Origin of the sequence: Streptomyces sp. NBC_00464 (assembly GCF_036013915.1) — a bacterium.
Taxonomy (GTDB): domain Bacteria; phylum Actinomycetota; class Actinomycetes; order Streptomycetales; family Streptomycetaceae; genus Streptomyces.
In genome coordinates, this window is record NZ_CP107899.1 from 1,780,634 (window position 1) to 1,838,304 (window position 57,671).

Consider the following 57,671-nt stretch of genomic DNA (forward strand, 5'->3'; position numbering starts at 1 on the left):
CGGCGGGCCCGGAATGATTTATGCCGTGCGGTCGAGGGCGCGCAGTGACCGGTCGGTGATCGAGCGCGCGCCACGTCCTATGGCGATGGTGCCGGACTGGACGAGCTCCTTGATGCCGTACTGCTCCAGCATCTTGAGCATCGCCTCCAGCTTGTCGGCGCCGCCGGTCGCCTCGATCGTGACGGCCTCCGGGGAGACGTCCACGGTCTTGGCGCGGAACAGCTGGACGATCTCGACGATCTGGGAGCGGGTCTCGCTGTCGGCGCGGACCTTCACCAGGACGAGCTCACGCTGGATCGCAGCGGACGGCTCGAGTTCGACGATCTTCAGGACGTTGACCAGCTTGTTGAGCTGCTTGGTCACCTGCTCCAGGGGCAGGCCCTCGACATTCACGACGATGGTGATGCGGGAGATGTCGGGGTGTTCGGTGGTACCGACCGCGAGCGAGTCGATGTTGAAGCCGCGGCGGGAGAACAGGGCGGTGATCCGGGCGAGGACACCGGGCTTGTTCTCGACCAGGACGGAGAGCGTGTGCTTGGTGGACATGTGAGTCGGTCTCTCTCTGTCTCTCAGTCGTCTTCGTTGTCGCCGAAGTCGGGGCGGACGCCGCGGGCTGCCATGACCTCGTCGTTCGAGGTGCCGGCGGCGACCATCGGCCACACCATGGCGTCCTCGTGGACGATGAAGTCGATGACGACCGGCCGGTCGTTGATCGCGTTGGCCTCGGCGATGACCTTGTCCAGGTCGGCCGGGTCCTCGCAGCGGATCGCGTAGCAGCCCATGGCCTCGGACAGCTTGACGAAGTCCGGCACCCGGGTGCCCTTCGCCGGGACGCCGTCCGTGTCGGCACCGGTGTGCAGCACGGTGTTGGAGTACCGCTGGTTGTAGAACAGGGTCTGCCACTGGCGGACCATCCCGAGCGCGCCGTTGTTGATGATCGCGACCTTGATCGGGATGTTGTTCAGCGCGCAGGTGGTGAGCTCCTGATTGGTCATCTGGAAGCAGCCGTCGCCGTCGATCGCCCAGACCGTGCGGTCCGGCATGCCGGCCTTGGCGCCCATCGCGGCCGGGACCGCGTAGCCCATCGTGCCCGCGCCGCCGGAGTTGAGCCAGGTGGCGGGCTGCTCGTACTGGATGAAGTGCGAGGCCCACATCTGGTGCTGGCCCACGCCCGCCGCGAAGACGGTTCCCTCGGGTGCCAGTTCACCGATCCGCTGGATGACCTGCTGCGGCGAGAGGCTGCCGTCCTCCGGCAGGTCGTAGCCGACGGGGTAGGTCTCGCGCCACCGGTTGAGGTCCTTCCACCAGGCGGCGTAGTCGCCCGTCTGGCCCTCGGTGTGCTCGGCCTGGACCGCCTGGACGAGGTCGGCGATGACCTCGCGGGCGTCCCCGACGATCGGCACGTCGGCCGCACGGTTCTTGCCGATCTCCGCCGGGTCGATGTCGGCGTGGACGATCTTGGCGTACGGGGCGAAGCTGTCCAGCTTGCCGGTGACCCGGTCGTCGAACCGGGCGCCGAGGGCGACGATCAGGTCGGCCTTCTGCAGCGCGGTGACGGCGGTGACCGAACCGTGCATTCCGGGCATTCCCACGTGCAGCGGGTGGCTGTCGGGGAAGGAGCCGAGCGCCATCAGTGTGGTGGTGACGGGCGCTCCGGTGAGCTCGGCCAGCACCTTGAGTTCGGCGGTGGCCCCGGCCTTCATGACGCCGCCGCCCACATACAGCACCGGGCGCTTGGCCTGGGTGATGAGCTTGGCGGCCTCACGGATCTGCTTGGCGTGCGGCTTGGTCACCGGGCGGTAGCCGGGCAGGTCCATGGACGGCGGCCAGCTGAAGGTGGTCTTCGACTGGAGGGCGTCCTTGGCGATGTCGACGAGGACCGGGCCCGGACGGCCGGTGGAGGCGATGTGGAAGGCCTCCGCGATCGTGTGCGCGATGTCCTCGGCGCGGGTGACCAGGAAGTTGTGCTTGGTGATCGGCATCGTGATGCCGCAGATGTCGGCTTCCTGGAAGGCGTCCGTACCGATGGCGGCCGAGGCCACCTGGCCGGTGATCGCGACCATGGGCACGGAGTCCATGGCCGCGTCGGCGATCGGGGTGACCAGGTTGGTGGCGCCCGGCCCGGAGGTGACCATGCAGACGCCGACCTTGCCGGTGGCCTGCGCGTAGCCCGTGGCCGCGTGACCCGCGCCCTGCTCGTGGCGGACCAGGATGTGGCGGACCCGGGTGGAGTCCATCAGCGGGTCGTACGCCGGCAGGATGCAGCCGCCGGGGAGTCCGAATACGGTGTCGGCCCCGACTTCCTCGAGAGAGCGGATGAGGGACTGCGCGCCCGTGAGGTGCTCAACGGAGGCGGAGGACTGTCCGCCGCTACGGGCCCGCGGCTGGGGATGGTGGGCCCCGGTGGCCTGCTCGGTCATCGGCATTCTCTTCTCGAAGCTGAGGGTTTTTGCGAGTGTTTTGCGATGGTTTGCGTGGTGCCGGTGCAACAAAAAACCCCTCGTGCCGTGAGGCAAGCGAGGGGAGCGCGCCGGTGCGGTCTGCAGAGTGTCGTCGAGGGACTCTGCTTCAGCCGACGCGCTTTCCAAGTACGAGAATTCGGGTGCGCATGGCATTGACCCTCTCTCCGAGGCACTCGACGTGTCAAGTGGGTGGGACGGGCGTCTCACCATGTGAGCCGCTGAGCAGCGGGATCGAGCCGCCCGCCAGGACGGGCTGAGCAGCCGGACTGCCGGGCACCGGAAACGTGCCGCGGACCAGGGTGCGGCGCAGCCGATACTCGTCCAGCGGCCCGGAGAAGGCCATGCCCTGGCCGTGCGTACATCCCATGGCGCGCAGGGCGAGGACCTGTTCGGGGACGTCGACGCCGTCGGCCACGGACTGCATGCCGAGGTCGCAGGCGATCCGCAGCAGCCCGCTGGTGATCTTGTGCAGCCGGGCGGACTCGACGACGCCCTCGACCAGTCCGCGGTCCAGCTTCAGCACGTCGATGGGGAGCCGGCGCAGGGCGTTGATCGCGGCGTAACCGCTGCCGAAGCCGTCCAGCGCGATCCGTACGCCGAGGCGCCGCAGGGCGACCAGGCGCTGTTCGAGCTCGTCGAAGGAGACCCGCGGGTCGCTGTCGGCGACCTCGATCATCAGCGCCCCCGACGGCAGCCCGTACCGGGTGAGCAGCGCCTCCACGGAGCCGAACGGCGTCCCCTTGTCGAGCAGCCTGCGGGCGGAGAGCCGGACGGCGACGGAGACCTGGTGGCCGGCCCTGGCCCGGTCGGCGGCCTGCTCGACGGCCTCTTCGAGGAGCCAGCGGCCCAGCTCGGCGGTGCGGTCACTGTCCTCGGCCACGCGGAGGAACTCGGCGGGCGTGAACAGGATGCCCTGGGCGGAGCGCCAGCGGGCCTGTGCGGCGACCGCGGCGACGGAGCCGCTGGCCAGATGGACCACGGGCTGGTGCAGCAGCGCGAACTCGCCGTCGCGCAGGGCGGTACGCAGCCGGGCCGCCAGCTCGGAGCGGCGCACCACCTCGGCCTGCATCTGCGGGGCGTACAACTCGACGCGGTCCTTGCCGCCGGCCTTGGCGCGGTACATGGCCAGGTCGGCGTTGCGCATGAGGTCGTTGGGGGTGATGCCGGGCTCGGCGAAGGCGACCCCGATGGAGGCGGTGACCCGGACCTCTCCGGCGCCGATGCGGTAGGGCTGGGAGAGCGTGAGGCGCAGCCGGTCGGCGATCTCGTGGACCTGGTACTCGCGGGCGGCCTGGTCGCGGCTGCCGTCGCCGACGATGAGGGCGGCGAACTCGTCCCCGCCGAGGCGGGCCGCGGTGTCCCCCGCCCGGACGGACTCCGTCAGGCGGCGGGCGGCCTGGATCAGGAGCTCGTCGCCCGCCTGGTGGCCGAGCCGGTCGTTGGCCGCCTTGAAGCCGTCCAGGTCGATGAAGAGGACGGCGGTGCCCGCGTCACCCGCCCGGCGGCCGCCGAGTGCCCGGCGGACCCGGTCGGTGAAGAGCGCCCGGTTGGGCAGGTCGGTGAGCGGGTCGTGCTCCGCGTTGTGCTGCAACTGGGCCTGGAGGCGTACCCGTTCGGTCACGTCGCGGCTGTTGAGGATCAGACCGCCCTGGTGACGGTTGACGGTGGACTCGACGTTCAGCCATTCACCGGCGCCGGAGCGGAAGCGGCACTCGATGCGGGTGGTGGGTTCCTCACCCGGTGGGGCGGCGAGGAAGCGGCGCACCTCGTGGACGACCCCGCCGAGGTCCTCGGGATGGATGATCGAGGAGAGCTCGGCTCCGATGAGGTCGTCCGCCTCGCGTCCGTAGACCCCGGCGGCGGCAGGGCTGACGTAGCGGAGTATGCCGGTCGGGGCGGCGATCATGATGACATCGCTGGAGCCCTGCACCAGGGAGCGGAAGTGGTTCTCCTTCTGGGCCAGTTCATGGGTGAGGGCGATGTTGTCGACGAGCATGATGCCCTGCCGGACGACCAGCGCGAGCACCACCGTGCACCCGGTGAAGACCACGACGCGGTCCACCCGGCGGCCCTCGATGACGTTGTAGAGGATGCCCAGGGTGCAGACCGCCGCGGCGAGATACGGGGTCAGCGCGGCCAGTGATCCGGAGATGGGGCGGCTGGTGGTGCGGGGCGCGAGCCGCTGCCGGTCGGTGTCCTCCTCGTCCCGGGCGACACCCCAGGGGGCGTAGGCGAGGAGCAGCGATCCGGCGAACCAGCCGGCGTCGAGCAACTGGCCCGACTGATAGGTCTGCCGGAGCAGCGGCGAAGTGAACAGCGCGTCGCACAGGACGGTGAGGGCCAGCGCGGCGATGGCGGTGTTCACCGCGGCGCGGTTGACGCTGGAGCGCCGGAAGTGCAGCGCGAGCACCATGGAGACCAGCACGATGTCGAGCAGCGGATAGGCCAGCGAGAGTGCCGCGCGGGCCACGCTGGCACCCTCGACGTCCGCCAGGTGCGCGGTGTGGGCGAGAGCGAGGCTCCAGGAGAGCGTGAGGAGCGATCCGCCGATCAGCCAGGAGTCGAGAGCCAGACAGACCCAGCCGGCCCGGGTGACGGGGCGCTTGGCGAGGACGAGCAGTCCGACGATCGCGGGCGGCGCGAAGCAGAGGAAGAAGAGGTCGGCCAGGGAGGGGCTGGGTACCTGGACCCCTCGCACGAACTCGTACCAGCCCCATACTCCGTTGCCCGCCGCCGCCATCAGGGAGGAGAGCGAGAACAGCAGCCAGGCAGGCCGGAACCTGTTGTCCGCGGAGCGCGCGAACAGGAAGCAGGAGACGGCGGCGATCAGGGCGGCCGCGCTCAGGCCGAAGTCCCCCATGAACACCGCGAGTCGCTCCGCGCCCCAGCCCACGGCCCCGCCCACGGCGTATCCCGCGCAGACGAGGCCGAGGAGGAGCCGGGGGACCATCGCGGGCGCCCGGTCCACGGCCGGCCGGCGGGCCAGGAATGCCCCGCGGGCGCTCGCCGGCGCGCTCACCGGGGTGCCCCCGACGGCGCCGGACGGCTGCGGCGCCGGCGCACCGGACGCGCCGTCGGCAGCCGTCGGCCGCCCTGCCGTGTCGGATCGTTCGCCCATCGGCCGTACATCGCCCGTCGCCCCCTCGCGTGTGGCTTCCTCCCCGGCGCCGCCCCTTCCACGGCGCAGTCCCCCTTTCGGGACGATACACCAGACCCGTCACACAGGGACATAGTTCCTCTACTCTCCGTGACGACCTGCACAGTTGTGGGCACGGAGGGGAACGGGACGCGCTCGCAGCGTGTTCAGCCGGTGGTGCGCACGACGTTGTGCACCGGCTCTCCCGCGGCGAAACGGCTGAGCTGTCCGGCGAGCAGACGCTTCGCGCGCGGCTTGAACGCCGAGGTGCTCCCGCCGACATGCGGAGTGATGAGGACGTTCGGAGCATGCCAGAGGGAGTGGCCGGAAGGGAGCGGTTCCGGGTCGGTGACGTCGAGGGCGGCATGCAGTCGGCCGGACTCGAGTTCGGCCAACAGGGCCTTGGTGTCGACGACACCGCCGCGGGCCACGTTCACCAGCAGCGCCCCGTCCGGCATCGCGGCGAGGAAGTCCGCGCCGACCAGCCCCTGCGTGGACGGGTTCAGCGGGGTGGACAGAATGACGATGTCGGCCTCGGGCAACAGGGCGGGCAGGTCGTCGAGCGTGTGTACGGGCCCGCGTGCGGTTGTCCGTGCAGAGCGCGCGACGCGCGCCACCCGCGCACACTCGAAGGGTGCGAGCCGGTCCTCGATGGCCGAGCCGATCGATCCGTACCCGACGATCAGCACGGACTTGTCGGCGAGCGCCGGGTAGAAGCCGGACCGCCACTCCTCCTTGTCCTGGCCGTGCACGAATCCGGGGAACCCGCGCAGCGAGGCGAGGATCAGCGCGAGGGTGAGCTCGGCGGTGGAGGCCTCGTGGACCCCCTTGGCGTTGCACAGCCGTACGCCCGCGGGCAACAGACCGAGGCCGGGCTCCACATGGTCGATGCCCGCGGAGAGCGTCTGCACGACCTGGACGCCGCCCATGTCGCGCAACGGACGGACCGCGACCGCCGGTCCCTTCATGTAGGGAACGACGTAGAAGGCGCACTGCGCGGGGTCGGCGGGGAAGTCCTGCCCGCCGTCCCAGAAGCGGTAGTTGAGACCCTCGGGGAGCCCCTCGATCTCATCGGCCTCGAAGGGCAGCCATACGTCGGGAACATCGGCGGAGTGCATGGTGGAAGTCATGGTCAGGAGGCTATGCGAAGCCCGGCGGGACGCAGAGGTTAGCTTGGGGGGTGCGGTGCGAGGGAGGGTTCGGGGAGTTGGAGCGCAGAAGTCTGGGTGCGGCGGCGCTCGCCGTGGGTGCGGTCGGTCTCGGCTGCATGCCGATGAGCTGGGCGTACAGCGCCTCGCACCGGCGTGGGGACGAGGCGTTGCGCGCGGTGCACGCGGCGTTGGACGCGGGTGTCGACCTGCTCGACACGGCCGACATGTACGGGCCGTTCACCAATGAGCTGCTGGTGGGACGGGCGCTGAAGGGGCGCCGCGAGCAGGCCTTCGTCTCCACCAAGTGCGGGCTGCTGGTGGGCGACCAGCACATCGTGGCCAACGGCCGGCCCGGCTACGTACGCCGGGCCTGCGACGCCTCGCTGCGGCGCCTGCAGACGGACGTGATCGATCTGTACCAGCTCCACCGGGCCGACCCCGAGGTGCCCGTCGAGGAGACCTGGGGCGCGATGGCGGAGCTGGTGAACGCGGGCAAGGTGCGGGCCCTCGGGCTGTGCGCGGTCGGTGCCAGGGCCGGGCGCCGGCGCGGAGCGCGTATGCACGACGAAACGATCCGGCAGCTGGAGCGGGTCCAGCAGGTCTTTCCCGTGAGCGCGGTGCAGGCGGAACTCTCGGTGTGGTCCCCGCAGGCACTGGAGGCGCTCCTTCCGTGGTGTGCGGCGCGCGGGGTCGGGGTACTGGCCGCGATGCCGCTGGGCAGCGGATATCTGACGGGGACGCTCACACCGGGGCAGGGTTTCGAGCCGGAGGATCTGCGGGCCAGGCATCCGCGGTTCACCGCCGAGATGATGGCCGCGAACCAGCCGGTGGTGGTGGGGCTGCGTCGGGTCGCGGAACGGTACGGGGCGACGCCGGCACAGGTGGCGCTGGCCTGGGTGCTGCGGCAGGGCCCCCAGGTGGTTCCGGTGCCGGGGACCAAGCACGAGCGGTGGGCCGTCGAGAACGCGGGGGCGGCCGGGCTGACGCTGACGGCGCAGGACCTCGACGAGATCGAACGGCTGCCGGCGGCGCGGGAGTCGTGGGACTGAGCGCCGGTACCCGGCCGTTGGCGGGTGAAGTCCGATCGCCGAGCGAGAAAGTCCGCGGGCTTCGGGAACCCTGGGCGCGGCTGCGGTGTAAGAAACAGTGGACAGGCGGTCGTCGAAGGGGTCGGTGCTGTGCGCGGTGCGAGGTTCGGATCAGTGCGGGAACCGGTGGGGCGTCGCGCGACGCCCCACGGGAGTGGTCACGGCGCGCGGCGGGGTGCGGTGGCCGTGCTGGCGGCCGGCGCCCTGATGTTCGGCGCGGGGTGTTCCTCGCAGGAGGGGGTCGAGAGCACGGCGGGCCAGGGCATGAGCTCACCGGCCGGATCGTCCGCGCCCCCGTCGAGCCGGGCGGCATCCCCGTCCCCGTCGCCGTCGGCCTCGCGCCCTCCGGCCGATCTGCCGCCCGCGAAGGGCTCGGCGAAGGTGGTGTCGACCCTCACGGAGGGCCTGGACTCGCCCTGGGGTCTCGCGGAGCTGCCGGACGGCGATCTGCTGGTCTCCTCGCGCGACAAGGGGACGATCACCCGGATCAACGCGAAGAGCGGGAAGAAGACGCTGCTGGGCACCGTCCCGGGGGTGGCACCGGCCGGCGAGGGCGGGCTGCTGGGCCTCGCCGTCTCCCCCGACTACGGCACGGACCATCTGGTGTACGCGTACTTCACCACCGCTTCGGACAACCGCATCGCCCGCATGCTCTACGACGAGGACGGGACGACCCCCGGTCAGCTGCTGGGCGCCCCGGACACGATTCTGCGGGGCATCCCGAAGGGGGCCATCCACAACGGCGGCCGGATCGCCTTCGGCCCGGACCGCATGCTGTACGCGGGCACCGGTGAGACGGGGGACGACGGTCGCGCACAGGACAAGGAGTCACTGGCAGGCAAGATCCTGCGGATGACCCCGGACGGTGAGCCGCTGCACGGCAATCCGCAGGCCGACTCCGTGGTGTATTCGTACGGTCACCGCAATGTGCAGGGTCTGGCGTGGGACGGCCACAAGCAGCTGTGGGCGGCGGAATTCGGCCAGGACACCTGGGACGAACTGAACCGGATCGTGCCGGGCGGGAACTACGGCTGGCCCGAGGCCGAGGGCAAGGCGGGCAAGGCCGGATTCATCGACCCCGTGGCACAGTGGAAGACGTCCGAGGCGTCCCCGAGCGGTATCGCCTTCGCCAAGGGTTCGATCTGGATGGCCGGTCTGCGGGGTGAGCGGCTCTGGCGGATTCCGCTGTCCGGTACGGCTGACAAGGAACCGCTGGCGGCACCCCAGTCGTTCCTGGGAGGGAAGTACGGCCGTCTGCGCACCGTGCTCGCGGCGGGCGGCAACAGGCTCTGGATCGTGACGAGCGAGACGGACAGCCGCGGCACCCCGAAGCCGGGAGACGACAGGATCCTGGTGGCCGAGGTGCGTTAGGGCCTTGCGGCCGGTGGCTACAGCAGGCGGAAGGGTGCGCGGCCCGTGTTCAATTTCTTCGAGGAACTCTTCGCCCCCGGTCGCAAGCACACCGCCGAGGAGCAGAAGCGGCTGGAGCTGACCCGGGTGGATCTCGGCATCGGTGACCCCGCGCGCGGCCCCATCGACCTGACCTCGGGCAAGGTCGTCGTCCGCCGCCGTGACGAGGACGGGGACGGGGACCCCGGTGAGACGGACGGGGACCGCGGCGACCCGGACGGCGGCGATGCGGACGGCGGCGGATCCGGAGGCGACGGGGGCGGTGGGGCCGACGGGGGCGACGCCTGATGCCGCCCGCGTCGCCGTGACGCGCGCCCCGGGCCCGGTCTCCGGTACGACACGGTCTACGACCCCTTCGGCTCCCGGTACAGCCGCAGCCGGTGGGCGAGTGCGGCCGCCTCGCCGCGGCCGGTGACGCCGAGCTTGGCCAGGATGTTGGAGACGTGCACGCTCGCGGTCTTGGGCGAGATGTAGAGCTCCTCGGCGATCCTGCGGTTGGTGTGGCCGGCCGCCACGAGGCGGTGCACGTCCTGCTCGCGCGGGGTCAGCCCGAAGGACTCCACCGCGGCGGCTGCCGCGGCCCTGAGCTGATCCTCCGAGTGGTCCTGGCCGCCCTGCTCGTCGCCGTGGTCCGGGACGGTCACGGCGACCGGAATCGCGTCGCCGAAGGCCCCTGCGGAGCCGTGAGCGGCGTCCGGATCGGTGAGGGTGATGCGGGCGCGGCCTGCCAGCAGCTCGATGGTCTCGGTCAGCGGGCGCGCCCCGAGGCTCCGGGCGGTGCCGTGGGCGTCGCGCAGCAGCACGGTGGCCGCGGTCCGGTCGCCGGAGGCGATGAGCAGCGCCTCGGCCCAGCGGTGGCGGATCTGCGCCAGTTCGTACGGGCGGTGCAGCGGCATGAATGCCTGGGCGGCGCGGGACCAGTGCTCCGGGGTGTCGAGGCCTTCGGCCCGGGCCAGTTCGGCGTCGATCAGCACACCGTAGGCGGCCCATACGGGGACGAGCGCCGGCAGCCGCTTGAGGTGGCTCCGCACGAGGGCGAGGATGCCAGGCCGGCCCGGTTCGGTGGCCGGCAGTCCCCGGGCGTCGGCCTCGGCAGCCGCGACGACGTGCAGCAGCGGGAAGGCGTACCGCTGGGTGCCGGTCGGGAAGCCCTCGGCCGCCTGGGCCTCGAAGGCCGCCCGCGCCTCGGGGAGGTTCCCCTGCTGCACGGCGATGGTGATGGTGTGGCGGACGATGTTGATGACGTGCTGCGGCTGCGGGTCGCTGGAGCCGAAGCCCCTTCTCGTCAGCGCCAGTTGCCGTTCCGCCTCGGCGATGTCCCCGCGCGCCAGGGCCACTTCGGTGCGGCGTGCGGCTACCAGCGCCTGGGGCTTGCGGGACAGCGCCTTGCGGGCGGCGGCCTCCGTGGTGGCAAGGGACTCGTCCCAGCGGCCGAGGGAGAACAGCGACATCGCCTGGTTGGTACGGGCCCAGGCCTCCATGTCCGCGACACCGTGGCTGTGACAGCCCTCGATGCCGTGGTCGGCGGCGGCCACCGCGTCCAGCGAGCGGCCCATGGCTTCGAGGGTGGAGGGCAGGTTGATGCCGGCACGCCCCATGATGCCGACGAGACCCAGCTCATCGGCCCGGTCGCGGACGGCGTACATCTCCGCGATGCCCTCGTCGACGGCTCCGGCGTCGGCGTTCAGCCAGCCGCGGGTCAGCCGCGCGTGCAGCTCGATGTACTCGTCGCCGACCAGCCGGGCGTACTCCACGGCCCGGTCGGCGGCGGCAAGCGTCTCGGCGCCGGGCCGGTGCAGGGCGCCCCAGCCGGCCACGCTCGTCAGAACGTCCGCGTGCACTGCGGACGGGGGCAGACCGCGGACCAGTTCCTCGGCCGTGGCCAGTTCGTCCCAGCCGTCGCCCCGGGTGAGGTCCTGGACCAGACGGGAGCGCTGGACCCAGAACCAGGCGGCGCGCAGGGCGTCGTCCTCGCCCTCCAGGACGCGCAGGGCCTTCTTGCAGAGAGTGAGGGCCCGTTCGCGCTCGCCGCCGAAGCGGGCGGCCACGGTGGCTTCGGCCATCAGATCGAGATGTCTCAGCGGGGTGGAGCCGTCACGGCCGCAGGCCGGATAGACCTCGGCGTAGTCGATGGGGCGCAGCGTACCGCGTATCGCCTCGGGAACGTCGTCCCACAGTTCCATCGCCCGCTCCAGCAGCCTCAGTTGCTCGGCGTAGGCGTTGCGGTGGCGGGCCTCCACCGAGGCCTTCAGTACGGCGGGCAGCGCCTTGGCCGGGTCGTGCGCCCCGTACCAGTAGCTGGCCAGGCGCGTGGCGCGCTCGCCGTCGCGGACGAGGGCGGGGTCGGCCTCCAGGGCCTGGGCGTAGCGGCGGTTGAGCCGGGAGCGTTCGCCCGGGAGCAGGTCGTCGCTGACGGCTTCGCGGACCAGGGAGTGCCGGAAGCGGTAGCCGTTGCCCTCCGGGGTGGTGAGCAGCAGATTGGCGCCGACGGCTCCGCGCAGGGCTTCGATGAGCTCGTCCTCGGCGAGGCCGGCTACGGCGGCCAGCAGTTCGTACTCGACGGTGGAACCGCCCTCGGCGACGATGCGGGCGACTCTCTGGGCGTCGTCGGAGAGCGCCTCGACACGGACGAGGAGGAGGTCGCGCAGGGAACCGGGCAGCCCGGCCCCGTCGCCGCACTCCAGGCTGCAGGCGAGCTCCTCGACGAAGAAGGCGTTGCCGTCGGAACGCTCGAATATCTCGTCCACCAGGGCGGGTTCGGGGGTGCCCGCGAGAATGCCGGTGAGCTGGCGGCGGACCTCGGCCCGGCTGAACCGGGAGAGCTCGATGCGGCGCACGGTACGCAGCCGGTCCAGTTCGGCCAGCAGGGGGCGCAGCGGGTGGCGGCGGTGGATGTCGTCGGCCCGGTAGGTGCCGATCACGACGAGGCGGCCGCTGCGCAGCGTACGGAAGAGGTAGGCGAGCAGGTGCCGGGTCGAGGAGTCGGCCCAGTGCAGGTCCTCCAGGACGAGCACGACGGCGCGGTCCGCGGAGATGCGCTCCAGGAGTCTGGCGGTGAGCTCGAAGAGACGGGCGGTGCCGTGCTCGTCGGCCGCGTCCCGGCCTGCCTCACCGAGCTCCGGAAGGAGCCGGGCCAGTTCGCCCTCCTGGCCCGCGCAGGCGGCGGCCATCTCCTCGGGCAGGGTGCGGCGCAGGGCGCGCAGGGCGGTGGAGAAGGGGGCGTACGGCAGGCCGTCGGCTCCGATCTCGACGCAGCCGCCGACGGCGACGACGGCCTCGCGGCGGACCGCAACCGCGAGGAACTCCTCGACCAGGCGGGTCTTGCCCACGCCCGCCTCGCCGCCGACGAGCAGCGCCTGCGGCTCGCCGCCACCGCCGGCCGGGGCGGTGGTGGCGGCGGCGAGCGCGTCGGTGAGCGCGCCGAGTTCACGTGCGCGGCCGACGAACACGGGACTGACTGACCTGGTCTCCACGTCGCCGAGCATCGCACACGGGTCCGACAGCGCGGAGCCGGGAAGCCGGACAGGCACGGTCGTCCGGCCTTACGCGGCGTGCGCGAACCGTTCCCGGTCCCTGTTCGCGCTCACCGTCCTCTCGCGTTCCTGGCGTGCGGAGATGCGCGCCGCCTTGCCGGCGCGGCGGGCCTCCCGGACGAGCCGCTCGTTGTCGGCGCGGCGGACGAGTTCGGCTGCCATGATCTTGTGGAGTTCCAGCTCGTACATGTGATTCCCCCTGAGGACGGGCCCGTTGGGCCTCGGTGGCGGCAGTGCTTCTGCCGTGCCACCACTGTCGTCCCCCAGGGGGTGGTGCCGCATCGGGCGAGTTCCGCATCTGTGGCGGCCGGGGGCCTTAGGGAGGGACTTACGCCACCGCACGGACCCGGCCGGGGCGCCCCGCGCGTGCCTTAGGCCACGCCGCGGGGTGACGTACGGGAGGAACCGTGACCTCCGCAGGCGGACAGCCCCGGATCGAGTCCGTGCCGTCCAACCGCCGTCTGCCGTGCGGCGCCTAACCTGCCGTCGTCGGCGCCGTCGGCAGGGCGACGATGAGGTCGAAGTACATGCACACGGCGATCAGGAGGCCCAGGACGCCGAGGGCGATTCCCCCCTTGGCGACCGCGCGGATCCAGCCCGGCTGCGGGTGCGCGGACGGGGCGCCGAACGCCGGACGGACCAGGACGTAGGTGCCGACGAGCAGCGCGAGCAGGCCGAAGATGCCGTTGACCAGCGCGGTGGCGTGCCATGCGTCACCGTAGATCTCGGAGATCTGCTGTGCGGCGGAGCCACCGGACGAGGTCTTCATCTGTCCGATCAGCGTCTCGCGCTCGGCGGCGACCCGGCCGCTCCAGGCTCCGGTGAGGGAGACGATGCCCAGCCCGACGGAGACGACTGCCGCGGCGGCGGTGGCGAGGCCGGAGGACTCCTTGTCCGACTCGTCGTCGTCCAGCTCCAGGTCGACGTCGAGGTCCTGCTCCGGGTCGAGATCCTGCTCCGCGCCGGACTCCGGGCCCGCCTTGTCGAGTCGCGTCTCCGTGCCGCTGGTCGCGGCGGCGTCGGTGGCGGCCTTCTCGGTGGTGGTCTTCTCGGCCGCCTGGTCGGCTGTCGTCTTCTCGGTGGTCGTCTTCTCGGTGGTCTTCGACTCGCCGTCGCCCTCGGCGACGGGAGCGGTGGGGGTGGTGGGAGTAGTGGGGGTGGTGGAGTTCATCTGCCGCACGCTAGGTGGCGCAGATGAGAGCCCCCTTAACGCACCCGGCAGCGCAGGTGGCCCCATGGAGGTTTACGCACTGCCCTCGCCTCTGACCTGCTGATTCTTCCCTCAGCCGGATGTTGACCAGCGCCCGGGACGCAGGCGATAGTGACCCGCGGCCGATGACGTTCGGCCTGTTCACCAGGGGTGGGGACATATGCGGGACATCACAGAGGCCGATCCGGTGCGCTCCATGGCGGACGAGCGGGAAACGGCGACAGCGCACGCCGGAGCGGCCCTGCTCGCCGGACGGCTCGCCGTCGCCAGAGCCGGTGCGGAAGAGGCCCTGGAACGGTTCGGGCCCGGTCCTGACCTCTACGCGATGCTGGGCCGTGCCCATGCGGCCGAGGAAGCCGACGATCACGACGACAGCGCCGATACCGTCTACCGACGCGGTCTGGCCGCGTTTCCCGACGATCTCGATCTGCTCGCCGGGTACGCCGAACTGTGCCTGCGCGCCGATTCCTTCGACCGTCCCGCCCGGCACGGCCGCGGTCCCGATCTGCTGGCGCGTCTGCGCGAGGTGGCTCCTGGTTCACCCCAGACGCTCCGCGTCGAGCAGACCGCGGCCGGCCAGGGCCGGCTCTCCGCCCCATCCGGGACAAAGACACTGTCACCGTCCCGGATGCAGCGCCACGATGCCCATGATGCGCTGACCACGGCTCCGGACCTCGCCACTGCCGTGCAGCTGGCGCAGGAGCAGTCGGAGCAGGACCCGCACGAGCTGCGCCTGGCGGTTCGTGCCGAGACCCTTGCCGCGCTCGCCGGGCCCGGCAGGGGGCTGCTCCTCCGGATTCTGCGGGCGCCGTTGGTCAGCCTGTCCCTGTGCGCCGTGCTCGTGAGCGCGATCGCGCTGGCCCACCCGGCGCTCCACCTGCCGGTGTGGGTTCTGCTGCTCGTTCCGGTCGTCTGCCTTCCGCACCGCCTGCTCTCCCTCGTGCTGCATGGCGCCCGCAGGCGGGCGGAGAGGCGTGTGCTGGTCACGCCGCCGAATGCCGGGCCCGTCGGGGATGCCCAGCCGGCAACGGCCGGCGTGCCGGAGGCCGCCTCCGAGCAGGACGCCGGCCCGGTACATGTGCCGGCCGTCCCGCTCGCGCACCCCCCGCTGCTGCCGGTTCCGGCGCCCTCCCGCCGCGAGCGTGCGGTCGCCCTCACCGCCGCGGCCGTGATCGTCGCGTCCGTGGCGGGCTCCGTACTCTGGTCGAACGCCCAGTACCGGTCCTACCCGCGGTACACGGCAGCGGGGCCTGCCGCCTTCCATGGCGCCCCGCTGATCACCGGCCATCCCCTTCGGGCAAGTCTTGAATCGACCGCGGCCCGCATGTGGAACACGGCGGACGGCCGGACGTTCTCGTACGTGTACGCGGATTCGCCCCAGGCACTCGTGCCCGTCGCTGTCGTCTCCGGCGTCACCGGCGACTTCCACGACACATCGGGCGAAGCTGTCAGGGCCTTGGAGGAGGGACTGCGGTACATCGGCATTACCCCCCTGAGCACCTGGAACGCCGACCCGGGCCGACTCGGCGGCCGACTGAGGTGCGTCACCTTCGCAGCTCTGCTCGGCGACAGCACTGCCTGCTCATGGGCCGACAAGGGCAGTATCGCCATCATCGTGCTCTACGAAGCGGACCTGGACCGCGAAGCGGCGACCTCCTCCGCACGTGCACTGCGCGAGGCGATCCTGCACCGGACCGGCTGACCGCGAGCGGGCTGTCCCGGGCTCGGGTCGGGCTCCCGGCCCGAGTCAGTGCACGCGCTCAGCGGCCTCGGCGACTTCGCCGCTCCCGGCCTCACTCGCGTACGCCTCCGGAATGTCCGCACGCGGCGCACCGCAGTCGGGCGGTTCGATGCTGATGCGCGGCAGCCGCCGGTCCAGCCACCCGGGCAGCCACCAGTTCGCGCCGCCCAGCAGGTGCATCAGGGCGGGGACCAGCAGGGTGCGCAGGACGAAGGCGTCCAGGGCCACCGCTGCGGCCAGCGCGATGCCGAACATCGCGATGACCCGGTCGCCGCTGAGCACGAAGGCGAGAAAGACCGAGATCATGATCACGGCGGCGGAGTTGATCACCCGGCTGGTCTCGGCGAGGCCGACCCGGACCGCCCGCCGGTTGTCTCCGGTCTCCAGCCACTCCTCGTACATCCGGCCGACCAGGAACACCTGGTAGTCCATCGAGAGACCGAAGAGCACGGACACCATGATCACCGGCAGGAAGGGCTCGATGGGCCCCGAGCTGCCGAGGCCCAGCAGTTCGCTCCCCCAGCCCCACTGGAAGATCGCGACGACGACACCGAACGAGGAGGCCACCGCCGCCACGTTCATCACCGCCGCCTTCAACGGGATGCCGACCGACCTGAAGGCCATCAGCAGCAGCAGACAGCCGAGTCCCACCACGACGCCGATGAAGAGCGGGAGCTTGCCGATGATGATCTGGGCGAAGTCGTCGTAGCTGGCCGTCACACCGCCCACATGGGCCTGGAGCGAGGTGTTCTCGGAGGCCTTCGGCAGGACGTCGGTCCGCAGCCGGTCCACGAGCTCGCTGGTCTGCCGGGACTGCGGAGCCGAGTCCGGGACGACGGTGACATACGCGGTGTCGCCGCTGGAGTTGTAGGTCACGGGGTAGGCCCAACTGACCCCGTCGGTGGCGCGCAGCGTCGCGGGCAAGGTGTCCATCGCGAGACGGTCGTCGGCGCCGTCCAGGTGTGCGGCGACGGTCAGCGGGCCGTTGACGCCGGGACCGAATCCGCTCGCCAGCAGGTCGTACGCCTGCCGGGTGGTCGAGGACTTCGCGTTGTTGCCCTGGTCGGAGCTGCCCAGGTGCAACGAGAAGGTGGGGAGCGCGAGGACCAGCATCACGACGACGGCGAGGCCGCCGAGCAGTTTGGGGTGGCGTTCCACGAAGGCGGACCAGCGGGCCGCGAAGCCGGTGGGCGGCGCCGGCTGCGGGCCGTGCTCGGCCAGCCGTCTGCGCTCGCGTCGGCTCAGCGCCCGCATGCCGATGAGCGACAGCAGCGCGGGCAGCAGCGTCACGGAGGCCGCGACGGTCAGCACGACGGTGAGCGAGGCCGCGATGGCGACGCCGTTGAGGAAGCTCAGCCGCAGGATCAGCATGCCGAGGAGCGCGACGCAGACGGTGGCGCCGGCGAAGACGACGGCCCGGCCGGTCGTCGCGACCGCGTGCTGCGCGGCCTCGGGTACGGTCATGCCGCGCCGCAGCCCTCTGCGGTGCCGGGTGACGATGAAGAGCGCGTAGTCGATGCCGACACCGAGCCCCACCAGCATGCCCAGCATGGGCGCGAAGTCGGCGACGGTCATCAGGTGTCCGAGGAGCACGATGCCCGCGTACGCCGTGCCGACCGAGACGAGGGCCGTGGCGATGGGCAGCAGGCTGGCGGCGAGCGATCCGAAGGCGAGGAAGAGCACGACGGCGGCGACGGCCACCCCGACGGCCTCGCTGAGATGGGCGGCCGGCGCCTCGGTGAGGGCTATGGCGGAGCCGCCCAACTCGACCTGGAGGTGCTCGCCCGCGGCGGCCTTCGCGGTGTCGACGACGGCCTGGGCCTGCCCGGCCGGCACGTCGTCCGCCTGCCGGTCGAAGGTGACGGTGGCGTAGGCGGTGTGCCCGTCGGGGCTGATCTGCCCGGAGCCGGGATCCGCGTAGGGCCCGCTGACGGCTCCCACGCCCGGTAGCCGCTCGACGGCGTGCAGGGTGGCGGTCATCTTCTGGGTGACGTCGGCGGCCCGCACGGTGGAGTCGTCGGTGTGCCAGACGATGGTGTCGGTGTCACCGCCGAGATCCGTGAATCCGTTCTTCAGCAGCTCGGCAGCCCGTCCGGACTCGGTGCCGGGGGCCTCGTAGTCGTTGGAGTAGGCGGAACCCGCGAACCCCGCTGCGGCCGCTGTGCCGCCGAGAGCGAGCAGCCAGATGAGGACGGCGAGGAGACGGTGCGTGACGCACCAGCGGGCGATGGCAGCCAAGGGACGTACTCCCTGCGGGTTCGTGGCCTCGACGCGGGTTCGGCAGAACCGTCCGCGCGAGAACGCATGACCTTGAGTGCCGTCACTCTGACAGCCAACTGTGATCATTTGCCCGTTTCGTGGCGTTACTCACAGGGGTTGGATCCACATATGGGCGACATGAGCACCGCCGTACGGCGGGGGCGCCCGCACGGCGCGGGAGCGGTCGCACGGCCCTCACCGGCGCGCGCTCCCCGGCCGGAAGCCGCCGTGCGCGGGAAGCCGGCCCCTGTCTCCGTTGACCGCGGCCGCACGCACGCGGCAATCTTATGAATCGTCAATTACCGTCTCTGGGGAGCCCAGTTGAACAGTGCGTCGCACCACATCGGACCGGATGCGGCTCCGGACAGATACCGACTGCTCAATTCCATCGGACGGGGTGGCGAAGCCGTCCTCTACCGGGCGGAGATAGAGCTGGGCGGGGCGCCCGAGACCGTGGTCGTGAAGGTCCTGGACTCGAAGACCACGATCACCATCGAGCAGTTCCACCGGCTGAGCGCGAAGTGGCGGGAGCAGGCGGAGTTACTGCGGTTCGTGAACCGGCCCGGTGTCGTCGGCGTACGCGAGCACTTCGAGGGGCCGCCGATCCACGGAGCCGGGGACGCCTCGACCGCTGCGGGGCGGGCCCTGGTCCTGGTCATGAACCATGTGGACGGTCTCGACCTGCGGGACTGGCGCGCCGAGCGGACCCTCGCCAGTCACGCCGAGCGCCGGGAGGTGCTGCGGACGCTCGAACAGCTCGCGGACGTGCTGGACTGGCTGCACTCGGGCCGGGCGACGCCGTCCGGGCGCACCGTCGTCCACGGCGACCTGTCCCCCGGCAACGTGATGGTCGACGCGCACGGTCAGGCCACGCTCGTCGACTTCGGCCTGAGCAAGCTGACCGCGGACCACCAGACGGCCGAGGTCTGGTTCACCCCCGGCTACGCGGCCCCCGAGGTCTTCGACGGCAAGCGGACACCGAACACCGACCGGTACGCGTTCGGCGCGATCGCCTACTTCCTGCTCAGCGGCCAGGCCCCGCCCAGCACCCCCGAGCAGCTGCGCGCCGCGCTGCGCGCCCTCCCCCAGGTGGCCGCCGCGACTCCGGAGCGCTGCGAGCGCATCCTGTCCGTCTGCGCGGCCGAACCGGACGGGCGGCCGGAGAGCCTGTCCGCGTGGGTGAAGGACGTGCGCTCGGCCGTGGTGTCGACCACGGTCACCGGGTCCTCGGCACGCGACGCGGTACCGGGGCCGGGGGCGGCCGGGGAGTCCGTACGGGACACGCCGCCGGCTGTCGCTCCCGCACTCATCCCCCCTCCGCCGCTGCTCCCGCCGCCGGGAGGCTTTGTCGCCGCTCCCCCTCCGGCGCCCAGCACGCCGCCCCCCGCGGCGGCGGACAGCTCTCAGTCCGTCTTCCCGCCGCCGATCACCGCCTCGTCGGATCCGGGGGTGTCCCCGCCCTCGACGGTGAACCCCGACACCGCGACGGCGGCCTTCGCCTCTCCGGGCCTCTCCCCGGAACCGGACCTCCCCCGCCAGACCCTGCACACTCCGCCGTCTGCACCGAAGAAGAAGCGCCGACTGCTGAAGATCGCGCTGCCGGTGGTGGCCGCGATGGTCTGCGCCGGGCTGGGTGCTTGGGGTGTGCTGGCGCTGCAGGACGACAACGACCAGGGCAACAAGGGCTCGGGCGCCACCGACACCCGGACGTCCCTCACGCCCACCCCTTCGGCAACCGGGCAGGAAACCCCCGATGCCCCGGCGGACACACCCGTCGCGGAGCCCGGCTCGGAGGACGACGACCTGTCGTCCACGTCCCCGGAAGCATCGACGCCCGGCTCCGTGGAGGACGTCTCGCAGGTCTCACTGACCACGATGAGCACGGTGGCCGAGCCCCAGTCGTTCACGGTGGGTTCCGCGAAGCTCAACACGCAGGTGCACAACGATGCCTTCGTGGCCACGCCGGAGTGCGACACGAAGCCGTACATGGAGTTCGACCTCGGCCGGGCCTGGACGACGTTCGAGCTGACAGCGGGAGTCGACGACGGCTCGAACTACGAATCCGGCCGGCTGACCATCAAGGTCGACGACACGACCCTGTGGGTGGGCACTCTGGAGCTGGGCAAACCCCAGAAACTGTCCCTGAAGGTGAAGAACGCGCTGCGCCTGCGCATCGGCATCGACGAGAACTGTGACGGCGCGAACCTCGCCCTCGGCACCCCCATGCTGAAGCGCTGACAGCCGCGAAGGGGCGGTGCGCCCGGTGGAGAACCGGATGCACCGCCCCTTCGCGGTCGTACGGGAAGACGTCAGCCCTCGACGCCGAGCTTCTCCAGGATCAGCTCGCGCACCCGGGCCGCGTCCGCCTGGCCACGGGTGGCCTTCATGACGGCGCCGACGAGGGCACCGGCGGCCGCGACCTTGCCACCACGGATCTTGTCCGCGATCGCGGCGTTGCCCGCGATGGCCTCGTCCACGGCCGTGGACAGCGCGCCCTCGTCGGAGACGACCTTCAGGCCGCGCTTCTCGACGACGGTGTCCGGGTCGCCCTCGCCCGCGAGGACACCCTCCAGGACCTGGCGGGCCAGCTTGTCGTTGAGATCGCCGGAGGCGACGAGCTCGGCGACCCTGGCGACCTGCGTGGGGGTGACACCCAGCTCGTCGAGGGCGCGGCCGGTCTCGTTGGCGTTACGGGCCAGCTCACCCATCCACCACTTGCGGGCCTGGTCCGACGGGGCACCCACCTCGGTCGTGGCCACGATCAGGTCGACCGCGCCCGCGTTGAGGATGGACTGCATGTCGTGCTCGGAGACACCCCACTCCTCCTTGAGCCGGGCGCGGCGCAGCCGCGGCAGCTCGGGAAGCCCCTTGCGGAGCTCCTCGACCCACTCCCGGGCCGGGGCGACCGGCACCAGGTCGGGCTCGGGGAAGTAGCGGTAGTCCTCGGCGTTGTCCTTGATGCGGCCGGCCGTGGTGGAGCCGTCCTCCTCGTGGAAGTGCCGGGTCTCCTGCACGATCGTGCCGCCCGAGTTCAGCACCGCGGCGTGGCGCTGGATCTCGAAGCGGGCGGCGCGCTCGACGGAACGCAGCGAGTTCACGTTCTTCGTCTCGGAGCGGGTACCGAACGCCTCACGGCCGTGCGGGCGCAGCGACAGGTTCACGTCGCAGCGCATCTGGCCCATCTCCATGCGGGCCTCCGAGACGCCGAGCGCCTTGATGAGCTCGCGGAGCTCGGCGACGTACGCCTTGGCGACCTCGGGGGCGCGTGCGCCCGCTCCCTCGATCGGCTTGGTGACGATCTCGATGAGCGGGATGCCTGCGCGGTTGTAGTCGAGCAGGGAGTGGGACGCGCCGTGGATGCGGCCGGTGGCACCGCCGACGTGCGTCGACTTGCCGGTGTCCTCCTCCATGTGGGCGCGCTCGATCTGCACCCGGAAGATCTCCCCGTCCTCCAGCTGGACGTCCAGATAGCCGTCGAAGGCGATCGGCTCGTCGTACTGGGAGGTCTGGAAGTTCTTCGGCATGTCCGGATAGAAGTAGTTCTTCCGGGCGAAGCGGCACCACTCGGCGATCTCGCAGTTCAGCGCGAGACCGATCTTGATGGCGGACTCGACGCCGATCTCGTTCACGACCGGCAGCGCGCCGGGCAGCCCGAGACAGACCGGACAGGTCTGCGAGTTGGCGTCCTGCTTGAGCTCGGTGGAGCAGCCGCAGAACATCTTGGTCTTGGTGCCGAGCTCGACATGGACTTCGAGGCCCATGACGGGGTCGTACGTCGCGAGGGCGTCCTCGTACGACTCCAGGTCAATGACAGTCACTGAAACTTTCCCTCTCAGCCCAGCAGGACGTCGTCGTCGCCGAGACGCTTGAGCTCGCGGTAAAGGATGGCGAGTCCGGTCACGATCGCGGCGGCGGATACGGCGGCGTCGATCAGCCGCAGCGTGTCGTTGTCCTGGCGGGCCATCTTCACCTGCTTGAACACGCTGAGCGCGCCGAAGGCGGTGGTGCCCATGGACACGTACGCGCCGGTCTTGGACTTCTTGAAGTTCTTGGCCTTCTTAGCCATTGCACTCATAGCGACGGAGCCTCCTCAAGCAGCGGGTGTCCCCACTTTTCCACGAATGCGGCCTCAACGGCGGCTCCGACCTTGTACAGCCGGTCGTCCTTCATGGCGGGGGCGATGATCTGCAGCCCGACCGGCAGGCCGTCCTCCGGCGCCAGGCCGCAGGGCAGCGACATGGCTGCGTTGCCGGCGAGGTTGGTCGGAATGGTGCACAGGTCCGCGAGGTACATCGCCATCGGGTCGTCGGCGCGCTCGCCGATCGGGAAGGCGGTGGTGGGCGTCGTCGGGGAGACGATGACGTCCACCTGCTCGAACGCCTTCTCGAAGTCCCGCGTGATCAGGGTGCGGACCTTCTGCGCCGAGCCGTAGTACGCGTCGTAGTAGCCGGAGCTCAGCGCGTACGTACCGAGGATGATGCGGCGCTTGACCTCGTCGCCGAAGCCGGCCTCGCGGGTGAGCGCGGTGACGTCCTCGGCGGACCTCGTGCCGTCGTCGCCGACCCGCAGGCCGTAGCGCATGGCGTCGAAGCGGGCGAGGTTCGAGGAGCACTCGGACGGCGCGATGAGGTAGTACGCCGAGAGGCCGAGGTCGAAGGACGGGCAGTCCAGCTCGACGATCGTGGCGCCGAGCGACTTCAGCAGCTCGACCGACTCGTTGAAGCGCTGGACGACACCGGCCTGGTAGCCCTCGCCCGAGAACTGCTTCACGACACCGACGCGCATGCCCTGTACGGAGCCGTTGCGCGCGGCCTCGACGACCGGCGGGACCGGGGCGTCGATGGACGTCGAGTCGAGCGGGTCGTGCCCGGCGATGGCCTCGTGGAGCAGGGCCGCGTCCAGGACCGTACGGGCGCAGGGCCCGCCCTGGTCGAGGGAGGACGAGAAGGCCACCATGCCGTAGCGGGAGACGCCGCCGTAGGTGGGCTTGACGCCGACGGTGCCGGTGACGGCGGCGGGCTGGCGGATGGAGCCGCCGGTGTCCGTGCCGATGGCGAGCGGGGCCTCGAACGACGCGAGGGCCGCCGACGAACCGCCGCCGGAGCCGCCCGGGATGCGGGTGAGGTCCCACGGGTTGCCGGTCGGGCCGTAGGCGCTGTTCTCGGTGGAGGACCCCATGGCGAACTCGTCCATGTTGGTCTTGCCGAGGATGACGACGTCGGCGGCCTTCAGCCGCTTGGTGACGGTCGCGTCGTACGGCGGGACCCAGCCTTCGAGGATCTTGGAGCCGACGGTGGTCGGCATGTCCTCGGTGGTGAAGATGTCCTTCAGCGCGAGCGGGACGCCGGCCAGCGGGCCGAGCTTCTCCCCGGCCGCCTTCTTGGCGTCGACGGCGCGGGCCTGCGCGAGCGCGCCCTCGCGGTCGATGTGCAGGAAGGCGTGGACCTTCTCGTCGACGGCCTCGATCCGGGCCAGGTGGGCCTCGGTGACCTCGACGGCCGTGAGCTCACCCGAAGCGATCTTCGCGGCGATCTCGGCGGCGGTGAGCTTGATGATGGTGCTGATGTCCGTCATGACTTTTAGTCCTCCCCCAGGATCTGCGGCACCTTGAAACGCTGCTGCTCCTGGGCCGGGGCGCCGGAGAGCGCCTGCGCGGGGGTGAGCGACGGACGGACCTCGTCCGCGCGCATGACGTTCGTCAGCGGCAGCGGGTGGGAGGTCGGCGGTACGTCTTGATCGGCGACCTCGGAGACGCGGGCGACCGCGCCGATGATGTCGTCGAGCTGACCGGCGAAGTGATCGAGCTCTTCGCCCTTCAGCTCCAGACGCGCCAGCCGGGCGAGGTGGGCGACCTCCTCGCGCGTGATGCCAGGCATGCAGCGATCCTCAGGGGTTGGTGTGTGGTTTTGGCTGGGGGTCGGTGGCACATTTCCACCGTCCGTCCGAAGGACGGGCCTCGCGGCGTCCGGTGCGTGCGATCGCAAGGCGCCGGAGCGCCCTCGTGGCGGAGCCACGTGGGCGTTTCGGCAACGCGGCGAGCGTGCGTGCCAGGCGTCGCGAGGCAGGTGGAAATGTGCCACCGACCCCCAATCCTATGGGGTCGCCCGTACCGGCCACGGCCACCCGGGGCAGACCCGCCCGGCGCTTGAGGGCAAAGCGATCACCGGCACCCGTCAAGCGCGTCCGGCGATTGAGGACAAAGCGGCCACCGGGCGCCATCTGTCACCTCGCCGCAGCCCGCGCCCCCGCCCCTACGTCGTCGCGGGCCGCGAGTTGACCGCCCGTCCGGACGGGCGCTGCTCCAGCTCGGCCGGCGTCGTGGCAGCGGCCACACTCGCCGCCGCGGCGGCCGCCGCGGCAGCCGCCGCCAGCTCCGCCGGCCGCCGCCATCCGTGCTCGCCGCGCGCCCGCAGCCATGCCGTCGTCTCCTGGGGCGGCATCGCGGCCGCCACCAGCCATCCCTGGACCGCGTCGCAACCCAGGTCCCGCAGCCGCTCCCACGTCTCGTCGTCCTCGACACCCTCGGCGACGACCACCAGACCGAGCGAGTGGGCCAGGTCGATCGTGCAGCGGACGATCTCCGCGTCCTCGTGGTCGATGGCGAGCCGGGCCACGAACGACCGGTCGATCTTGAGCTCACTGACCGGCAGCCGACGCAGATGGACCAGCGAGGAGTACCCCGTACCGAAGTCGTCCAGCGACATCTTCACGCCGTGGCCGGTCAGTCCGGCGAGGGTGTCCGCCGCCCGCTGCGGGTCCTCCAGCAGCACGTGTTCCGTTATCTCCAGCTGCAGGGCGCCGGGCGGGACGCCGTGCCGGGCCAGCCGGGCCGCGACGCCGCCCGCGAACCCCGGGGTGTGCACATCGCGCGGGGACACGTTGACCGCGACCGGGACGAAGAGCCCCTGCGCCCGCCACCGGGCGACCTGGGCCAGCGCCGTCTCCAGGACGTACTCCGTGAGGTGCGGCATCAGCCCGGAGGACTCGGCTATGGCGATGAACTCGTCCGGGGGGACCCGCCCCCGCTCCGGATGCACCCAGCGCACCAGCGCCTCCAGGCCGGCCACCTGACCGTCGAACCGGACCTTCGGCTGGTAGTGGAGCTCCACCTCGCCGGCGTCCAGCGCGCGTCGCAGATCGCCGAGGAGGCCGAGCCGGTCCGGGGTGTTGCTGTCGCGCTTCGACTCGTACACCTCCACGCCCGTACGGTCGCGCTTGGCCTGGTACATCGCCACGTCCGCTCGGCGGAGCAGCCCCTCCGCGTCCAGCGCGTGGTCGGGGTAGACGGCGACGCCGGCGCTGGCCTCCAGCACCAGCGTGAGTCCGTCGAGGTCCAGCGGCGAGGAGAGCTCGGCCACCAGATGGCGGGCGATGCGCTGGACGCTCGTGGTGGAGTCCGCGGCCGGCAGCAGGACGGCGAACTCGTCGCCGCCGAGTCTCGCCGCCTCCGCGCCGCGTGGCAGGGCGAGCCGCAGCCGGTCCGCTATCTGCAGCAGCAGCCGGTCCCCGGCGAGATGGCCGAGGGTGTCGTTGACCGCCCGGAAGCGGTCCAGGTCGATCAGGACGAGGCCGACCCGGCTGCCGAGGCTCTCGGCCTCCTCCAGCGCCGTCCACGTCCGCTCCAGCAGCCACTGCCGGTTCGGCAGCCCGGTCAGCGGGTCCCGCAGCTGCTCCTCCGCCCTGGCACTGGCGATCCAGAGCGTGGAGTCCAGCGCGATCAACGGGACCGCGAAGAGGGGCAGCAGGACGGGCATGGCCATCGCGACGACGCAGATCAGCGGGGCGATGCCGAGGAGGGCGACGGCGACGAGCCCCTGTCTCAGCAGCGCGGTGCGGGCGACCGTCGGCAGCCCGCCGTTCTGCGGGGACCGGGCGTACCACAGCAGGACCCGGGTGACGAGGAGATACGTGGAGGCCGCCAGCAGGACTTCCGGGACGGCGTCGATGCCCCAGTCGAGTGGCCGCCAGGGCGATTCGACGCTCTGCACCTCGCCGAACGCGGCCAGGACGAGCGCCGCCGCGCCCACGCCCAGGATGTCCACCGCCCCGTGCAGCAGCCCCTGCCACCAGCGGTGCCGCCGGGCCACGCCGACGAGGACGACCACGACCAGGCTGACCAGGCCGGCGGGCACCCAGCCGTAGAGAAGCAGCACAGCGAGGGTGAGCGCGGCGCCGGAACCGGTGCCGCCCCACCAGCGGTCGCGGCCGAGCGCGACCAGATGGCCGACGACTATCCCGGTGAGGACGGCGAGCGACCAGCCGGCCTTCCCGTCCGGGAAGAGGGCGTGCCCGCCGCTCACGGTCCGGTAGAAACCGGTCGCGAGCTGGACCGTGGCGAGGCCCACGACGACGGCACCCACTTTGGGCATGAGTCCGACGAAACCTTGCAGCCGCGACACCGGTGCGGCGTTCTCGGTCGGTTTCATTCCGTCCCTCTCACAGCCGGCGGCGCCGATGTCACCTGATCGTTCCGTTCCGTGCCTCCGCGCCCCGGTTCCACCCGGTGGACGGGCACCGCGGGCGCATCTCTCAACAGTAGGCCGCAGAAGGCTCCCAGGGGCAGCGGTCTACAGCTCTTGCCCGAATGCGAACCGACCACCCGTCAGTATCTGCTATGCGCCGATCGGGTGAATCCGACGGTGCGTCACCCCCACCTCACCCTCCGGCACACTTTCCTTTCACTCCTCCTACTGCTCCTCGACCGGGACCGCGGCCTCACGCGCCGCGTCGGGTCCCTGGTCGAGCAGCACCGCGAAGCCGTCCTCGTCCAGCACGGGCACCTTCAGCTGCATCGCCTTGTCGTACTTCGACCCGGGGTTGTCGCCGACCACCACGAAGGACGTCTTCTTCGAGACCGAGCCGGTGACCTTCGCCCCGCGGCTCTGGAGGGCGTCCTTCGCACCGTCCCTGGTGTGCCCGGTCAGGGTGCCGGTGACCACGACGGTGAGTCCTTCGAGCGGCCTCGGCCCCTCCTCCTCACCGGCTCCCTCGTCCTCCATCCGGACCCCGGCCTCACGCCACTTGCGCAGGATCTCGCGGTGCCAGTCCTCGGCGAACCACTGCTTGACCGAGGCGGCGATGATCGGCCCGACCCCGTCGGCGTCGGACAGCTCCTGCTCGGTGGCCTCGTCGATCCGGTCGATGGAACGAAACTGACGGGCCAGCTCCTGGGCGGCGACCGGCCCGACATGGCGGATGGAGAGCCCGGTGAGGATCCGGGCCAGCGGGGCCTCCTTCGCCCCGGCGATGGCGTCCAGCATGGCGAGAGCGTTCTTCTTCGGTTCGCCCTGCTGGTTGGCGAAGACCGTCGCGATCTTCTCCTCACCGGTCTTCGGGTCCCGCTTGGGCAGCCCGCTGTCCATGTCGAGGACGTAGGCGCGGATGGGCAGCAGCTGCTCGACGGTCAGCCCGAAGAGATCGCCCTCGTCCCGGAGCGGCGGATCGGCGGGCTCCAGCGGCCGGGTCAGGGCTGCGGCGGCGACGTATCCGAAGTGGTCGATGTCCAGGCACTTGCGGCCTGCCAGATAGGCGACCCGCTCCCGCAGCTGCGCCGGGCACGAGCGGGCGTTGGGGCACCGGACGTCGATGTCGGCCTCTTTCATGGGCCGCAGTTCCGTCCCGCACTCGGGGCAGTGGGTGGGCATGACGAAGGCCCGCTCGGTGCCGTCGCGAAGGTCGGTGACCGGGCCGAGGATCTCGGGGATCACGTCGCCGGCCTTGCGGAGCACGACGGTGTCGCCGATCAGGACGCCCTTCGCCCGGACCACGTTCTGGTTGTGCAGGGTCGCGAACTCGACCTCGGAGCCCGCCACCTCGACCGGTTCGACCTGGGCGTACGGGGTGACGCGTCCGGTCCGGCCGACGCCGACGCGAATGTTGACGAGCTTGGTGTTGACCTCCTCCGGCGCGTACTTCCAGGCGATCGCCCAGCGCGGTGCGCGTGAGGTGGAGCCGAGCCGGCCCTGGAGCGGGATCTCGTCGAGCTTGACGACGACTCCGTCGATCTCGTGCTCCACGGAGTGCCGGTGCTCGCCGAAGTACGCGATGAACTCCCGGACCCCTGCGAGGGAGTCCACCACCTTGTTGTACTTGGCGGTGGGCAGACCCCATTCGTGGAGCAGCTCGTAGGCGTGCGAGAGGCAGTCGATGTCGAAGCCCTCGCGGGCGCCGATGCCGTGGACCACCATGTGCAGCGGCCGGGTGGCGGTGACCTTGGGGTCCTTCTGGCGCAGTGAACCGGCCGCCGCGTTGCGCGGGTTGGCGAAGGGTTTGTCCTCCGCCTCCACCAGCCGGGCGTTCAGCTCCTCGAAGGCTTCCATCGGGAAGAAGACCTCGCCGCGGACCTCGACGAGCGCCGGGATCCGGTCGCCCTTCAGCCGGTGCGGGATCTCCGCGATCGTACGGACGTTGGGCGTGATGTCCTCGCCGGTACGGCCGTCACCCCGGGTCGCGGCCCGGGTCAGCAGCCCGTGCTCGTAGGTGAGGTTGACGGCGAGGCCGTCGATCTTGAGCTCGCACAGGAAGTGGTAGCCGGTGGCGCCCACGTCCCGGGCGATCCGCTCGCCCCAGGCGGCGAGCTCCTCGTCGTCGAAGGCGTTGTCCAGCGACAGCATCCGCTCGCGGTGCTCGACGGAGGTGAACTGCGTCCGGTACGGCCCCGCGACCTTCTGGGTCGGCGAGTCGGGCGTGCGCAGCTGCGGGTACTCGCCCTCCAGGGCCTCCAGCTCGCGCAGCTGCCGGTCGAACTCCGCGTCGCTGACGACCGGCTGGTCGTTCACGTAATAACGGAAGCGGTGCTCCTCGATCTGCTCGGCCAGGAGCGCGTGCCGCTCCCGCGCCTTGGCCGGCACGGCCGTCTCCTGTTCGCCTGGCAAAGACGTCTGCTGTTCGCCGGCCATCGTCCCGTCCTCCCGTTACCCAGTGCCCCGTTACTCAGGGTTGTCTGCGAGCGATTTCGCGGCCCGGGCGCAGTGGGCGAGCGCGGCACGGGCGTACGCGGGCGAGGCACCCGCGAGACCGCACGAGGGGGTGATCGCCACGGACTCGGTCAGAGTCCCCGGATTCAGCCCCAGCCTGCGCCACAGCGTCCTGACACCCATGACGCTACCGCCCGGGTCGGACAATCCGCCCGAGGCCGGGTCGGTGCCCGGCACCACCCCGAGGAACAGCTGGGTTCCGCCCTCGACCGCTTCCCCGATCGCCTCCTCCTCACGCTCGGTGAGCAGGGAGAAGTCGAACGAGATTCCGTCGGTGCCGGCCCGGCGCAGCAGGGCGAACGGCACGTCGGGGGCGCAGGTGTGGACGACCGTGGCTCCGTCTCCGGCCACACCCAGCACGTCGCGCAAGGTGTCCTCCACGACCTGGCGGTCCACGGCCCGGTAGGTCCGGTAGCCGCTCGCCGTCCTGACCCGCCCGAGCAGGACCCCGGTCAGCGACGGTTCGTCGAGCTGGAGGATCACGCGCGCACCGGGCATCCGGCGCCGCACCTCGGCGAGGTGGTTGCGCAGCCCCTCCGCGAGCGAGCCCGCCAGGTCGCGGCAGGCGCCGGGGTCGCCGAGGACGGCCTCGCCGCTCCGGCGCTCCAGCGCGGCCGCGAGCGTCCACGGCCCGACGGCCTGCACCTTGAGCGGGCCCTCGTACCCCTGGGTGAACTCCTCCAGCGCGTCGAGGTCCTCGCCGAGCCAGGACCGGGCCCGGCGGGTGTCGCGCCCCGGCCGGTCGCTGATGCGCCAGCCGCTCGGCTCGACGTGTCCGTACATCTCGACGAGCAGCCCGATGGTCCGCCCGATCATGTCCGCGCCGGGGCCGCGTGCGGGCAGTTCCGCCAGATACGGCACGCCCTGGCCGTCCCCGAAGGAACCGGTGACGGTCTTCGCCGTCTCCCGGGCGTCCCCTCCGGGCATCGAACCGATTCCGGTGGCCGGGCAACCGCTGAACTTGCTCTTCTCGCTCACGCGCGAAGCCTACGGCGGTCCGGAGCCCGAGCCGTCAGCGGCCGATCCGCACGCGGGCCGTCAGCGGCCGGGACGCACCGTGAGGTCGTTGACCTCGGCGTCGCGGGGCAGGTCCAGCGCCATCAGGATCGTGGTGGCGACGGACTCCGGGTCGATCCAGCGGGAGGCGTCGTACTCCTTGCCCTCCTGCTGGTGGACCTTCGCCTGCATGGGGCTGGCGGTGCGCCCGGGGTACACGGACGTCACCCGCACCCCGTTCCCGTGCTCCTCATGGCGCAGCGAGTCGGCGAGCGCCTTCAGCCCGTGCTTGCTCGCGGCGTACGCGCCCCACTCGGCGTGGGCGGCGAGCCCGGCGCCGGAGTTGACGAAGAGGACGTGGCCCTGGGCGACCCGCAGCTGGGGCAGCAGGAGGCGGGTGAGCTCGGCCGGGGCGATGAGGTTGGCGTTGAGCTGGAAGTGCCAGGCCTTGGGGGTGAGCTCGCCGACGCGGCCGAGTTCGACGACGCCCGCGATGTGCAGCAGCGAGTCGAGCCGCTCCGGCATCGGCTGCTGGCCGAAGGCCCAGGAGAGCCGGTCCGGGTTGGACAGGTCGCCGACGAGTGTGCGGGCGCCGGGGTGGAGCGCGGCCAGTTCCTTGGCGCGGCCCGCGTCACGGGCCAGCAGGACGAGCTCGTCGCCGCGTTCCGTGAGACGGCGGGCGACGGCTGCGCCGATGCCGGAACCGGCACCGGTGATGAGGTGAGTGGACATACGCCCATCGTCGCACCCGCCACCTCACCCCCGGTCCCTCACTGCAGGCCGGCCCACTCCTCCAGGTAGGCCAGGGCGCCGACGCCGTCCTTCGCGAAGAAGACCAGGTCGGTCAGCGGGACCGGCAGGAAGCCCTCGTCCTCCATGCGCTGGAACTGCTGGCGGAGCCCGTCGTAGAACCCCGCCGTGTTGAGCAGCACGACCGGCTTGGTGGTCTTGCCGTGCTTCTTGAGTTCCAGGATCTCGGTGGCCTCGTCGAGCGTGCCGGTGCCGCCCACCATGACCACGACCGCATCGGACTTCTCCAGGAGCAGCGCCTTGCGCTCGGCGAGGTCCCGGGCGATCACCATCTCGTCCGCGTCGGTCCGCGCCTTCGCAGCCAGGAAGTCCACCGACACCCCGACCAGCTTCCCGCCCGTCTCCTGCACACCGTCGGCGACGACCTTCATCAGCCCGCTCTCCGAGCCGCCCCAGACCAGGGTGTGCCCACCGCGGCCGATCAGTTCGGCGAATTCGCGGGCGGGCACGGTGTAGCGGTCGTCGAGGTCGGCGGCGGAGAGAAAAACGCAGATCTTCATGACTGCCACGGTAGAGCCCGGCACCGACAGCACGGAATCCGGGGAAGAAACACGCGGGCCCCGCGGCTGAGGAATACATGACTGCCACCCGAGGACATCTCATCACCGTCGAGCCCTCCACCGAGCATGTGCGCGTGGTCCGTGACGGGGTGCTGCTCGCCGAGAGCCGGCGCCCGCTCGTCCTGCGCGAGACCGGCTGTCCGGTCCGCTACTACCTGCCGCCGGAGGATGTCCGTACGGAACTGCTGACACCGTCGGACACCCGAACCCACTGCCCGTTCAAGGGAGATGCCGCCTACTGGTCCCGCCCGGAGGCGGCCGACCTCGTCTGGGCGTACCCGGAGCCGAAGGCCGAAGTGGCCGAGATCAAGGACCACTTCTGCTTCTACGACACCGAGGCCCTGGCCGCCTGACGGCTTGACCGGCCGTCAACAACCGCTCTGAGCTGCGGAGACGAGAAAGTTCAGAAAGTTTTCGCGGAGAGCGATGAGTTTCCGCGCGCCTCGCAGTCCACCCCCACATGGACAAGACTCTCTCCCGCGACGGCACCCTGATCGCGTACCGGCGCCGGGGCGAAGGACCGCCGCTGATTCTGGTGAGCGGCGCACTGGGCACCGCGGCGACCGAGGCTCCGCTGGCCGGCCTCCTCGCGCCGCACTTCGAGGTCGTCACGTACGACCGGCGCGGCCGGGGCTCCAGCGGGGACGGTTCGCCGTACGCGGTGGAGCGCGAGATCGAGGACCTGGCCGCCCTCGCGGAGGCGGTGGGCGGCCGGCCCTCGGTGTTCGGCGTCGGGGCCGGCGGCGCGCTGGCCCTGGAGGCGCAGGCCGCCGGGCTCCCGGCCGCCCGGCTCGCGGTGTACGAGCCGCCCTACACCCCGGGCACCGCGGGCCTCCTCTTCAAGGCCGGCTGCACGGCCCGGCTGCACCGGCTGCTGTCCGCCGGGGACCGGGGCGGGGCGGTGGAGCTGTTCCTGTCCATGACGGGGGTCGCGGCCGACATGGTCGCCAGGATGCGGCGGGCGCCGCTGTGGCGGACCCTGGAGTCCATGGCGCACACCCTGGCGTACGACGACGCGGTGCTGGGCGACGGCTCGGTTCCGGCGGAGCGGTTCACCTCGGTGACGGCACGGACCCTGGTGGTCTGCGGCGGTTTCAGCCCGGCCGGCGCGAGGACGTCGACCTGCCTGCTGGCGGACGCCCTGCCCCGGGGCCGGCACCGCACGCTGACGGGACAGGCCCGGGAGCTGGCGCCGCAGGCCATCGCTCCGGTGCTGGCGGAGTTCTTCACCCGGGACGCGCACGTGCGCCAGGCGTCCTGAATCCGGGGGTGTGCGGAGGCCGGGCCTCCTGAGCGCACGCGGGCGGGCCGGGGGGCCGAGAACACCCCGCGCGGCTACGCCCGTACAGGGGTCGGGCGTTCCCGCGCGGGGCACCGAGGGCGTTCCGGGCGCCGAAGAACGGTGCCGGGCCCGGCAACCGGTGCCCCTATTGCCGCTCCAGCAGCAGATTCGCTATGACTGCCACGGGAACGATGGAGAGCGGGAACGCCCAGGGCGCGTGTGCCAGCCATCTCTTGGGCGATCTGGATCGGTCGCGCAGGCTGACATTCACCAGCGAGCCGACGATCCGGAGATCGGGCGCGGTCGGGCCGTCAAGGACAACGCTGATCTGCACCTTCTGTTTCCTGGGAAGGTGGGCCGCAGCCAGCACCACCCTCCCGGCGGAGTCGACGGACACCGGCGGTGCCGGGGCCGAAGGGTGGTCGCTCTGCACGTCCAGGACGCCCAGGGCAGGTTCACCGAGATCGAGCAGCAACGGGTCTCCGTTGTGGAACATGGACCCGACGATGTCGCGCCGCCCCTCGTTGGCGATGACGATGAGCGCGATGTGCGGTGACGCAAGCGTTCCGCCGTTGTGCGTGACCGTGAGACTGGACGCCCCAGCGTGGCCGAGGAGATCAGTCGTCGCCGCCAGCTCGTAACCGAGCCTGAGCTTCGGGTTGTTGGCCTTCAACGTCGCCCACACCGCCAACAGGCCCACGAGCAAAGCCACAGGGACGGCCGCAGCCGCCCAGACCGTGCCGTTCTCGTACCACTCCCCCGCAAGAATCATGCCCCGTTACTACAGGGCGCGCTGCGGTCAAGTCCAACGCGAGGGGAGTGCAACGGAGTTGTCGGTGGTGGGTGCCGGAGCGCCTTCTCTGCGGGTCAAGCGCTGTCGCCGGCCCGTCAGCCCGCCGCAGCCGTCTCCCGCCGCACCGTCGTAGCGATCGTCGCCGACCCGAGCACCCGCGTCCCGTCGTACAGCACGACCGCCTGGCCGGGGGCCACGCCCCGTACCGGCTCGGCGAAGGTGACGTGGAGCGTGCCGTCGAGCAGCTCGGCGCTCACCTCGGTCTCGCCGCCGTGGGCGCGGAGCTGGGCGGTGTACGTGCCGGGGCCGGACGGCGGGGTGCCGCACCAGCGGGGCCTGATCGCGGTGAGGGCGGTCACGTCGAGGGCCTCGACGGGGCCTACCGTCACCGTGTTGTTCACCGGTGAGATGTCCAGGACGTAGCGCGGCTTGCCGTCGGCGGCCGGGTGGCCGATGCGCAGGCCCTTGCGCTGGCCGATGGTGAAGCCGAAGGCGCCCTCGTGGGTGCCGAGCTTCGCACCGGACTCGTCGAGGATGTCGCCCTCCGCCTTGCCGCCGAGGCGGTCCGCCAGGAAGCCCTGGGTGTCACCGTCGGCGATGAAGCAGATGTCGTGGCTGTCGGGCTTCTTCGCCACCGCGAGACCGCGGCGCTCGGCCTCGGCGCGGATCTCGTCCTTGGTGGTGAGGGTGTCGCCGAGCGGGAACATGGCGTGGGCGAGCTGGCGCTCGTCCAGGACGCCGAGGACGTAGCTCTGGTCCTTGGCCATGTCGGAGGCGCGGTGCAGCTCGCGGCTGCCGTCCTCGGCGAGGACGACGGTGGCGTAGTGGCCGGTGCACACCGCGTCGAAGCCGAGCGCCAGGGCCTTGTCGAGCAGGGCCGCGAACTTGATCTTCTCGTTGCAGCGCAGGCACGGGTTGGGGGTGCGCCCCGCCTCGTACTCGGCGACGAAGTCCTCCACGACGTCCTCGCGGAAGCGTTCCGCGAGGTCCCAGACGTAGAAGGGGATGCCGATGACGTCCGCGGCACGGCGGGCGTCACGGGAGTCCTCGATGGTGCAACAGCCCCGGGCGCCGGTCCGGAAGGACTGCGGGTTCGCGGAGAGGGCGAGGTGCACACCGGTCACGTCGTGGCCCGCCTCGGCGGCGCGGGCCGCCGCGACGGCGGAGTCGACACCGCCCGACATGGCGGCGAGAACACGGAGGGGGCGCTGGGAAGTCTGAGTCATAGCTCCACCAGGGTACGGGTCGCCGGGAACCGAATGCTCGCGGATAAGCGTTGTCGGTCACATGGGGACCAAGGGGACGGCGGGCGCCAAGGGCCCCGCAGGATCGGGGACCGGCAGCGGGATCAGCCGGCGCGCGGTGCTGATCGGCGGCGTCGTCACCGCAGCGGGCACGGCGGCGCTGGCGCGGGAGCAGCTGAGGCGGGCCTGGTGGCGGCTGCCCGGGGTGGAGAAGCCGCGCAAGCCGGGTGAGGTGGACTACGCGCGGGCCAGCTGGACGGCGGCCTCCGATGCGAACTGGCGGCGCGCGGACCGCCCCGACGACTACGACATCGACCGCGTGGTCATCCACGTCACACAGGGCAGCTTCAGCAGCGCGGTCGCGGTCTTCCAGGACCCGGGGCACCGGGCCGCGGCGCACTACATAGTGCGCAAGGACGGTCACGTGACGCAGATGATCCGCGAGCTGGACGTGGCGTTCCACGCGGGCAACCGCTCCTACAACGAACGCAGCGTGGGCATCGAGCACGAGGGCTTCGTGGAGCACCCGCAGGGCTTCACGACCGCGATGTACGGGGCGTCCGCCCGGCTCACCGCGGCGATATGCGCGAGGTACGACATCCCGGTGGACCGCGAGCACATCATCGGGCACGTGGAGGTGCCGGGGACCGACCACACGGACCCGGGCAAGGGCTGGGACTGGGACCGCTACATGAAGCTGGTCCGGGCGGCGAAGGTCTGAGGCGGACCGGCGGAAGGGGCCGGCGTCAGCTGAGCCCCGCCGTCCTCGCCCGCTCCACCGCCGGGCCGATCGCCCGCGCCACGTCCTCGACGTCCTGTTGGGTCGAGGTGTGGCCCAGCGAGAAGCGCAGGGTGCCGCGGGCCAGGTCCGGATCGGTGCCGGTGGCCAGCAGCACATGGCTGGGCTGGGCGATCCCGGCCGTGCAGGCGGAGCCGGTGGAGCATTCGATGCCCTGGGCATCCAGCAGCAGCAGGAGCGAGTCGCCCTCGCAGCCGGGGAAGGTGAAGTGCGCGTTGGCCGGCAGCCGGCCCCCGGGGGCCGGGTCGCCACCGAGGACGGCGTCGGGGACCTGCGCCAGGACCGCCGCCACCAGCTCGTCGCGGAGCCCGCCGATCTCCCGGGCGAAATCCTCGCGCCCGTCGGCGGCGAGCCGCCCCGCGACGGCGAACGCGGCGATGCCGGGCACGTCCAGCGTGCCGGAGCGCACATGGCGCTCCTGCCCGCCGCCGTGCAGCACGGGTACGGGGGTGTACTCGCGGCCGAGCAGCAGCGCGCCGACGCCGAACGGGCCGCCGATCTTGTGCGCGCTCACGGTCATCGCGGCGAGTCCGGAGCGGGCGAAGTCGACTTCGAGCTGCCCGAAGGCCTGCACCGCGTCGGCATGCATGGGTACGTCGAACTCATGGGCCACCGTGGCCAGTTCACGTACGGGAAGGACGGTGCCGATCTCGTTGTTCGCCCACATCACGGTGATCAACGCGACATCGTCGGGGTTACGGACCAGCGCCTCGCGCAGCACATCGGGGTGGACGCGGCCGTAGCGGTCGACGGGGAGGTATTCGACGGTCGCGCCCTCGTGCTCGGCGAGCCAGTCGACGGCGTCCAGCACCGCGTGGTGCTCGACGGGGCTGGCCAGGATCCGGGTGCGGCGGGGGTCGGCGTCGCGGCGGGCCCAGTACAGCCCCTTCACCGCGAGGTTGTCCGACTCGGTGCCGCCGGAGGTGAAGACCACCTCGCTGGGGCGGGCGCCGAGGGCGTCGGCGAGGGTCTCTCTGGACTCCTCGACGGTACGGCGGGCCCGGCGCCCGGCGGCGTGAAGTGAGGACGCGTTGCCGGTGACGGCGAGCTGCGCGGTCATCGCCGCGATCGCCTCCGGCAGCATCGGCGTGGTCGCGGCGTGGTCGAGGTAAGCCATGGTGGGCTCGATTCTACGAGCCCGCGGCGCGGCGTACGGCGGGCGCATGGGGTCCACGCGCCCGCGCACCGCGAAAGGCGCCGTCCGGGCCACCCCGATCCGGAGCCCGATCCGGTGGGGAGAGGGCCGGGAGGCGTACCCCGTCAGCCGCCGAAGTCCCAGGCGACGACACCGTTTCCGGTGACGAGGAAGGCAAGGATCGCCAGGTCGGCGACGCCGAGCGCGAGCCCGAGGAGGGCGCGGCCGCGGCGGGTGGTGGAGCGGGCCAGCGCGACGATCGCCGTGACGATGGCCGCCGGGCCGAGCAGCAGGTTCATCACCAGAAGGCCGACGAGACCGAGCACGAAGGACGCGACGGCGAGGCCGTCCGCATCCCGGGTGGGCCGCTCGACCGACGCGGCCGGCGACGGCGGAACCACCGGCGACGACGGGGCGCCCGAGGCGGAGGTGTCGCCGACGGAAGGCCGGGCGGCGGCCTCGGAGCGGCGGGGGAATGCGGTGAGTGTCATCGTGCGGACTCCTTCGGGTCTGGACGGGCGGAGAAGCTGTCGGCGGTCACCGGGAGCGGCGACGCGCGCCCGTCCGCTCACGTACGGCGAAGACCAGCAGCCAGCAGCCGATCAGGGCGCCGAGCGTCAGGGACAACGGAAGCGGAATCTGGACCACTGCTCCCAGCACGATCCCCAGCAGGAGCAGGGCGGCGACGAGGACGATCATGGTCGGCCTTCCCACGATTGAGAGTACGACTGTTCACTGACTTGTCAGTCTAGACCCGCCCTCCGCTTCCCCGCTCCAGAGAACAGTTGTTTACTGAATGGCATGAGTCACACCGCAGGCGTCCGCCAGACCCAGAAGCTGAAGACGCGCCAGGCCCTGCTCGACGCCGCCCTCGGGCTGCTGGAGCACCAGAGCCTGAGCAGCCTGGGCCTGCGCGAGGTGACGCGTGCCGCGGGTGTCACACCCACGGCCTTCTACCGGCACTTCGACGACATCGCCGCGCTCGGGGTGGCCCTGGTCGAGCAGACGCTGGACAGCCTGCACGGAATGATCGGCGCGATCCTCGCCGAGACCGGCGACAGCGAGGTCCGGCTGGACCGCAGCGTCGAGCTGATAACGCGTCATGTCCGGGAGCAGCCCGCCCACTTCCGCTTCATCGCCCGCGAGCAGCACGGCGGGGTCGGCCCGGTCCGCGAGGCCATCGCCGCCCAACTGCGGCGGTTCGCCGAGGAAGTGGCGGCGGCGCTCGCGGACGAGCCCGAGTCACGGGGCTGGAACGAGGAGGATCTGCTGATGCTGGGCGGTCTCTACGTCGACCACATGGTGATCACCGCGTCGGCCATGCTGGACGCCGGCCCGGACGGCGACGCACAGGTGGCCCGCGTCGCCCGGCGCCGCCTGCGGCTGGTCACCCTCGGCCGCCTGCACTGGCTGGACGGAGCGGCGCCGGGCAACGAGGCCTGAGCGGGCCTGCGCAGGCCGAGCGGACCCATACAGACCCGCACGGACCCGCCGCAGGCTGAGCGGACCCGCGCGGGCCTCCTACGACGCCGGTGGGGCCGTCAGCTGCTGCGCGGCGCGCGGGCGAGCTGGCGGGACTGGGCGACCAGCCGGTCCGCGCTGTCCCAGACGTCCGCGTCCTCCTCCAGGAAGCCGCCCGCCAGGTTGCGGGTGGTGATGGAGACGCGGAGCGGGCCCGGCGCGGGGCGGCAGCGGATGTGGGTCGTGAGCTCGATGGTCGGGGTCCACCCCTTGAGCCCGAGCTCGAAGGAGGTCGGCGGCAGCGCGTCCACGGTGAGGAGCAGCGAGAGCGGGTCGGCGTCACGGCCGTCCGCGAGCCCGAACCAGCCGCGCATCTCGCCCTTGCCCGACGGCTGCCCGATGGCCCAGCCGATCGTCGCCGGGTCGAGCTTGATGTCCAGCCGCTCGGTGATCGCGGAGCTGCCGGGGATCGCGGCCGGGCCGTCGCTCGGGCCGAGGCAGTGCTCACGGGGCGGGATGGCCGGCGGCTTGGCGGACGTGCGGATGTCGTCGGTCAGGGCGTCGAGGTCGCCGTAGGTGGCGATGACCCGGATGCGCTCGACCTCGGTGCCGTCCTCGGCGTACTGGAAGAGGGAGGCCTGGCCGGTGGAGAGGGTGCGCCCGGTGCGGACGGTCTGGGTGCGGATCACCGCGGGGCCGGGAACGGACGCGGTGAGGTAGTGCGCCGAGACCGAGAAGGGGTCCGGGTGGGGCAGCGCCTCGCCGAGTGCGCGGCCGAGCATGGCCAGCAGATAGCCGCCGTTGACCGCGTGGATGATCGTCCAGCCCGCGGAGAGCTCGGCGTCGTAGACGCCTTCCTCGCGGAGGGTGACGGCGGTGTCCCGGTCGAACTCGCTGTCCCCGATGGTCGCCTGCGCGGTCGGTGCCGCCTGCTCTGCTGCCTGTGCCATGGCATGCACGGTACACCGATTGCGTTACTGAGCGGTAGCTTTTTCGTGTCGGCGGGATGACGGGAATCGGTGGGACGACATGGCGCGAAGCACTACCCCTCGTCCGGCGTCGCCGAGCGCCGGTTGTAGGCGCGCGGGGCCCGCCAGTGGTAGCGCAGCGCCAGCAGCCGCAGCACGAACGCCGTCAGCACCGCGCAACCGCTGCTGAAGGCGTTGAGCGCGTCGAAGCGGATGCAGAGCACGATCATGGTCGCCCCGACGATGGCGGGCACCGCGTACAGGTCGCGGTCCCAGCGCAGCAACGACGGCACCTCGTTGGCCAGCACGTCGCGCAGCACACCGCCGCCGACCGCGGTGGCCAGGCCGAGCGCCGCCGACGCGGTGAGCCCGAGGCCGTAGTCGTACGCCTTCACCGTCCCCGTGACGCAGAAGAGGCCGAGGCCGGCCGCGTCGAAGACGTTGACGCCGAGCTGGATCCGTTCGACCTGCGGGTGCAGGAAGAAGACCAGGCCGGCGGCGAGCAGCGGGGTGGTGAAGTACCCGAGGTCCGTGAAGGCGGCGGGCGGCACCGCGCCGATGATCACGTCACGGAACAGCCCCCCGCCCAGCGCGGTCACCTCGGCGAGCACCGCGATGCCGAAGACATCGAAGTTCTTGCGTACGGCGAGCAGAGCGCCGGAGATCGCGAAGACGAAGATCCCGACGATGTCGAGCGCATGCTGGACGGAGGGCGTGAACAGTTCGTTGAGCACCGGGCAATTGTGCCGGTACTACTCCTTGGAGCCGTCCTCCGAGGCCTCGGAGGCCGCCGCGGGTGTCGCGGCGTCGGGCTCCGCAGCCGCTTCCGCCTCCGCGACCACTGCCGGCTCGGGATCGGGCTCCGGCTCCGCCTTCGCGACCGGGACCAGCTCGACCGCTTCCCGGGCCGCGGCCGGCACCTGCTCCCCCGGCACCTGGTCCGGAGCGTTCTCCGGGTGGTGACAGGCGACCTGGTGGCCGGTCTTCAGCGCGATGAGCGGCGGCTCCTGCGTCTTGCAGATCTCCGTCGCCTTCCAGCACCGGGTGTGGAACCGGCAGCCGCTGGGCGGCGAGATCGGCGAGGGCACATCGCCCTTGAGCAGGATGCGCTCGCTCTTCAGCCCGCGCCGCCGCGGGTCCGGCACCGGCACCGCGGACATCAGGGCCTTGGTGTACGGGTGCATGGGCGCCGAGTACAGCGACTTGCGGTCCGCCAGCTCGACGATCTTGCCCAGGTACATGACCGCGATGCGGTCCGAGACATGGCGGATGACCGAGAGGTCGTGCGCGATGATCACGTACGTGAGCCCGAGCTCGTCCTGGAGGTCGTCCAGCAGGTTGACCACCTGCGCCTGGATCGACACGTCCAGCGCGGAGACGGGCTCGTCGGCGACGACCAGCTTCGGGCGCAGGGCGAGCGCGCGGGCGATGCCGATGCGCTGGCGCTGACCGCCGGAGAACTCGTGCGGGTAGCGGTTGTAGTGCTCGGGGCTGAGCCCGACCAGCGACAGCAGCTCCTGGACGTGGTTCTTCAGACCGCCCTCGGGCTCGACGCCCTGGAGCCTGAACGGCGCGCTGACGATCGTGCCGATCGTGTGCCGCGGGTTCAGCGAGGAGTACGGGTCCTGGAAGATCATCTGGACGTCACGGCGCATCGGCCGCAGTTTGCCCATGGACAGGTGCGTGATGTCCCGGCCCTCGAACTCGACCTTGCCGCCCGTCGGTTCGATCAGCCGGGTGATGAGCCGGCCCATCGTCGACTTGCCGCAGCCGGACTCGCCGACGACGCCCAGGGTCTCCCCCGGGTACACCTCGAAGTCGATGCCGTCGACGGCCTTGACCGCGGCGGTCTGCCGTCCCAGCAGGCCTTTGCGGATCGGGAAGTGCTTGACCAGGCCCTCGACCCTGAGCAGCGGCTCGCGCGAGGCGGTGGCCTGCTCCGGAATCTTCGCGTCCTTCTCCAGCACCGGCGGATCCTTCTTCTCGCTCACGTCGCTCACCTCACTCGCCTCGCTCACAGCTTCGGCGCAATCTCTTCGGTCCAGATCCGGGTCCGCTCCTCCGGTGCCATGTGGCAGGCGGAGAAGTGGCCGTCGCCGACCAGCTCCAGCTCGGGGCGTGTCGTGCGGGTGAGGTTGTCCTTGGGGATGTCCGCGTACGGGCAGCGCGGGTTGAAGGCGCAGCCGGAGGGGACGTTGATCAGCGACGGCGGCTGGCCCTTGACGGGGATCAGCCGCTCGGTCTGCTCACGGTCGATGCGCGGCATCGAGGTGAGCAGGCCCCAGGTGTACGGGTGCTGGGCCTCGTAGAAGACCTTCTCCGCCGGGCCGCGCTCGATGCACCGGCCGCCGTACATCACCAGGAGCTCGTCGGCCATCTCCGCCACGACCCCGAGGTCGTGGGTGATCATGATGACGGCGGAGCCGAACTCCTTCTGCAGGTCCCGGATCAGGTCCAGGATCTGCGCCTGGACGGTGACGTCCAGGGCGGTGGTCGGCTCGTCGGCGATGAGCAGTTCCGGGTTGTTGACCAGGGCCATCGCGATCATGGCGCGCTGGCGCATACCGCCGGAGAACTCGTGCGGATGGGAGTCGACCCGCTTGTGCGGCTCGGGGATGCCGACCCGGTCGAGCATCTCGATGGCACGGGTGCGGGCGGTCTTCTTGCTGACCTTGTTGTGGACCCGGTAGGCCTCCACGATCTGCGAGCCGACCGAGAAGTACGGGTGCATCGCGGAGAGCGGATCCTGGAAGATCATCGCCATCTTGCGGCCGCGCAGTTCGCGCACCCGGGTGTCGGACGCGCCGATCAGCTCCTCGCCGTCCAGCCAGACCTCGCCGGAGATGCGGGCGTTGGGGGCCGTGCGGTGCAGGCCGAGCACGCCGAGCGAGGTGACGGACTTGCCGGAGCCGGACTCGCCGACGATGCCGAGGGTCTGTCCGGGCTTCACGTCGAAGCTGACGCCGTCGACCGACTTCACCAGACCGTCGTCGGTCTGGAAGTGGATGCGCAGATCCCGTACGGAGAGGAAGGCCTCGTCGGAACGCCGGCCGGCCACCGGCTCGCCCGGCGCCTCGGTCTTGGAAACCTCAGTCACGAGAGCCTCACCCTGGGGTCGATGGCGGCGTACACCAGATCCACCAGCAGATTGCAGATGACGATGAAGAAGGCGGCGACGAGGGTCACGCCCATGACGATCGGAAGGTCGTTCTCCTGCACGCTCTTGATGGCGTACTGGCCGAGTCCGGGGAAGGAGAACACGGTCTCGGTGATGACGGCGCCTCCGACCAGCAGACCGAAGTCCATGCCGAAGATGGTGACGATCGGGGTGAGCGCGGCCCGCAGACCGTGCTTGCCGATGACCCGGCTCTCCTTGAGGCCCTTGGCGCGGGCCGTACGGATGTAGTCCTCGCCCATCGTCTCCAGCATCCCGGCTCTGGTGATGCGGGCGTAGAGCGCGGAGTAGAGGAAGGCCAGGGAACACCACGGGATCAGCAGGTTCCACGCCCAGTCCAGTGGACTGTCCATGAAGGGCACGTAGTTGACGGCTTCCCAGACGGGCCACTGCACCGTCAGCACGCCCAGCGCGAGCATGCCGGTGAAGAAGATCGGCAGGGAGACACCCGCGAGCGCGACGCCCATGAAGACGCGGTCCAGGATCGAGCCCCGCTTGAGCGCGGAGACGACACCGATCGCCACACCGCTGACCAGCCAGATCGCCGCAGCGCCGATGGCCAGCGAGAACGTGATCGGGATGCGCGCGGTCAGCTCGGGCCAGACCTCGACGTGGTTCTTGAAGGAGTAGCCGAAGCACGGCACACCACAGTGCGTGACCTCGGGGCCGAACTTGAAGTCGGCGCCCACGAAGATCTGCTTGATGAAGTGCCAGTACTGGATGTACAGCGGCTGGTCGAGGCCGAGGTTCTGCTTGACGGCGAGGATGGACTGCGGATTGGCGTCCTTGCCCACGTACTGGGCTGCCAATTGGTCCATCGTCTGCCCGGCAAGTCGGGGGACGAGGAAGAAGATCGCGAAGGTGACTGCGCTGACGATCAACAGCAGCAGTACCGCGCCGAAGACGCGTCGGATGATGTACGCAGCCACAGCTATCCGGCGCCGGTATCTGCTCGCCGGGGGTTACCCGTGCGTCTCGACACCGTGCCTTCACCTGCCTTTCGGGACAATTCTGAGGGGTTCGGAGGCCGCTCCCCGGGCCGCGTGCGCGGCCCGGGGAGCGGGACCGTTCCTACTTGGCGGAACCCATCAGCACGTAGTCGTACATGCCGAGGTAGGCCTGGGTGATCGTGACGTTCGTCGCGGACACCGGGCGGAGCAGCAGGTTCTTGCGGTAGATCAGCGGCACGGCGGTGGCGCCTTCGGCGACAGCACGGTCGACGTTGGCCCAGGCCTTCGCACGGGCGGCGTCGTCGGTGGTGGCGATACCGTCGTTGAGCAGCTTGTTGATCTTCGGGTCGTTCAGTTCCTGGACGTTGTTACCACCGGACGGCTTGATGGCCGAGCCGTTGATGATCTGGTCCAGGAAGCCGAAGCCGGTCGGCCAGTCGGCACCCCAGGCGCTCATGATCATGCCGAGCTTGTTGGCGTGCACGTAGCTCGGGTTGCCCGCGAAGTTCTGGAAGTACTTGCCGGCCGGGAAGCTCTTGATCTCGGCGTTGATGCCGATCTTCTTGAGCGAGGCCTGCACCGCGGTGACCATGGACATCTCGGCGGGGCGGTCGGAGCGGGCCGAGATCTTGGTGTCGAAGCCGTTCGGCTTGCCACACTGCTTCAGCTCGTCCTTGGCCTTGGCCTCGTCGCCCTTGTGGCCGGCGGACTCGTACTGGTCGAACTTCTCGTAGCCGTTGACCGTCGGCGGCAGCAGGGTCGTCGCGACGTCACCCTTGGGGTCGCCACCCTGGGCGGCCTGGACCGACGCCTTGTCGATGCCCCACTGCACGGCCTTGCGGCAGTGGATGTTGTCGAACGGCTTCACGTTGACGTTCAGACCGATGTACGAGGTGGCGCCCGCGTACGAGTTGTCGGTCTGCTTCTTCAGGTTGGGCTTGGTCAGCACGTCCGGCTGGGTCGCCGGGGCGACACCGGTGCCGGCACCGTCAACGGTGATGTTGTCGGAGATCAGGTTGTTGTCGACCGTCTCCTGCTTGACCTTGAAGCGCACCGTCACCTTGTCCGGCAGGGCCGGGCGCAGCGGGTCGCTCTTCGCGTCCCAGTTCTTGTTGCGGACGAGGGTCGCGCCGCGGCCCGCGTCGTAGGACTCGAACTTGTACGGGCCCGAGGAGACGATGCCCTTGACGTAGTCGGCACCCTTGTCCTTCGCCGCCGGCACGGGGGCCGTCTGCGAGAACGTCGCCAGGTAGTCGAAGTCCGCGAAGGCGTCCTTCAGCTTGAAGACGATCGTGGAGTCGTCCGGCGTCTCGATGGAGGCGATGCCGTCCGGGTTCTTGTCCTTGTACGGACCCTGGTACTTGTCGCCGCCGACGAGGTGTGCCTTGAAGTACGTCGGGCCGTTGGACAGGGCCTCGGGCGCGAAGTTGGAGCGCTCGACGGCGTACTTGATGTCCTTCGAGGTGATCGGGGTCCCGTCCTCGAACTTGAGACCCTTCTTCAGCGTGTACGTCCAGGTCTTCGCGTCCGGGCTCGCCTTGCCGAGGCTCTCGGCGAGGTCCGGGACGATCTCCAGACCCTCCTTGCCGGCAGCCGGCTTGAAGGACGTCAGGGTGCGGCCGTACAGGCGGGAGAAGTTCTGCACCCAGCCGTAGTACGTGTTGCCGGGGTCGAGGGAGTCGGGCTCGTCCGACATCTCCAGCTTGAGGGTCCCGCCCTGCTTGTCCGACGGGTTGACGATCGAGGTCAGCGCGGCGTCAGTGGCGCCGGAGCCGCCCTTGCCGCCTGTGCTGCCGCTGCTGTCGTCGTCGGAGCCGTTGCACGCGGACGCTCCGAGCATCAGGACCACAGCCGTGGCGACCAACGCGGTCGTTTTTCTGGTCTTCACCTGAGGAAATCCCCCTCGATCGATGGTTGCCGTGGCATGTCGCACGTCGTTGTGACGAGCGCCCGGGCACTACTACTTACTACGGGGGTCGAGCGCATCACGCAGCCCGTCTCCCAGCAGGTTGAAAGCCAGGACCGTGACGAAGATGGCCACGCCCGGCACGATCATGTACATCGGGTCGTTCCGGTAGAAGTCGATCGCGTTGGTGAGCATCCCGCCCCAGGAGGACTGCGGCGGCGCGATACCGACACCCAGATAGCTGAGACCCGCCTCGAAGAGGATGTTCGAGGGGATGAGCAGCGTGGAGTAGACCAGAATGGGCGCCACCAGGTTCGGCAGCAGCTCCCGGAAGAGAATGAAGGGGCCGCGGGCACCCAACGACCGTGCCGCTTCGACGAATTCGCGATTGCGCAGGCTCATGGTCTGGGCGCGGACGATGCGGCCCATGTACGGCCAGCTGAAGAAGCCGATCACGAAGATCAGTACGCCGATCCGCAGCGGCAGCCCTTCCAGGCCGAACGCGCCGTCCTGGAGCGCCGCCGAGATGGAGATCGCGAAGAGCAGCAGCGGGAACGCCAGGAAGGTGTCCATCATGCGGCTGATGACGGTGTCCACCCAGCCGCCGTAGAAGCCGGAGACCACACCGAAGAAGACGCCGATCACCACGGAGAGCAGGGTGGCTCCGACCGCGACGACCAGGGACACCCATGAGCCCTCGATGATCCGGGTCATGATGTCGCGGCCGTACTGCGGTTCGACGCCGAGCGGGTGGCTCCAGCTGATGCCGCCCCAGTCGCCCTTGGGGGCGAGCAGAGCGGGGTCGATGAGGTCCTGGTGGAACTCGTTGGGGTCCAGGCCGAAGACGGCCTGGATCGGCTTGGAAAGCACGGCGAGCAGGATCAGCAGGATGACAACGATGCCGCCGGCCACTGCCACCTTGTCGCGCTTGAAGCGCGTCCAGGCGATCCGTCCGAGCGAACGGCCTTCGATCTGGCTCTGTTTGACTCCCGTGAGTACTGCCTCCGGCTGCGCCTGGGCAGCCGAACCGGTGGTCTCGATCGGTGCGGTCACAGTGCCTCTGACCCCTCCCGCCGGCGGTGGCCGGCCCCTACTCGCCGCGGTGACGGCCTGGCGCGTGTCAGCCGCGGCGCTTACTGCGGCTGATGTGTTCGGTGCGATGAATGCGTCTGTGGAGTGACCGCCGGTGCAACCTCGTACAAAGGGCGGACGATCCCCACTAGCCGGGAGTCTTCAATGCCGTTGCGATCACCCGCCAGACCTGACGGGGAATGTTTGCTCAAACGTGATGCGGTCAGTGAGCTTCCGTTATCCGGACAGTTTGATCGAGTGAGCGGACCACTCGGCCGCTAATCCACCAGAACGGACATGACGCCCAACGGACTCTATTGGGTGGCTATTTGGGTGACCACGGCAGATGTCTTGTCCGCCGGATAGCCGTTTGTCCGGTCCTGGGAGGGGGCTCGCGCGGGCCTAGTAGGCGCGCGGGGCGGGGCCCGGGGACTGCGGGTAGCCGTAACCGGGAGCGACGACGGCGCCACGGCCGGCCGGGGCGTGCGGCTCGCGGTCGTAGAACGGACGGGCGTTGGCCCGCAGCCACATCGCGACCGGGTCGTACTCGTCGGCCATCGCGACCGTGGAGACCGGGAGTCCCTCCGGGACGGTGCCGATGGACTGCTGCATCATCGCCCGCACGGCGTCGACGGACGGCGCGCTCGTGTCGTACAGATCGAGTCCGATGGCGAGGTACGGGACGCCGAGCGCGGGCTGCACCCAGGCGCGGCGCAGCGAGCGGATCGCGGGGGTGCGGTGGGCGTTCTGCGTGAGCTGGGCGTAGAACTGCGGGATCTCGATGGCGGGTTCGCTGATCCGCAGCGGTCCGGCGGGCATCCGGTCGAGGCCGGTGGCGATCCGGCGGAGGTCCAGCCAGGGGATGCCCACGCCGCCACCGGGCGCGTGCGGGTTCAGCCAGATGCCCCAGCGGTCGGGGAACAGGGCGCGGGCGATGTCGCGGCCGCTGATGACCTCGTGGTCCCGGTTCCAGCCGCTGGCGGAAAGCTCCTGGGCGGAGGTGACGCAGGGGGCGTAGCCGAGGCCCTCGATCTCCATGTTGCCGTACTGGGCGTCGGGTGAGCCGGCCCGGCCGTGCCAGAGCAGCATCCAGATCCGGTCGGCCGCCAGGGCCTGGAGGAGTGCCTCGTACGCGTCGTAGCGCCCGGGCGTCACTTGGCGCAGCATGTGCTCGACCTGCCCGGCCTCCGCGCTGCCTGACGCACTCACCCTGGGTCCCGCCCCTCTTCGATCCAACGTCTCGGCCTGCCGCTTCCCGGGCTCTCGGGGACGGCGCGGTGCCGAGGCACCAGCCATCAAACCAGCTTATGCGGCGGCCCTGACACCGACTTGACTCCGCGGGCCACAGCCGTCGGCCCGCGGCGCCGGTCCCCTTGCCGTCCGGCTACTCGGCGGGGCGCTGATAGAAGGGCCGCACCCGTGCCCGCATCCAGTCGGCGACGGGGTCCTGGGCCACGTCGAGCAGCACCAGATTGACCGGCCAGGGCACCTCGACGCGCCCCAGCGCCCGGCCGAGGGCGTCCATGGGGGCGTTGCGGCCGGCGCCGTCCCAGGTGGAGAACTCGATGCCGACGAAGAGGACGGGGTCGCCGCCCTCGATGCTGGCCAGGGCGCGACGGGCGCTGAGCACGACGCCGCTCGCCTCGAACTCCCCGGCCGCGGCGGACAGGAAGTCGACGGGCTCCTGCTGCCAGTCCGGCTCGTACAGCCGGACCCGGCCGCCGCTGGACGGTCCGTCGAGCGGGGTGCGGCCGGTCCGGCAGAGCTCGGCGACGGCGGGCGGCGGCAGCGGCACGCCGACCGCGCCGCCCGGGTTCACCGCCATGCCGAGCTGCGGGGGCAGGCCCCGGGCGAACTCGCGGGCGGGGGCCACGGTGAACGACATGTGGGCGCCGACGCAGGTGAGGAACTGCTGTTCGGAGCTGAACACGGGGACGTACGGCGCGCCCTCGATGTCCAGCGTCGGCAGATCGAGGTCGGTGGCATCCGGCGAGCCGCCGTTGGGCAGGGGCACCCAGAGATGGCTGCGGCCGAGCACCTCCACCAGCCGGCCGCCCGCCTCCGGGCTGCCGAGCGAGGCGCTCAGCACTTCTTCGAGCTCGTTGGCCGGCCATCCGCCCTGCGGATGGGTCCGGGCCGGTGCCGGAATGTCCACTGTCTCCCTCTCTCACCCCATGTCGTGCAGCAAGAGATTAACGCCGCCCACCCGGGTCCCCGCCCACGCGCACACGCGCTGTCCAGCCTTCGGACGGCTTTGTCTCAGCCCTCACCCTGTGCGTCTGCGAATGTGATCCGCGTCAGCAGCCCCGCAGCCTCCCGGTCCAGCAGCACCGCCGAGGCGCATCCGAGCGGCAGCAGGCCCGACTCGGTGTCCCGCAGCAGCCGCCGCACGGCCCTGCGATGGCGGGCGAACGCATATCCGGAGACTCCGCGGCCGCGCTCGCGCTGCCCCTCCCGGGCCGTCCGCGGGGTGACGTCGAGCAGGACGAGGTGCAGGATGCGGCCGCGCCGCCGGGCGTCACGGGCCAGCCAGCCGCGCACCCAGGCCTGGGTGCCGCAGTCGTGGACGACGACCGAGACGCCGGAGCGCAGCACCCGCCACAGCCCCCAGTAGTGGGCGACGCGGACGAGCGGGCGGTAGAGGGCGTACGGGAGTAAGCGGGGCATCCGGGCCGCCCAGCGGTCCCTGGTGTCCTGGGAGTCGATGGCGTGCGCGGCGACGGTCCGCGCCATGAGGGTCGACTTGCCGCTGCCGGGCAGTCCGGAGACCACCACCACGTCGCCCGCCGAGAAGTGCAGGCTGCGCGGGCTGCGCCCGTCCCGCTCCCGCAGATCCCGCACGACAGGTGCGTGCGGTCCCACCCTCTCCCTGGTCGGCGCCCCCGGCTGCGCGGGCAGTGCGCCGTGCGCGACCCCCGCGGTCGTCGCGTACCGCTGCAACGTCATCGCCCTCCCCCTGTCGGCTGACCCACACCTGCCCAAGAAGTGTAAAGAAAAGGTAATGCGGCACAACCGTCCGACCCGCCGGATCCCGCCGGAGACCGGTATCGGTACCGGCCCCCCACTCTCCCGCAATGCGTGCGATGATGACCCGGTCAACTGCATATAGGCCGTTCGAATCCGCGCGGGAGAGTCCCGGCCACAGCGTGCCGGGCGCCGAAGGAGCAAGATCCTCCCTTGAATCTCTCAGGCCCCGTACCGCGTGGATGAGGCAGATCTGAAAAGCGAGTCGCCCTGCGGCTCCACCCAAGGTGCAAGCCGAACCCCTCCGGGGCCTCTCGGCGAACCTCTCAGGTTCCGATGACAGATGGGGAGGGATCGTCCTCGTCGTCATGCCCTGGGAGCCTTATCCATGAGCACCGCCCGCCTCACTGCCCTCGATGCCCTGCACCGTTCGCTGGGTGCGACCATGACCGACTTCGCGGGCTGGGACATGCCCCTGCGGTACGCCAGTGAGCGCGACGAGCACAACGCCGTCCGCACGAAGGCCGGCCTCTTCGACCTCTCGCACATGGGCGAGATCACCGTCACCGGCCCCGAGGCCGTGGCCCTGCTGAACTTCGCGCTCGTCGGCAACATCGGCACCGTCTCGGTGGGCCGCGCCCGCTACACGATGATCTGCGCCGAGGACGGCGGCATCCTGGACGACCTGATCGTCTACCGGCTGGGCGAGACCGAGTACATGGTCGTCGCCAACGCGGGCAACGCCCAGATCGTCCTGGACGCCCTGACCGCGCGCGCCGACGGCTTCGACGCCGAGGTGCGCGACGACCGCGACGCGTACGCGCTGCTCGCCGTCCAGGGCCCGGCGTCCCCCGCCATCCTCGCGGCCGTCACCGACGCCGACCTGGACGGTCTGAAGTACTACGCCGGGCTGCCGGGCACGGTCGCCGGGGTCCCCGCGCTGATCGCCCGTACCGGCTACACCGGCGAGGACGGCTTCGAGCTGTTCACCGCCCCCGAGCACGCCGAGCAGTTGTGGCGGGCCCTCACCGAGGCGGGCGCCTCCCGCGGCCTGATCCCGTGCGGGCTCTCCTGCCGCGACACGCTGCGCCTGGAGGCGGGCATGCCGCTGTACGGGCACGAGCTGACCACGGCGCTGACGCCGTTCGACGCCGGTCTGGGCCGGGTCGTGAAGTTCGAGAAGGAGGGCGACTTCGTCGGCCGCAAGGCCCTGGAGGCCGCCGCCGAGCGCGCCGAGACCGCCCCGCCCCGCAAGCTCGTCGGCCTGGTGGCCGAGGGCCGCCGGGTGCCGCGCGCCGGTTTCGCCGTCGTCGCCGACGGCCAGGTCATCGGCGAGGTCACCTCGGGCGCGCCCTCGCCCACGCTCGGCAAGCCGATCGCCATGGCATACGTCGACGCCGCACACGCCACGCCCGGCACCGCGGGCGTGGGGGTGGACATCCGGGGCAGCCACGAGCCGTACGAGGTCGTGGCGCTGCCGTTCTACAAGCGCCAGAAGTAGACGTAGGGCGGAACGGGCGCTGCGTAAGTGACGCAGTCCTGTCTCACACCGTAAGACCATCGTTCATCAGCACTCCCCCGCGTACAGGAGAATTCAGGTCATGAGCAACCCCCAGCAGCTGCGGTACAGCAAGGAGCACGAGTGGCTGTCGGCCGTCGAGGACGGTGTGGCCACGATCGGCATCACGGAGCACGCGGCCAACGCGCTCGGTGACGTCGTCTACGCCCAGCTCCCCGAGGTCGGTGACACGGTGACCGCGGGCGAGACCTGCGGCGAGCTGGAGTCGACCAAGTCGGTCAGCGACCTGTACTCGCCGGTGACCGGCGAGGTCACCGCATCGAACCAGGACGTCGTGGAGGACCCGTCGCTGGTGAACTCCGCTCCGTTCGAGGGCGGCTGGCTGTTCAAGGTACGCGTCGCGGAGGAGCCGGAGGACCTGCTCTCCGCCGACGAGTACACCGAGTTCTCCGGCAACTGAGACCCCAAGGGACCACCTGATGTCGCTTCTCAACTCCTCCCTCCACGAGCTGGACCCGGACGTCGCCGCCGCTGTCGACGCCGAGCTCCACCGTCAGCAGTCCACCCTCGAGATGATCGCCTCGGAGAACTTCGCTCCGGTCGCGGTCATGGAGGCCCAGGGCTCCGTCCTGACCAACAAGTACGCCGAGGGCTACCCCGGCCGCCGCTACTACGGCGGCTGTGAGCACGTCGACGTGGTCGAGCAGATCGCGATCGACCGCATCAAGGCGCTCTTCGGCGCCGAGGCGGCCAACGTGCAGCCGCACTCCGGTGCGCAGGCCAACGCCGCCGCGATGTTCGCGCTGCTGAAGCCGGGCGACACGATCATGGGCCTGAACCTGGCCCACGGCGGTCACCTGACCCACGGCATGAAGATCAACTTCTCCGGCAAGCTCTACAACGTGGTCCCGTACCACGTCGACGAGACCGGCACCGTGGACATGGCCGAGGTCGAGCGCCTGGCCAAGGAGTCCAAGCCGAAGCTGATCGTGGCCGGCTGGTCCGCCTACCCCCGCCAGCTGGACTTCGCCGCCTTCCGCCGCATCGCGGACGAGGTCGGCGCGTACCTGATGGTCGACATGGCGCACTTCGCCGGTCTCGTCGCCGCGGGCCTGCACCCCAACCCGGTGCCGCACGCCCACGTCGTCACGACCACCACGCACAAGACCCTCGGCGGTCCGCGCGGCGGCGTGATCCTCTCCACCCAGGAGCTCGCCAAGAAGATCAACTCGGCGGTCTTCCCGGGTCAGCAGGGCGGCCCGCTGGAGCACGTGATCGCGGCCAAGGCGGTCTCGTTCAAGGTCGCGGCGACCGAGGAGTTCAAGGAGCGCCAGCAGCGCACCCTCGACGGCGCCCGCATCCTCGCCGAGCGTCTGGTGCAGCCGGACGTCACCGAGGTCGGCGTCTCCGTCCTGTCCGGCGGCACGGACGTGCACCTGGTCCTCGTGGACCTGCGCAACTCCGAGCTGGACGGCCAGCAGGCCGAGGACCGGCTCCACGAGCTGGGCATCACGGTCAACCGGAACGCCATCCCCAACGACCCCCGGCCCCCGATGGTCACCTCGGGTCTGCGGATCGGCACGCCGGCGCTCGCCACCCGCGGTTTCCAGACGGAGGACTTCACCGAGGTCGCCGAGATCATCGCCTCCGCGCTGAAGCCGTCGTACGACGCGGACGACCTGAAGGCCCGCGTCGTCGCGCTCGCCGAGAAGTTCCCGCTGTACCCCGGTCTCAAGTAGTCCGACCGGCACGTTTGCGTATCGGGGAGGGGCACCGCGCACACTGAACAGTGAGCGCGGTGCCCCATCCCTTGCCCCCGCTCTTCGGGCCCACCCCGCCCGTACCGCACCACCCGGCAGACAACGACGTCTACCACTGCTTAGGAGTCACCCGTGGCCATCTCGGTCTTCGACCTGTTCTCGATCGGCATCGGCCCGTCCAGCTCCCATACGGTCGGCCCCATGCGCGCGGCCCGTATGTTCGCGCGCCGGCTGAAGAACGAGGGCCTGCTCGCCCACACCGTCTCGATACGCGCCGAACTCTTCGGCTCCCTCGGTGCCACCGGCCACGGCCACGGCACCCCCAAGGCCGTCCTGCTCGGCCTGGAGGGCGAGTCCCCCCGTACCGTCGACGTCGAGACGGCGGACGACCGGGTCGACGCGATCCGCTCCACCGGCCGGCTCAACCTCCTCGGCATGCACGAGATCGCCTTCGACGCCGACGAGCAGCTGATCCTGCACCGCCGCAAGGCGCTGCCGTACCACGCCAACGGCATGACGGTCTTCGCGTACGACCACGAGGGCGCCCTGCTCCTGGAGAAGACGTACTACTCGGTCGGCGGCGGCTTCGTCGTCGACGAGGACGCCGTCGGCGAGGACCGGATCGTCCTCGACGACACGGTCCTCAAGCACCCCTTCCGCACCGGCGACGAGCTGCTGCGCCTCGCCCGTGACACCGGCCTGTCGATCTCCTCGCTGATGCTGGAGAACGAGCGCGCCTGGCGCACGGAGGACGAGATCCGCTCCGGTCTGCTGGGCATCTGGCGCGCCATGCAGGCGTGCGTCTCCCGCGGCATGTCCCGCGAGGGCATCCTGCCCGGCGGCCTCAAGGTCCGCCGCCGCGCCGCGAACACCGCCCGCCAGCTGCGCGCCGAGGGCGACCCGCAGACCCACGCGATGGAGTGGATCACCCTCTACGCGATGGCGGTCAACGAGGAGAACGCCGCGGGCGGCCGCGTCGTCACCGCCCCGACGAACGGCGCGGCCGGCATCATCCCGGCGGTGCTGCACTACTACATGAACTTCGCGGCCGGCGGCGCGACCGAGGCGGAGAAGGACGACAGCGTCGTCCGCTTCCTCCTGTCCGCCGGCGCCATCGGCATGCTGTTCAAGGAGAACGCCTCCATCTCCGGCGCCGAGGTCGGCTGCCAGGGCGAGGTCGGCTCCGCCTGCTCCATGGCCGCGGGCGCCCTCGCCGAGGTCCTCGGCGGCACCCCCGAGCAGGTCGAGAACGCCGCCGAGATCGGCATGGAGCACAACCTCGGCCTGACCTGCGACCCGGTCGGCGGGCTCGTCCAGATCCCGTGCATCGAGCGCAACGGCATGGCGGCGGTGAAGGCCGTCACCGCGGCGAAGATGGCGCTGCGCGGCGACGGCATCCACAAGGTCTCCCTCGACAAGGTCATCAAGACCATGAAGGAGACGGGCGCCGACATGAGCGTCAAGTACAAGGAGACGGCCCGGGGCGGGCTCGCGGTGAACATCATCGAGTGCTAGGGCCTCTCGTTTGGATCAGGCCGGGCTCGCGGGGTCCGGCCTGATCCAAACGAAAGGCCTTAGGCAGGACCGGGCGTTCAAGTCCGGCTTTAGGGTGCCTGATTAGGCTCCCGGGCCCGAGGCGCGGGTGCGGCCCGACGAGCCGACCGGGCGGGTCGTCGTGGACGGCCCGCACACCGGATTCGTGCGGCCGGTCGACGTGCTGGTCGATGCCCGCACGCACGCCTTCGATCCGCGTGCGGACGCCCTCCCGCTGTACCGCAACCTCCTCGCGAGCGGCACGGTGCGCCTGTGACGCAATGCTTCGGCCGACGGTGAGGACTTCGTTCCCGGCGGTCTCGACCTGACCCCGGACTTCCACCCGGTGCGCGTCGACGGCAGTGTCGAGCCCCGCGTCACCGTGCTCGGCGCACCGTCCGAGGGTGCCCGTTCGGTCCACGCTGACCTGGCTCAACGGGTTCCGGGAGGTACTGGAGGCCTAGGGGCTGTGCCTGGGCCGGCCCCCGCGAGTGCGGCAGCACCACCAGCCGTCGGCGCGGCGCCGCAGGGGCGGACTCCGGCCGGCGAAGCACCGCCCACCATGACCTGCGTGCGGTGGCGACCGGGTCTCGCGTCACGACGGCCTCGTCCCTCAGGGGCAGCGGATGACCTGGCCCGCGTAGGCCAGACCACCGCCGAACCCGAACAGCAGGGCCGGCGCACCGGAGGGGATGTCGCCCCGCTCCAGTGCCTTGGACAGCGCCAGCGGGATGCTGGCCGCCGAGGTGTTGCCGGACACGACGACATCGCGGGCGATGTACGCGTTGCCGGCCCCGAGCCGCTTCACGAACGACTCGATGATCCGGAGGTTCGCCTGGTGAAGCACCACCGCGCCGAGTTCCTCCGGCGCCACCCCGGCCTTGTCGCAGACGCTGCGGGCGATGGCCGGAAGCTGGGTGGTCGCCCAGCGGTAGACCGACTGTCCCTCCTGCTGGAAGGTGCCGTTCGCCCCCTCGATGCGCACCACGTTGCTCAGCTCGGGTACGGCCCCCCACACGACGGGGCTGATCTCCGCGTCCGGGGCCGCCTCGACCACGGCCGCGCCCGCGCCGTCGCCGACGAGCACACAGGTGGTGCGGTCGTCCCAGTCGGTGAAGTCGCTCAGCTTCTCGGAGCCGATGACCAGGGCCCGGGTCGCGGAGCCGGCCCGGATGGTGTGGTCGGCGGTGGCCAGCGCATGGGAGAAGCCCGAACAGGCGACGTTGATGTCCAGCGTGGCCGCGCCGAGGATGCCCAGTTGGGCGGCGACGCGGGCCGCGGTGTTGGGAGAGCGGTCGATCGCCGTGCAGGTCGCGACGAGGACCAGGTCGATGCTGTCGGGGGAGATTCCACCGCGGCTCAGCGCGTGCTTGCCCGCCTGTGCGGCCATGAAGTCAACGGTCTCGTCGGGTCCGGCCACATGCCGCGTCTCGATGCCCACGCGGCTGCGGATCCATTCGTCGCTGGTCTCGATCCGCCGTGCCAGATCGTCGTTCGTCACGACGTTCGGGGGTTGGTAGTGGCCCATGCTGACCACGCGTGACCCTGTCACTGTTACTGCTCCTTCGAATCCGCGAGAGACCTTCTCTTCGCCCGCATCGTTGCACTGACCTCGTCGAACCGCGCTGCCTTGCCCGTCATTTCGGACAGAAGACGGCCCAGTTCGTCCTGTGCTTCGGCGCCTTCCGGACCGAGGCCGACGAATCCGAGCACGTTCAACTTCCGCAGGACCGGCAGCAGAACATCGTCGCGGTGGATCCGTACGTTGTAAATTCCCTCGACAGCCAGTTGCCGGGCAGCCTTCCGGAATCCCGGAATGGAGTGTCCGGGCATCCGGAACCGCGTGATGACGTCCTTGAACGCCACCATGGTCCGGTCGGGCTCCACCTCCAGCGCGGACTCCAGAAGGTTCCGGTAGAAGAGCATGTGAAGGTTCTCGTCCTTGGCGATACGCGTCATCATCCGGTCGCAGACGGGGGCGCCGGAGGCCAGGCCGGTGTTGCGGTGGGCCATGCGCGTGGCCAGTTCCTGCACGGTCAGATTGAGTGACCTGGCGTCATGTCCGTTGTATGGCCGCGTGATTCGAAGTGCTCGACAGGTATCCAGGGTTGCCAAGTGCCCAAGTACCCGGATCGCGACGGGAGTCGTGTGACGCCACCGCTCACCCATGGGCCGATGCGAGGCCAGGACCCCGATCCAGTCATTCGAAATATTTCGAATGATTGACCGCAATTATCGGAAGGGCTAGCCTGCCGCGTGATCCGGCGGGCGTACGGACGGGATGCCGTCCGTACGCGGACGCTTTGTGTTTCGTCCCGTTTCCCCACCGCACAGAGGGAACACCTTCATGAACCGAAGATCCTCGCTCATCAGTCTGATCACCGCCGGGGCGCTCCTCGCCGCCGTCTCACCGGCACTCGGAGCCGCCGACGCTCCGGGGGCGGACCACGCACCCGGGCCCAAGGAGCGGAACGCTCACTGGGTCGCCGCCTGGACGTCGATGCCGCAGCTGACGGAGCCGTCCAACATGCCGCCGGCACCGTTCACCCAGGACGACTCCGTGCTGACGGACACGACGCTGCGGCAGACCGTCCACGTCTCGGCGGGCGGCGACCACATCCGGCTGCGGTTCTCCAACGCGTTCGGCGGGGCGGTACTTCCCCTCACCAAGGTCTCCGTGGCACTGCCGCTCGACGACCGCGCCGGCACGGGCGCCGTCCGGGAAGGGACCACGCGCACGGTCACCTTCGGCGGCAGCACCTCGGTGGCCGTCCCGGCCGGCGCGCAGGCCGTCTCCGATCCGCTGGACTTCCGTATCGCACCCGGCTCCAACCTGACGGCGACGGTCTACCTGGCCGACGGGCAGGCGTCCACCGCCATCACCTCGCACCCCGGATCCCGTACGACCTCGTACCTCCGGTCCGGGGACCACGTCCAGGATCCGGATCTCCCCGGCGCGACCACCACCGACCACTGGTACTTCCTCAGCGGCGTCGAGGCCTGGTCCGGCAGCACCACAGCGGCGACGGCCGTGCTCGGCGACTCGCTGACCGACGGCCGGGGGTCCACCACGAACGGGAACGACCGCTGGCCCGACGTGCTCCAGCAGCGACTGGCGGCCGGCAACGGCGCGGTGCGTACCTCGGTGGTCAATCAGGCGGCCGGCGGGAACCGCCTGCTCAACGACGGTCTGGGACCGAACGGGCTGGCCCGGCTGGACCGGGACGTGCTGTCCCAGAGCGGCGTCGACCGGCTGATCGTCTTCGAGGGCGTCAACGACATCGGGACGGCGGCCGCCACACCCGCCGCCCAGAAGCAGACCGCGGACGACGTCATCGCGGCGTACGACCAGATCATCACCCGGGCCCACGCCCTGGGGATCCGGGTGTACGGGGCCACGCTGACCCCATTCGGTGGCAACACCCCGTACGACGACGTGGACGGATACCGCGAGGAGGCCCGGCAGGCGGTCAACACCTGGATCCGTACCAGCGGCCGCTTCGACCAGGTGATCGACTTCGACCGGACCGTCCGCGATCCGCAGAACCCCCGCGCGCTCCGCGCCTCGGTGGACGTCGGCGACCACCTCCACCTCAACCCCGGGGGCTACCGGTCCCTGGCCGACGCGGTCCCCGCCCGCCTGTTCCGGCAGTCCCCGCTCCCCGCGGGATTCGGCTACAACTGACCGGCGCGCAAGGGCCGCCCGCGTATCCCTGCCGGATGCGCGGGCCGCCCGTTTGCCGGTACGGCAACAGGGCTCGCGGCCGAGCCTGCGGGCG

The 57,671-nt window shown here is 70.8% G+C and carries 48 protein-coding genes, 1 pseudogene and 1 riboswitch; of the genes and pseudogenes, 15 read left to right on the forward strand and 34 right to left on the reverse strand.

Annotated elements, in window-relative coordinates:
* Positions 1–18: 18 nt before the first annotated feature.
* The 4 genes from ilvN to OG912_RS07610 form a co-directional block, all read right to left on the reverse strand.
* A complete protein-coding gene (ilvN, locus tag OG912_RS07595) occupies positions 19–546 on the reverse strand; it encodes an acetolactate synthase small subunit (RefSeq protein WP_326738917.1) in 528 nt (175 codons plus the stop codon).
* Between the two features lie 23 nt (positions 547–569).
* The gene (locus tag OG912_RS07600; RefSeq protein ID WP_326738916.1) at positions 570–2,426 is read right to left on the reverse strand and encodes an acetolactate synthase large subunit; all 1,857 of its coding nucleotides are present in this window, start codon (positions 2,424–2,426) and stop codon (positions 570–572) included.
* A gap of 217 nt (positions 2,427–2,643) precedes the next feature.
* Positions 2,644–5,412, reverse strand: a complete 2,769-nt coding sequence (locus OG912_RS07605; protein WP_327713363.1) for an EAL domain-containing protein — start codon at positions 5,410–5,412, stop codon at positions 2,644–2,646.
* A 353-nt stretch (positions 5,413–5,765) separates the two neighbouring features.
* The gene (locus tag OG912_RS07610) at positions 5,766–6,728 is read right to left on the reverse strand and encodes a 2-hydroxyacid dehydrogenase (protein WP_327708713.1); all 963 of its coding nucleotides are present in this window, start codon (positions 6,726–6,728) and stop codon (positions 5,766–5,768) included.
* 77 nt (positions 6,729–6,805) lie between these two features.
* Here OG912_RS07610 and OG912_RS07615 point away from each other — a divergent pair, with 77 nt between their 5' ends.
* From OG912_RS07615 to OG912_RS07625, 3 genes are all read left to right on the forward strand, one after another.
* Positions 6,806–7,798 (forward strand): aldo/keto reductase, encoded by a 993-nt coding sequence (locus OG912_RS07615; protein WP_327708714.1) that lies wholly within the window; start codon positions 6,806–6,808, stop codon positions 7,796–7,798.
* Positions 7,799–8,017: 219 nt separating this feature from the next.
* Entirely contained in the window at positions 8,018–9,208 is a 1,191-nt protein-coding gene (locus OG912_RS07620; protein WP_443060956.1) for a PQQ-dependent sugar dehydrogenase, read from the forward strand.
* A 45-nt stretch (positions 9,209–9,253) separates the two neighbouring features.
* Positions 9,254–9,535: a DUF6191 domain-containing protein gene (locus tag OG912_RS07625; protein WP_327708715.1), complete on the forward strand. Its 282-nt coding sequence runs from the start codon at positions 9,254–9,256 to the stop codon at positions 9,533–9,535.
* A 56-nt stretch (positions 9,536–9,591) separates the two neighbouring features.
* Here the strand turns inward: OG912_RS07625 and OG912_RS07630 are convergent, their stop codons facing one another.
* The 3 genes from OG912_RS07630 to OG912_RS07640 form a co-directional block, all read right to left on the reverse strand.
* Positions 9,592–12,732, reverse strand: a complete 3,141-nt coding sequence (locus OG912_RS07630; RefSeq protein ID WP_327713365.1) for a helix-turn-helix transcriptional regulator — start codon at positions 12,730–12,732, stop codon at positions 9,592–9,594.
* Between the two features lie 57 nt (positions 12,733–12,789).
* Positions 12,790–12,969 carry a hypothetical protein gene (locus OG912_RS07635; RefSeq protein ID WP_327708716.1) on the reverse strand — a complete coding sequence of 60 codons (180 nt, stop codon included), beginning with the start codon at positions 12,967–12,969 and terminating at the stop codon, positions 12,790–12,792.
* Between the two features lie 286 nt (positions 12,970–13,255).
* Positions 13,256–13,951, reverse strand: coding sequence for a hypothetical protein (locus tag OG912_RS07640; protein WP_327708717.1), 696 nt, complete (start codon positions 13,949–13,951; stop codon positions 13,256–13,258).
* Positions 13,952–14,150: 199 nt separating this feature from the next.
* Between OG912_RS07640 and OG912_RS07645 the strand changes: the two genes are divergently transcribed.
* Complete coding sequence (locus tag OG912_RS07645) at positions 14,151–15,692, forward strand: hypothetical protein (RefSeq protein WP_327708718.1); 1,542 nt, start codon at positions 14,151–14,153, stop codon at positions 15,690–15,692.
* Positions 15,693–15,737: 45 nt separating this feature from the next.
* On the opposite strand, the gene OG912_RS07650 is transcribed toward OG912_RS07645, so the two are convergent.
* Entirely contained in the window at positions 15,738–17,969 is a 2,232-nt protein-coding gene (locus OG912_RS07650) for an MMPL family transporter (RefSeq protein ID WP_327708719.1), read from the reverse strand.
* Positions 17,970–18,311: 342 nt separating this feature from the next.
* Between OG912_RS07650 and OG912_RS07655 the strand changes: the two genes are divergently transcribed.
* Positions 18,312–20,228, forward strand: coding sequence for a protein kinase domain-containing protein (locus tag OG912_RS07655; protein ID WP_327708720.1), 1,917 nt, complete (start codon positions 18,312–18,314; stop codon positions 20,226–20,228).
* Between the two features lie 71 nt (positions 20,229–20,299).
* On the opposite strand, the gene gatB is transcribed toward OG912_RS07655, so the two are convergent.
* The 9 genes from gatB to OG912_RS07700 form a co-directional block, all read right to left on the reverse strand.
* Entirely contained in the window at positions 20,300–21,808 is a 1,509-nt protein-coding gene (gene gatB / locus OG912_RS07660; RefSeq protein WP_327708721.1) for an Asp-tRNA(Asn)/Glu-tRNA(Gln) amidotransferase subunit GatB, read from the reverse strand.
* Between the two features lie 14 nt (positions 21,809–21,822).
* Entirely contained in the window at positions 21,823–22,065 is a 243-nt protein-coding gene (locus tag OG912_RS07665; RefSeq protein WP_148020961.1) for a hypothetical protein, read from the reverse strand.
* The gene (gene gatA, locus OG912_RS07670; RefSeq protein ID WP_219572239.1) at positions 22,062–23,564 is read right to left on the reverse strand and encodes an Asp-tRNA(Asn)/Glu-tRNA(Gln) amidotransferase subunit GatA; all 1,503 of its coding nucleotides are present in this window, start codon (positions 23,562–23,564) and stop codon (positions 22,062–22,064) included. The genes OG912_RS07665 and gatA overlap by 4 nt, the downstream gene beginning before the upstream one ends.
* A gap of 5 nt (positions 23,565–23,569) precedes the next feature.
* Entirely contained in the window at positions 23,570–23,866 is a 297-nt protein-coding gene (gene gatC / locus OG912_RS07675) for an Asp-tRNA(Asn)/Glu-tRNA(Gln) amidotransferase subunit GatC (RefSeq protein ID WP_003966094.1), read from the reverse strand.
* A gap of 375 nt (positions 23,867–24,241) precedes the next feature.
* Complete coding sequence (locus OG912_RS07680; protein ID WP_443060957.1) at positions 24,242–26,416, reverse strand: putative bifunctional diguanylate cyclase/phosphodiesterase; 2,175 nt, start codon at positions 26,414–26,416, stop codon at positions 24,242–24,244.
* A 261-nt stretch (positions 26,417–26,677) separates the two neighbouring features.
* Positions 26,678–28,888, reverse strand: coding sequence for an NAD-dependent DNA ligase LigA (gene ligA, locus OG912_RS07685; protein ID WP_327708723.1), 2,211 nt, complete (start codon positions 28,886–28,888; stop codon positions 26,678–26,680).
* 30 nt (positions 28,889–28,918) lie between these two features.
* Entirely contained in the window at positions 28,919–29,944 is a 1,026-nt protein-coding gene (locus OG912_RS07690) for a methionine synthase (RefSeq protein ID WP_326738904.1), read from the reverse strand.
* 60 nt (positions 29,945–30,004) lie between these two features.
* Positions 30,005–30,694, reverse strand: a complete 690-nt coding sequence (locus OG912_RS07695; protein WP_327708724.1) for an SDR family oxidoreductase — start codon at positions 30,692–30,694, stop codon at positions 30,005–30,007.
* A 38-nt stretch (positions 30,695–30,732) separates the two neighbouring features.
* A complete protein-coding gene (locus OG912_RS07700; protein WP_327708725.1) occupies positions 30,733–31,272 on the reverse strand; it encodes a TIGR00730 family Rossman fold protein in 540 nt (179 codons plus the stop codon).
* A gap of 77 nt (positions 31,273–31,349) precedes the next feature.
* On the opposite strand from OG912_RS07700, the gene OG912_RS07705 reads away from it, so the two are divergent.
* Entirely contained in the window at positions 31,350–31,685 is a 336-nt protein-coding gene (locus tag OG912_RS07705) for a DUF427 domain-containing protein (RefSeq protein WP_327708726.1), read from the forward strand.
* Positions 31,686–31,792: 107 nt separating this feature from the next.
* Positions 31,793–32,593 carry an alpha/beta fold hydrolase gene (locus tag OG912_RS07710; protein WP_327708727.1) on the forward strand — a complete coding sequence of 267 codons (801 nt, stop codon included), beginning with the start codon at positions 31,793–31,795 and terminating at the stop codon, positions 32,591–32,593.
* 166 nt (positions 32,594–32,759) lie between these two features.
* On the opposite strand, the gene OG912_RS07715 is transcribed toward OG912_RS07710, so the two are convergent.
* Together OG912_RS07715 and mnmA are read right to left on the reverse strand one after the other, a co-directional pair.
* A complete protein-coding gene (locus tag OG912_RS07715; RefSeq protein WP_327708728.1) occupies positions 32,760–33,386 on the reverse strand; it encodes a hypothetical protein in 627 nt (208 codons plus the stop codon).
* A gap of 116 nt (positions 33,387–33,502) precedes the next feature.
* Positions 33,503–34,633 carry a tRNA 2-thiouridine(34) synthase MnmA gene (mnmA, locus tag OG912_RS07720; RefSeq protein ID WP_327708729.1) on the reverse strand — a complete coding sequence of 377 codons (1,131 nt, stop codon included), beginning with the start codon at positions 34,631–34,633 and terminating at the stop codon, positions 33,503–33,505.
* A gap of 61 nt (positions 34,634–34,694) precedes the next feature.
* On the opposite strand from mnmA, the gene OG912_RS07725 reads away from it, so the two are divergent.
* Positions 34,695–35,372, forward strand: a complete 678-nt coding sequence (locus OG912_RS07725) for an N-acetylmuramoyl-L-alanine amidase (protein ID WP_326738898.1) — start codon at positions 34,695–34,697, stop codon at positions 35,370–35,372.
* A gap of 25 nt (positions 35,373–35,397) precedes the next feature.
* On the opposite strand, the gene OG912_RS07730 is transcribed toward OG912_RS07725, so the two are convergent.
* The 3 genes from OG912_RS07730 to OG912_RS07740 all read right to left on the reverse strand — a co-directional run bounded on the left by OG912_RS07730 (position 35,398) and on the right by OG912_RS07740 (position 37,299).
* On the reverse strand, positions 35,398–36,567 hold the full coding sequence (locus OG912_RS07730) for a cysteine desulfurase family protein (RefSeq protein WP_327708730.1): 1,170 nt from the start codon (positions 36,565–36,567) through the stop codon (positions 35,398–35,400).
* A 143-nt stretch (positions 36,568–36,710) separates the two neighbouring features.
* Positions 36,711–37,076, reverse strand: coding sequence for a DUF4190 domain-containing protein (locus OG912_RS07735; protein ID WP_327708731.1), 366 nt, complete (start codon positions 37,074–37,076; stop codon positions 36,711–36,713).
* 46 nt (positions 37,077–37,122) lie between these two features.
* A complete protein-coding gene (locus OG912_RS07740; RefSeq protein ID WP_327713653.1) occupies positions 37,123–37,299 on the reverse strand; it encodes a hypothetical protein in 177 nt (58 codons plus the stop codon).
* An 87-nt stretch (positions 37,300–37,386) separates the two neighbouring features.
* Here OG912_RS07740 and OG912_RS07745 point away from each other — a divergent pair, with 87 nt between their 5' ends.
* A complete protein-coding gene (locus OG912_RS07745; protein ID WP_327708732.1) occupies positions 37,387–38,028 on the forward strand; it encodes a TetR family transcriptional regulator in 642 nt (213 codons plus the stop codon).
* 98 nt (positions 38,029–38,126) lie between these two features.
* On the opposite strand, the gene OG912_RS07750 is transcribed toward OG912_RS07745, so the two are convergent.
* From OG912_RS07750 to OG912_RS07795, 10 genes are all read right to left on the reverse strand, one after another.
* Positions 38,127–38,996 carry a thioesterase family protein gene (locus tag OG912_RS07750; protein WP_327708733.1) on the reverse strand — a complete coding sequence of 290 codons (870 nt, stop codon included), beginning with the start codon at positions 38,994–38,996 and terminating at the stop codon, positions 38,127–38,129.
* A gap of 92 nt (positions 38,997–39,088) precedes the next feature.
* Positions 39,089–39,748 (reverse strand): trimeric intracellular cation channel family protein, encoded by a 660-nt coding sequence (locus OG912_RS07755; protein ID WP_326738893.1) that lies wholly within the window; start codon positions 39,746–39,748, stop codon positions 39,089–39,091.
* Positions 39,749–39,766: 18 nt separating this feature from the next.
* A complete protein-coding gene (locus tag OG912_RS07760; protein ID WP_327713366.1) occupies positions 39,767–40,981 on the reverse strand; it encodes an ABC transporter ATP-binding protein in 1,215 nt (404 codons plus the stop codon).
* Positions 40,982–41,028: 47 nt separating this feature from the next.
* Positions 41,029–42,111: an ABC transporter ATP-binding protein gene (locus OG912_RS07765; protein WP_327708734.1), complete on the reverse strand. Its 1,083-nt coding sequence runs from the start codon at positions 42,109–42,111 to the stop codon at positions 41,029–41,031.
* Positions 42,108–43,118, reverse strand: a complete 1,011-nt coding sequence (locus tag OG912_RS07770) for an ABC transporter permease (RefSeq protein WP_326738891.1) — start codon at positions 43,116–43,118, stop codon at positions 42,108–42,110. Before OG912_RS07770 ends, OG912_RS07765 begins: the two co-directional genes overlap by 4 nt.
* A gap of 142 nt (positions 43,119–43,260) precedes the next feature.
* Positions 43,261–45,027: an ABC transporter substrate-binding protein gene (locus OG912_RS07775; protein WP_443060958.1), complete on the reverse strand. Its 1,767-nt coding sequence runs from the start codon at positions 45,025–45,027 to the stop codon at positions 43,261–43,263.
* Between the two features lie 72 nt (positions 45,028–45,099).
* Complete coding sequence (locus tag OG912_RS07780; protein WP_326738890.1) at positions 45,100–46,098, reverse strand: ABC transporter permease; 999 nt, start codon at positions 46,096–46,098, stop codon at positions 45,100–45,102.
* A gap of 420 nt (positions 46,099–46,518) precedes the next feature.
* A complete protein-coding gene (locus OG912_RS07785) occupies positions 46,519–47,325 on the reverse strand; it encodes an enhanced serine sensitivity protein SseB C-terminal domain-containing protein (RefSeq protein WP_327708735.1) in 807 nt (268 codons plus the stop codon).
* Between the two features lie 175 nt (positions 47,326–47,500).
* A complete protein-coding gene (locus OG912_RS07790; protein ID WP_327708736.1) occupies positions 47,501–48,271 on the reverse strand; it encodes an enhanced serine sensitivity protein SseB in 771 nt (256 codons plus the stop codon).
* 104 nt (positions 48,272–48,375) lie between these two features.
* Positions 48,376–49,062, reverse strand: coding sequence for an AAA family ATPase (locus OG912_RS07795; RefSeq protein ID WP_327708737.1), 687 nt, complete (start codon positions 49,060–49,062; stop codon positions 48,376–48,378).
* A gap of 169 nt (positions 49,063–49,231) precedes the next feature.
* Positions 49,232–49,327, forward strand: a riboswitch (glycine riboswitch).
* A gap of 141 nt (positions 49,328–49,468) precedes the next feature.
* Between OG912_RS07795 and gcvT the strand changes: the two genes are divergently transcribed.
* The 5 genes from gcvT (at position 49,469) to OG912_RS07820 (ending at position 54,169) form a co-directional block, all read left to right on the forward strand.
* A complete protein-coding gene (gene gcvT / locus OG912_RS07800) occupies positions 49,469–50,581 on the forward strand; it encodes a glycine cleavage system aminomethyltransferase GcvT (protein WP_327708738.1) in 1,113 nt (370 codons plus the stop codon).
* 100 nt (positions 50,582–50,681) lie between these two features.
* Entirely contained in the window at positions 50,682–51,059 is a 378-nt protein-coding gene (gene gcvH / locus OG912_RS07805) for a glycine cleavage system protein GcvH (protein WP_327708739.1), read from the forward strand.
* A gap of 19 nt (positions 51,060–51,078) precedes the next feature.
* The gene (gene glyA, locus OG912_RS07810; RefSeq protein ID WP_327708740.1) at positions 51,079–52,338 is read left to right on the forward strand and encodes a serine hydroxymethyltransferase; all 1,260 of its coding nucleotides are present in this window, start codon (positions 51,079–51,081) and stop codon (positions 52,336–52,338) included.
* Positions 52,339–52,491: 153 nt separating this feature from the next.
* The gene (locus OG912_RS07815; protein WP_327708741.1) at positions 52,492–53,874 is read left to right on the forward strand and encodes an L-serine ammonia-lyase; all 1,383 of its coding nucleotides are present in this window, start codon (positions 52,492–52,494) and stop codon (positions 53,872–53,874) included.
* A gap of 127 nt (positions 53,875–54,001) precedes the next feature.
* A complete protein-coding gene (locus OG912_RS07820; protein WP_327708742.1) occupies positions 54,002–54,169 on the forward strand; it encodes a hypothetical protein in 168 nt (55 codons plus the stop codon).
* Positions 54,170–54,505: 336 nt separating this feature from the next.
* Here the strand turns inward: OG912_RS07820 and OG912_RS07825 are convergent, their stop codons facing one another.
* Positions 54,506–55,444, reverse strand: coding sequence for a beta-ketoacyl-ACP synthase III (locus OG912_RS07825; protein ID WP_327708743.1), 939 nt, complete (start codon positions 55,442–55,444; stop codon positions 54,506–54,508).
* 2 nt (positions 55,445–55,446) lie between these two features.
* Positions 55,447–55,923 (reverse strand): annotated as a pseudogene (locus OG912_RS07830) (acyl-ACP desaturase); the annotation flags it as partial.
* Between the two features lie 316 nt (positions 55,924–56,239).
* Here OG912_RS07830 and OG912_RS07835 point away from each other — a divergent pair.
* Positions 56,240–57,577 carry an SGNH/GDSL hydrolase family protein gene (locus OG912_RS07835; RefSeq protein WP_327708745.1) on the forward strand — a complete coding sequence of 446 codons (1,338 nt, stop codon included), beginning with the start codon at positions 56,240–56,242 and terminating at the stop codon, positions 57,575–57,577.
* Positions 57,578–57,671: the final 94 nt, after the last annotated feature.

Bases quoted from the DNA above. Each gene is read 5' to 3' on its own strand.
- ilvN (WP_326738917.1), bottom strand. From the start codon at position 546: ATGTCCACCAAGCACACGCTCTCCGTCCTGGTCGAGAACAAGCCCGGT.
- OG912_RS07600 (WP_326738916.1), bottom strand. From the start codon at position 2,426: ATGCCGATGACCGAGCAGGCCACCGGGGCCCACCATCCCCAGCCGCGG.
- OG912_RS07605 (WP_327713363.1), bottom strand. From the start codon at position 5,412: ATGGTCCCCCGGCTCCTCCTCGGCCTCGTCTGCGCGGGATACGCCGTG.
- OG912_RS07610 (WP_327708713.1), bottom strand. From the start codon at position 6,728: ATGACTTCCACCATGCACTCCGCCGATGTTCCCGACGTATGGCTGCCC.
- OG912_RS07630 (WP_327713365.1), bottom strand. From the start codon at position 12,732: ATGCTCGGCGACGTGGAGACCAGGTCAGTCAGTCCCGTGTTCGTCGGC.
- OG912_RS07635 (WP_327708716.1), bottom strand. From the start codon at position 12,969: ATGTACGAGCTGGAACTCCACAAGATCATGGCAGCCGAACTCGTCCGC.
- OG912_RS07640 (WP_327708717.1), bottom strand. From the start codon at position 13,951: ATGAACTCCACCACCCCCACTACTCCCACCACCCCCACCGCTCCCGTC.
- OG912_RS07645 (WP_327708718.1), top strand. From the start codon at position 14,151: ATGCGGGACATCACAGAGGCCGATCCGGTGCGCTCCATGGCGGACGAG.
- OG912_RS07665 (WP_148020961.1), bottom strand. From the start codon at position 22,065: ATGAGTGCAATGGCTAAGAAGGCCAAGAACTTCAAGAAGTCCAAGACC.
- gatA (WP_219572239.1), bottom strand. From the start codon at position 23,564: ATGACGGACATCAGCACCATCATCAAGCTCACCGCCGCCGAGATCGCC.
- gatC (WP_003966094.1), bottom strand. From the start codon at position 23,866: ATGCCTGGCATCACGCGCGAGGAGGTCGCCCACCTCGCCCGGCTGGCG.
- OG912_RS07680 (WP_443060957.1), bottom strand. From the start codon at position 26,416: ATGAAACCGACCGAGAACGCCGCACCGGTGTCGCGGCTGCAAGGTTTC.
- ligA (WP_327708723.1), bottom strand. From the start codon at position 28,888: ATGGCCGGCGAACAGCAGACGTCTTTGCCAGGCGAACAGGAGACGGCC.
- OG912_RS07695 (WP_327708724.1), bottom strand. From the start codon at position 30,694: ATGTCCACTCACCTCATCACCGGTGCCGGTTCCGGCATCGGCGCAGCC.
- OG912_RS07700 (WP_327708725.1), bottom strand. From the start codon at position 31,272: ATGAAGATCTGCGTTTTTCTCTCCGCCGCCGACCTCGACGACCGCTAC.
- OG912_RS07705 (WP_327708726.1), top strand. From the start codon at position 31,350: ATGACTGCCACCCGAGGACATCTCATCACCGTCGAGCCCTCCACCGAG.
- OG912_RS07710 (WP_327708727.1), top strand. From the start codon at position 31,793: ATGGACAAGACTCTCTCCCGCGACGGCACCCTGATCGCGTACCGGCGC.
- OG912_RS07715 (WP_327708728.1), bottom strand. From the start codon at position 33,386: ATGATTCTTGCGGGGGAGTGGTACGAGAACGGCACGGTCTGGGCGGCT.
- mnmA (WP_327708729.1), bottom strand. From the start codon at position 34,633: ATGACTCAGACTTCCCAGCGCCCCCTCCGTGTTCTCGCCGCCATGTCG.
- OG912_RS07725 (WP_326738898.1), top strand. From the start codon at position 34,695: ATGGGGACCAAGGGGACGGCGGGCGCCAAGGGCCCCGCAGGATCGGGG.
- OG912_RS07730 (WP_327708730.1), bottom strand. From the start codon at position 36,567: ATGGCTTACCTCGACCACGCCGCGACCACGCCGATGCTGCCGGAGGCG.
- OG912_RS07735 (WP_327708731.1), bottom strand. From the start codon at position 37,076: ATGACACTCACCGCATTCCCCCGCCGCTCCGAGGCCGCCGCCCGGCCT.
- OG912_RS07745 (WP_327708732.1), top strand. From the start codon at position 37,387: ATGAGTCACACCGCAGGCGTCCGCCAGACCCAGAAGCTGAAGACGCGC.
- OG912_RS07750 (WP_327708733.1), bottom strand. From the start codon at position 38,996: ATGGCACAGGCAGCAGAGCAGGCGGCACCGACCGCGCAGGCGACCATC.
- OG912_RS07795 (WP_327708737.1), bottom strand. From the start codon at position 49,062: ATGACGTTGCAGCGGTACGCGACGACCGCGGGGGTCGCGCACGGCGCA.
- gcvT (WP_327708738.1), top strand. From the start codon at position 49,469: ATGAGCACCGCCCGCCTCACTGCCCTCGATGCCCTGCACCGTTCGCTG.
- gcvH (WP_327708739.1), top strand. From the start codon at position 50,682: ATGAGCAACCCCCAGCAGCTGCGGTACAGCAAGGAGCACGAGTGGCTG.
- glyA (WP_327708740.1), top strand. From the start codon at position 51,079: ATGTCGCTTCTCAACTCCTCCCTCCACGAGCTGGACCCGGACGTCGCC.
- OG912_RS07835 (WP_327708745.1), top strand. From the start codon at position 56,240: ATGAACCGAAGATCCTCGCTCATCAGTCTGATCACCGCCGGGGCGCTC.